The 56,287-nt window shown below is 38.8% G+C and carries 64 protein-coding genes (2 of these 64 running past the window's edge); 50 read left to right on the top strand and 14 right to left on the bottom strand.

Going from position 1 to position 56,287, the window contains the following annotated elements; genetic code table 11:
• From HCN54_RS01415 to HCN54_RS01425, 3 genes are all read right to left on the bottom strand, one after another.
• Positions 1-565, bottom strand: the start of a protein-coding gene (locus HCN54_RS01415; protein ID WP_167596250.1) for a M3 family metallopeptidase. 1,466 nt of this gene lie to the left of the window's left edge; 565 of the gene's 2,031 nt are visible here — the first part of the coding sequence; the start codon lies at positions 563-565; its stop codon lies off the left edge, out of view.
• A gap of 249 nt (positions 566-814) precedes the next feature.
• Positions 815-1,294, bottom strand: coding sequence for a 5-(carboxyamino)imidazole ribonucleotide mutase (gene purE / locus HCN54_RS01420; RefSeq protein WP_167596251.1), 480 nt, complete (start codon positions 1,292-1,294; stop codon positions 815-817).
• 59 nt (positions 1,295-1,353) lie between these two features.
• The gene (locus HCN54_RS01425) at positions 1,354-2,511 is read right to left on the bottom strand and encodes a 5-(carboxyamino)imidazole ribonucleotide synthase (protein ID WP_167596252.1); all 1,158 of its coding nucleotides are present in this window, start codon (positions 2,509-2,511) and stop codon (positions 1,354-1,356) included.
• Between the two features lie 198 nt (positions 2,512-2,709).
• On the opposite strand from HCN54_RS01425, the gene HCN54_RS01430 reads away from it, so the two are divergent.
• The 5 genes from HCN54_RS01430 (at position 2,710) to HCN54_RS01450 (ending at position 8,010) form a co-directional block, all read left to right on the top strand.
• On the top strand, positions 2,710-3,816 hold the full coding sequence (locus HCN54_RS01430) for an adenylate kinase (RefSeq protein ID WP_167596253.1): 1,107 nt from the start codon (positions 2,710-2,712) through the stop codon (positions 3,814-3,816).
• 83 nt (positions 3,817-3,899) lie between these two features.
• Entirely contained in the window at positions 3,900-4,913 is a 1,014-nt protein-coding gene (obgE, locus tag HCN54_RS01435) for a GTPase ObgE (RefSeq protein WP_167596254.1), read from the top strand.
• 68 nt (positions 4,914-4,981) lie between these two features.
• Entirely contained in the window at positions 4,982-5,503 is a 522-nt protein-coding gene (locus HCN54_RS01440) for a DUF4136 domain-containing protein (RefSeq protein ID WP_167596255.1), read from the top strand.
• Between the two features lie 106 nt (positions 5,504-5,609).
• Positions 5,610-6,569 (top strand): tetratricopeptide repeat protein, encoded by a 960-nt coding sequence (locus HCN54_RS01445; RefSeq protein WP_167596256.1) that lies wholly within the window; start codon positions 5,610-5,612, stop codon positions 6,567-6,569.
• Between the two features lie 82 nt (positions 6,570-6,651).
• Positions 6,652-8,010, top strand: a complete 1,359-nt coding sequence (locus HCN54_RS01450; protein ID WP_167596257.1) for a UDP-N-acetylmuramate--L-alanine ligase — start codon at positions 6,652-6,654, stop codon at positions 8,008-8,010.
• Position 8,011: 1 nt separating this feature from the next.
• Here the strand turns inward: HCN54_RS01450 and HCN54_RS01455 are convergent, their stop codons facing one another.
• Together HCN54_RS01455 and HCN54_RS01460 are read right to left on the bottom strand one after the other, a co-directional pair.
• Complete coding sequence (locus tag HCN54_RS01455; RefSeq protein ID WP_167596258.1) at positions 8,012-8,638, bottom strand: FMN-binding negative transcriptional regulator; 627 nt, start codon at positions 8,636-8,638, stop codon at positions 8,012-8,014.
• Positions 8,635-9,078, bottom strand: a complete 444-nt coding sequence (locus tag HCN54_RS01460; RefSeq protein ID WP_167596259.1) for a DUF1569 domain-containing protein — start codon at positions 9,076-9,078, stop codon at positions 8,635-8,637. The genes HCN54_RS01455 and HCN54_RS01460 overlap by 4 nt, the downstream gene beginning before the upstream one ends.
• A 98-nt stretch (positions 9,079-9,176) precedes the next feature.
• Between HCN54_RS01460 and radC the strand changes: the two genes are divergently transcribed.
• From radC to HCN54_RS01490, 6 genes are read left to right on the top strand one after another with little or no spacing between them, the layout of a single operon-like run.
• Positions 9,177-9,875, top strand: a complete 699-nt coding sequence (gene radC / locus HCN54_RS01465; protein ID WP_167596260.1) for a RadC family protein — start codon at positions 9,177-9,179, stop codon at positions 9,873-9,875.
• A 51-nt stretch (positions 9,876-9,926) separates the two neighbouring features.
• A complete protein-coding gene (locus HCN54_RS01470; RefSeq protein WP_167596261.1) occupies positions 9,927-11,231 on the top strand; it encodes a polysaccharide deacetylase family protein in 1,305 nt (434 codons plus the stop codon).
• Positions 11,224-11,916 (top strand): YjjG family noncanonical pyrimidine nucleotidase, encoded by a 693-nt coding sequence (locus tag HCN54_RS01475; RefSeq protein WP_167596262.1) that lies wholly within the window; start codon positions 11,224-11,226, stop codon positions 11,914-11,916. Before HCN54_RS01470 ends, HCN54_RS01475 begins: the two co-directional genes overlap by 8 nt.
• Positions 11,917-11,961: 45 nt before the next feature.
• A complete protein-coding gene (locus tag HCN54_RS01480; RefSeq protein WP_167596263.1) occupies positions 11,962-12,501 on the top strand; it encodes a hypothetical protein in 540 nt (179 codons plus the stop codon).
• 19 nt (positions 12,502-12,520) lie between these two features.
• On the top strand, positions 12,521-13,888 hold the full coding sequence (locus HCN54_RS01485; protein ID WP_167596264.1) for a DUF5723 family protein: 1,368 nt from the start codon (positions 12,521-12,523) through the stop codon (positions 13,886-13,888).
• The gene (locus tag HCN54_RS01490) at positions 13,888-14,787 is read left to right on the top strand and encodes a hypothetical protein (protein ID WP_167596265.1); all 900 of its coding nucleotides are present in this window, start codon (positions 13,888-13,890) and stop codon (positions 14,785-14,787) included. Before HCN54_RS01485 ends, HCN54_RS01490 begins: the two co-directional genes overlap by 1 nt.
• Positions 14,788-14,902: 115 nt before the next feature.
• Here HCN54_RS01490 and HCN54_RS01495 read toward each other — a convergent pair whose 3' ends face one another.
• On the bottom strand, positions 14,903-16,180 hold the full coding sequence (locus HCN54_RS01495) for a replication-associated recombination protein A (RefSeq protein ID WP_167596266.1): 1,278 nt from the start codon (positions 16,178-16,180) through the stop codon (positions 14,903-14,905).
• Positions 16,181-16,270: 90 nt separating this feature from the next.
• Between HCN54_RS01495 and HCN54_RS01500 the strand changes: the two genes are divergently transcribed.
• Positions 16,271-16,978 carry a rhomboid family intramembrane serine protease gene (locus tag HCN54_RS01500; RefSeq protein WP_167596267.1) on the top strand — a complete coding sequence of 236 codons (708 nt, stop codon included), beginning with the start codon at positions 16,271-16,273 and terminating at the stop codon, positions 16,976-16,978.
• Here the strand turns inward: HCN54_RS01500 and rlmB are convergent.
• From rlmB to HCN54_RS01535, 7 genes are all read right to left on the bottom strand, one after another.
• Positions 16,971-17,708 (bottom strand): 23S rRNA (guanosine(2251)-2'-O)-methyltransferase RlmB, encoded by a 738-nt coding sequence (gene rlmB / locus HCN54_RS01505; RefSeq protein WP_167596268.1) that lies wholly within the window; start codon positions 17,706-17,708, stop codon positions 16,971-16,973. The genes HCN54_RS01500 and rlmB overlap by 8 nt on opposite strands.
• An 88-nt stretch (positions 17,709-17,796) precedes the next feature.
• The gene (locus tag HCN54_RS01510; protein WP_167596269.1) at positions 17,797-19,386 is read right to left on the bottom strand and encodes a SusD/RagB family nutrient-binding outer membrane lipoprotein; all 1,590 of its coding nucleotides are present in this window, start codon (positions 19,384-19,386) and stop codon (positions 17,797-17,799) included.
• Positions 19,387-19,393: 7 nt separating this feature from the next.
• Positions 19,394-22,594 (bottom strand): SusC/RagA family TonB-linked outer membrane protein, encoded by a 3,201-nt coding sequence (locus HCN54_RS01515; RefSeq protein WP_167596270.1) that lies wholly within the window; start codon positions 22,592-22,594, stop codon positions 19,394-19,396.
• A 412-nt stretch (positions 22,595-23,006) separates the two neighbouring features.
• The gene (locus tag HCN54_RS01520) at positions 23,007-23,948 is read right to left on the bottom strand and encodes a hypothetical protein (protein WP_167596271.1); all 942 of its coding nucleotides are present in this window, start codon (positions 23,946-23,948) and stop codon (positions 23,007-23,009) included.
• Positions 23,949-23,960: 12 nt separating this feature from the next.
• Positions 23,961-25,724, bottom strand: coding sequence for a SusD/RagB family nutrient-binding outer membrane lipoprotein (locus HCN54_RS01525; protein ID WP_167596272.1), 1,764 nt, complete (start codon positions 25,722-25,724; stop codon positions 23,961-23,963).
• A gap of 51 nt (positions 25,725-25,775) precedes the next feature.
• Positions 25,776-29,069 (bottom strand): SusC/RagA family TonB-linked outer membrane protein, encoded by a 3,294-nt coding sequence (locus HCN54_RS01530; RefSeq protein ID WP_167596273.1) that lies wholly within the window; start codon positions 29,067-29,069, stop codon positions 25,776-25,778.
• 250 nt (positions 29,070-29,319) lie between these two features.
• Complete coding sequence (locus HCN54_RS01535) at positions 29,320-30,825, bottom strand: BamA/TamA family outer membrane protein (protein ID WP_167596274.1); 1,506 nt, start codon at positions 30,823-30,825, stop codon at positions 29,320-29,322.
• Between the two features lie 289 nt (positions 30,826-31,114).
• Here HCN54_RS01535 and rpsL point away from each other — a divergent pair, with 289 nt between their 5' ends.
• From rpsL to ctlX, 38 genes are all read left to right on the top strand, one after another.
• Positions 31,115-31,489, top strand: coding sequence for a 30S ribosomal protein S12 (gene rpsL / locus HCN54_RS01540; RefSeq protein WP_009779177.1), 375 nt, complete (start codon positions 31,115-31,117; stop codon positions 31,487-31,489).
• A 23-nt stretch (positions 31,490-31,512) separates the two neighbouring features.
• On the top strand, positions 31,513-31,989 hold the full coding sequence (rpsG, locus tag HCN54_RS01545; RefSeq protein ID WP_072984101.1) for a 30S ribosomal protein S7: 477 nt from the start codon (positions 31,513-31,515) through the stop codon (positions 31,987-31,989).
• A gap of 5 nt (positions 31,990-31,994) precedes the next feature.
• Positions 31,995-34,127, top strand: a complete 2,133-nt coding sequence (gene fusA / locus HCN54_RS01550) for an elongation factor G (protein WP_072984099.1) — start codon at positions 31,995-31,997, stop codon at positions 34,125-34,127.
• 11 nt (positions 34,128-34,138) lie between these two features.
• Positions 34,139-34,444 carry a 30S ribosomal protein S10 gene (gene rpsJ / locus HCN54_RS01555; protein WP_009779180.1) on the top strand — a complete coding sequence of 102 codons (306 nt, stop codon included), beginning with the start codon at positions 34,139-34,141 and terminating at the stop codon, positions 34,442-34,444.
• Between the two features lie 156 nt (positions 34,445-34,600).
• A complete protein-coding gene (gene rplC, locus HCN54_RS01560) occupies positions 34,601-35,212 on the top strand; it encodes a 50S ribosomal protein L3 (protein ID WP_072984097.1) in 612 nt (203 codons plus the stop codon).
• Positions 35,212-35,841 (top strand): 50S ribosomal protein L4, encoded by a 630-nt coding sequence (rplD, locus tag HCN54_RS01565; protein ID WP_167596275.1) that lies wholly within the window; start codon positions 35,212-35,214, stop codon positions 35,839-35,841. The genes rplC and rplD overlap by 1 nt, the downstream gene beginning before the upstream one ends.
• A gap of 4 nt (positions 35,842-35,845) precedes the next feature.
• Positions 35,846-36,136, top strand: a complete 291-nt coding sequence (gene rplW / locus HCN54_RS01570; protein ID WP_072984093.1) for a 50S ribosomal protein L23 — start codon at positions 35,846-35,848, stop codon at positions 36,134-36,136.
• Positions 36,137-36,145: 9 nt separating this feature from the next.
• Positions 36,146-36,970, top strand: a complete 825-nt coding sequence (rplB, locus tag HCN54_RS01575) for a 50S ribosomal protein L2 (protein WP_072984091.1) — start codon at positions 36,146-36,148, stop codon at positions 36,968-36,970.
• A gap of 6 nt (positions 36,971-36,976) precedes the next feature.
• Entirely contained in the window at positions 36,977-37,255 is a 279-nt protein-coding gene (gene rpsS, locus HCN54_RS01580) for a 30S ribosomal protein S19 (protein WP_009779185.1), read from the top strand.
• An 8-nt stretch (positions 37,256-37,263) separates the two neighbouring features.
• Positions 37,264-37,674 (top strand): 50S ribosomal protein L22, encoded by a 411-nt coding sequence (gene rplV / locus HCN54_RS01585; protein WP_009779186.1) that lies wholly within the window; start codon positions 37,264-37,266, stop codon positions 37,672-37,674.
• A 3-nt stretch (positions 37,675-37,677) separates the two neighbouring features.
• On the top strand, positions 37,678-38,394 hold the full coding sequence (rpsC, locus tag HCN54_RS01590; RefSeq protein ID WP_072984089.1) for a 30S ribosomal protein S3: 717 nt from the start codon (positions 37,678-37,680) through the stop codon (positions 38,392-38,394).
• 19 nt (positions 38,395-38,413) lie between these two features.
• Complete coding sequence (gene rplP / locus HCN54_RS01595) at positions 38,414-38,836, top strand: 50S ribosomal protein L16 (protein ID WP_072984087.1); 423 nt, start codon at positions 38,414-38,416, stop codon at positions 38,834-38,836.
• Between the two features lie 11 nt (positions 38,837-38,847).
• Positions 38,848-39,039, top strand: a complete 192-nt coding sequence (gene rpmC / locus HCN54_RS01600) for a 50S ribosomal protein L29 (protein WP_009779189.1) — start codon at positions 38,848-38,850, stop codon at positions 39,037-39,039.
• A gap of 11 nt (positions 39,040-39,050) precedes the next feature.
• Positions 39,051-39,308 (top strand): 30S ribosomal protein S17, encoded by a 258-nt coding sequence (rpsQ, locus tag HCN54_RS01605; protein ID WP_040533212.1) that lies wholly within the window; start codon positions 39,051-39,053, stop codon positions 39,306-39,308.
• Positions 39,309-39,310: 2 nt separating this feature from the next.
• Positions 39,311-39,679: a 50S ribosomal protein L14 gene (rplN, locus tag HCN54_RS01610; protein WP_009779191.1), complete on the top strand. Its 369-nt coding sequence runs from the start codon at positions 39,311-39,313 to the stop codon at positions 39,677-39,679.
• A 12-nt stretch (positions 39,680-39,691) separates the two neighbouring features.
• A complete protein-coding gene (rplX, locus tag HCN54_RS01615; RefSeq protein ID WP_072984085.1) occupies positions 39,692-40,003 on the top strand; it encodes a 50S ribosomal protein L24 in 312 nt (103 codons plus the stop codon).
• 2 nt (positions 40,004-40,005) lie between these two features.
• Complete coding sequence (rplE, locus tag HCN54_RS01620; protein WP_072984083.1) at positions 40,006-40,557, top strand: 50S ribosomal protein L5; 552 nt, start codon at positions 40,006-40,008, stop codon at positions 40,555-40,557.
• 2 nt (positions 40,558-40,559) lie between these two features.
• Positions 40,560-40,829 carry a 30S ribosomal protein S14 gene (rpsN, locus tag HCN54_RS01625; RefSeq protein WP_009779194.1) on the top strand — a complete coding sequence of 90 codons (270 nt, stop codon included), beginning with the start codon at positions 40,560-40,562 and terminating at the stop codon, positions 40,827-40,829.
• A gap of 72 nt (positions 40,830-40,901) precedes the next feature.
• Positions 40,902-41,300 carry a 30S ribosomal protein S8 gene (gene rpsH / locus HCN54_RS01630; RefSeq protein WP_072984081.1) on the top strand — a complete coding sequence of 133 codons (399 nt, stop codon included), beginning with the start codon at positions 40,902-40,904 and terminating at the stop codon, positions 41,298-41,300.
• Positions 41,301-41,321: 21 nt separating this feature from the next.
• Positions 41,322-41,864 (top strand): 50S ribosomal protein L6, encoded by a 543-nt coding sequence (gene rplF, locus HCN54_RS01635; protein WP_072984079.1) that lies wholly within the window; start codon positions 41,322-41,324, stop codon positions 41,862-41,864.
• A gap of 11 nt (positions 41,865-41,875) precedes the next feature.
• Entirely contained in the window at positions 41,876-42,229 is a 354-nt protein-coding gene (gene rplR, locus HCN54_RS01640; protein WP_072984077.1) for a 50S ribosomal protein L18, read from the top strand.
• A gap of 6 nt (positions 42,230-42,235) precedes the next feature.
• Entirely contained in the window at positions 42,236-42,760 is a 525-nt protein-coding gene (gene rpsE, locus HCN54_RS01645) for a 30S ribosomal protein S5 (protein WP_072984075.1), read from the top strand.
• A gap of 11 nt (positions 42,761-42,771) precedes the next feature.
• The gene (gene rpmD / locus HCN54_RS01650) at positions 42,772-42,951 is read left to right on the top strand and encodes a 50S ribosomal protein L30 (protein WP_009779199.1); all 180 of its coding nucleotides are present in this window, start codon (positions 42,772-42,774) and stop codon (positions 42,949-42,951) included.
• Positions 42,952-42,963: 12 nt separating this feature from the next.
• Positions 42,964-43,416 carry a 50S ribosomal protein L15 gene (gene rplO / locus HCN54_RS01655; protein ID WP_009779200.1) on the top strand — a complete coding sequence of 151 codons (453 nt, stop codon included), beginning with the start codon at positions 42,964-42,966 and terminating at the stop codon, positions 43,414-43,416.
• 11 nt (positions 43,417-43,427) lie between these two features.
• On the top strand, positions 43,428-44,765 hold the full coding sequence (gene secY / locus HCN54_RS01660; RefSeq protein WP_072984073.1) for a preprotein translocase subunit SecY: 1,338 nt from the start codon (positions 43,428-43,430) through the stop codon (positions 44,763-44,765).
• Positions 44,765-44,980: a translation initiation factor IF-1 gene (infA, locus tag HCN54_RS01665; protein WP_009779202.1), complete on the top strand. Its 216-nt coding sequence runs from the start codon at positions 44,765-44,767 to the stop codon at positions 44,978-44,980. The genes secY and infA overlap by 1 nt, the downstream gene beginning before the upstream one ends.
• 4 nt (positions 44,981-44,984) lie before the next feature.
• Positions 44,985-45,101, top strand: coding sequence for a type B 50S ribosomal protein L36 (ykgO, locus tag HCN54_RS01670; protein ID WP_009779203.1), 117 nt, complete (start codon positions 44,985-44,987; stop codon positions 45,099-45,101).
• A 5-nt stretch (positions 45,102-45,106) separates the two neighbouring features.
• Entirely contained in the window at positions 45,107-45,481 is a 375-nt protein-coding gene (rpsM, locus tag HCN54_RS01675) for a 30S ribosomal protein S13 (RefSeq protein WP_009779204.1), read from the top strand.
• 9 nt (positions 45,482-45,490) lie between these two features.
• Positions 45,491-45,913 carry a 30S ribosomal protein S11 gene (gene rpsK, locus HCN54_RS01680; protein WP_009779205.1) on the top strand — a complete coding sequence of 141 codons (423 nt, stop codon included), beginning with the start codon at positions 45,491-45,493 and terminating at the stop codon, positions 45,911-45,913.
• A gap of 85 nt (positions 45,914-45,998) precedes the next feature.
• Positions 45,999-46,604: a 30S ribosomal protein S4 gene (gene rpsD, locus HCN54_RS01685; RefSeq protein ID WP_072984071.1), complete on the top strand. Its 606-nt coding sequence runs from the start codon at positions 45,999-46,001 to the stop codon at positions 46,602-46,604.
• A gap of 27 nt (positions 46,605-46,631) precedes the next feature.
• On the top strand, positions 46,632-47,624 hold the full coding sequence (locus tag HCN54_RS01690) for a DNA-directed RNA polymerase subunit alpha (RefSeq protein WP_072984068.1): 993 nt from the start codon (positions 46,632-46,634) through the stop codon (positions 47,622-47,624).
• A gap of 62 nt (positions 47,625-47,686) precedes the next feature.
• The gene (rplQ, locus tag HCN54_RS01695) at positions 47,687-48,166 is read left to right on the top strand and encodes a 50S ribosomal protein L17 (protein ID WP_072984063.1); all 480 of its coding nucleotides are present in this window, start codon (positions 47,687-47,689) and stop codon (positions 48,164-48,166) included.
• Between the two features lie 89 nt (positions 48,167-48,255).
• Entirely contained in the window at positions 48,256-48,954 is a 699-nt protein-coding gene (locus HCN54_RS01700; protein ID WP_167596276.1) for a hypothetical protein, read from the top strand.
• 61 nt (positions 48,955-49,015) lie between these two features.
• On the top strand, positions 49,016-50,128 hold the full coding sequence (gene carA / locus HCN54_RS01705; protein WP_072984059.1) for a glutamine-hydrolyzing carbamoyl-phosphate synthase small subunit: 1,113 nt from the start codon (positions 49,016-49,018) through the stop codon (positions 50,126-50,128).
• A 205-nt stretch (positions 50,129-50,333) separates the two neighbouring features.
• On the top strand, positions 50,334-51,623 hold the full coding sequence (gene eno, locus HCN54_RS01710; RefSeq protein WP_167596277.1) for a phosphopyruvate hydratase: 1,290 nt from the start codon (positions 50,334-50,336) through the stop codon (positions 51,621-51,623).
• A 507-nt stretch (positions 51,624-52,130) separates the two neighbouring features.
• Complete coding sequence (locus HCN54_RS01715) at positions 52,131-53,417, top strand: citrate synthase (protein ID WP_072984055.1); 1,287 nt, start codon at positions 52,131-52,133, stop codon at positions 53,415-53,417.
• A gap of 73 nt (positions 53,418-53,490) precedes the next feature.
• Positions 53,491-54,405, top strand: a complete 915-nt coding sequence (locus HCN54_RS01720; protein WP_167596278.1) for a dimethylarginine dimethylaminohydrolase family protein — start codon at positions 53,491-53,493, stop codon at positions 54,403-54,405.
• Between the two features lie 84 nt (positions 54,406-54,489).
• Positions 54,490-55,422 carry a citrulline utilization hydrolase CtlX gene (ctlX, locus tag HCN54_RS01725; protein WP_167596279.1) on the top strand — a complete coding sequence of 311 codons (933 nt, stop codon included), beginning with the start codon at positions 54,490-54,492 and terminating at the stop codon, positions 55,420-55,422.
• On the opposite strand, the gene HCN54_RS01730 is transcribed toward ctlX, so the two are convergent.
• Positions 55,412-56,287, bottom strand: partial view of a BCCT family transporter gene (locus tag HCN54_RS01730; protein WP_410503581.1) — the 3' portion only. 618 nt of this gene lie beyond the right edge of the window; 876 of the gene's 1,494 nt are visible here — the last part of the coding sequence; its start codon lies beyond the right edge, outside the window; its stop codon occupies positions 55,412-55,414. The genes ctlX and HCN54_RS01730 overlap by 11 nt on opposite strands.

A 56,287-nucleotide genomic window follows, 5' to 3' on the forward strand; every position in this document is an offset into this window, starting at 1 on the left:
CTGCTTCATCGGTAAGATGCAGCTCAAACTTGTTTGTTTCCGCAAGAATATTTTCACCAAAGGTCAATGAAAGCTTAGACAATTCGGTATCAATCTCACGTAAGCGCGCTTTTTTATCTTCAGCTAAATTAGCACCGTTACGAGAAAAGCCTTTATAGCGTTTGTCTAATAACACTTCCTCTTCTCTTGCAAGCTCAAGAGACTCTCGGGAATCGTAAACGTTTTTTACACGTTTAAACAAGGCTTCGTTAAGGGTGATATCATTAGAAAATTCTGATAATAGCGGAGAAACCTCTTGTGCTGTTTTTTGAATCGTCTCGTTAGTTTCGGCGCTGTTGAGGTTAAAAAAAATGCTTGTAACTCGGTCTAATTGATATCCGGCATAGTCCAATGCGGCAATCGTATTTTCAAAAGTTGCCGGCTCTGGATTGTTTGTGATGAAGTCAATTTCTTGTCGGGCTTGAGCGATAGCGGCCTCAATAGCAGGTTTATAATCTTCATTTTGTATCGCGTCAAAAGGTGCGATATCAAAACTTTGAAGTAGTATATTTTTCGAATTTTTCAATTTTTTATAGTCTTTTTTAGGTTATAAGTATTTTAGCTAGTATTATGATACCTTTAGCGAAAATTATAGTTACTTTAAGGTAAATTTGCTAAGCCATAAAATATTGATTTAGATATGTAGGAAAGGTTTGATTAATAATATTTAGAATGGTTAATAAATACTTTAATTTACCTGATACATTTCTTGAGAGCCGTTTTTAACGGCTCTTTTTAGTGGCATATACTTCCTGTTGGTTTGCAGTAAAAAAGTTTACTTTTTGATCGAAGCAGCGCCTTTTATTACCTTCTCTTTTAACCCAGTTTTAAAGTCAACGATGCGATTGCGAACGTCTTCGTCTGAAGCACCAAGAATTTGAGCGGCGAGAATGCCCGCATTTTGCGCACCGTCAAGGGCTACAGTTGCCACAGGAACACCGCCCGGCATCTGTAAAATAGAGAGCACAGAATCCCAACCGTCGATTGAATTGCGTGATTTTACAGGTACACCAATCACCGGAAGCGGAGATAAAGATGCGATCATTCCCGGTAAATGTGCGGCACCACCGGCACCGGCAATGATTACCTGAATTCCACGCTCGTGAGCATTTTTTCCGTAATCAAACAATTTGTCTGGAGTGCGGTGTGCTGAAACAATATCAACTTCAGTTTTGATTCCCAATTGTTCAAGAACATCTATCGCTGCCTGCATCACCGGCATATCGCTGGTGCTTCCCATGATTATTCCTACCATAATTATCTTTTTATTACGCTTGAGCGTTTTAATTGATTTGTTTTATTGAAGTTCAGAATTTATTTGGTGATTACCCTAATAGCGTTTTTAACCTGTTCGGCGATGTTACGTGCTTCGCTCAAGTCACTATTAACAATGGTTACGTGCCCCATTTTTCTAAACGGTCTGGTCTCCCGTTTTCCGTAGATATGAGGTGTTACGCCTTTGAGCGCCATAATATCTTCGATCTTCTCATAATACACGTCGCCGGTATGGCCTTCTGCACCTACAAGATTGACCATTACCGCTCCAATTTTACTTTCGGTTTCTCCTAACGGAAGGTTTAAAATTGCACGCAGGTGTTGCTCAAACTGGTTGGTATAACTGCCTTCAATACTGTAATGACCGCTGTTATGCGGGCGCGGTGCTACTTCGTTAACCAGGATTTCATCATCTTCGGTTTGAAACATTTCAACTGCTAAAAGTCCTACGTGCTCAAAGGCTTCTGAAACTTGAGTAGCAACTTCGCGGGCTTTTGTCGCGACTTTATCATCAATGCGCCCCGGGCAGATCACGTATTCAACTTGATTGGCCTCCGGATGAAATTCCATTTCTACGACAGGATAGGTTTTTACTTCGCCTTTAGGCGAGCGCACAACAATCACTGCCAATTCGTTTTTAAAGGGAATCATTCTTTCAGCGATGCACGGCGTGTCTACCAGTTTTTCAAGATCTTCTTGTGAGCGAACGACCTGCACCCCTTTACCGTCATAACCGCCTTGGGTGCTTTTCCAAACAAAAGGAAAACTGCTTTGATTGGCCGTCAGGGCAAGCTTGAGATCTGCAAGATTAGGGTATTTCTTATACGGTGCAGTAGGGATGTTTTTTTCAGTGTAAAAATCTTTTTGCACCCCTTTATCCTGAATTTTCCTCAGTGTTTTAGGGCTGGGATACACAGTTATTCCTTCAGCTTCTAGTTGTTCAAGAGCATCTATATTTACTGCTTCGATCTCAAAAGTTACGATGTCGGCTCTTTTTCCAAACTGATACACCGTATCATAATCCATCAGATCACCTTGTTGAAAAAAATTAGCGGCTAACCGCGAAGGCGCTTCAGGATTAGGGTCTAAAACCAGGGTTTGAATATCAAATTTGCGGGTTTCATAAAGCAACATTTTGCCCAATTGACCGCCACCTAAAATGGCGAGTTTAAAATCTGAAGAAAAATATGAGGTCATTAATTCTAGGTCTTTTTTACTACAAAAAATTAGTCATACAAAAGTAACTTTTTACACACAGAAAGCCGAAGCAACGCCCGAAATACTTCAGGCTAAAAATATGATTACACGTGCTATTCTAATTGAATAAGGCTCAAAGCGATATTCGTGAACAATATGTATCTTTGCCGCCTGACACTAACGACCATCAAGCGAATCATGATTACATTAAACGGACTTCAATTTGAGGAGTATATTTCTGAGGAAAAATTACTTCAGGCGATAGATACGGTAGCGGCGCAAATTAATCGTGATTTTAAAGGCAAAGAGCCGGTTTTTCTTGTGGTGCTCAACGGCGCTTATAAGTTTGCAACCGAATTGTTGAGCAGATTTGATGGAGATTGTGAGATCGAATTTATTAAAATGAGTTCGTATGATGGTACCTCGAGTACCGGTCAGGTGCAGACGCATATTCCATTAGAGGCTGATCTTGAAGAACGAGAGGTGGTGATCATTGAAGATATTGTAGACAGTGGGAACACTATCGAAAAAATCACCCAAATGATGGTTAACGCGGGTGTGAATAAATATCGCATCGCCAGCTTATTTTATAAACCAGCAGCGTATACTAAAGAATATAAAATACATTACGTAGGTCTGGAAATCCCTAATGATTTTATCGTGGGATACGGTCTGGACTACAACGGATTGGGGCGTAACCTCAATGCTATATATAAACTAAAAACCACAAAAATGACAAATCTGGTATTGTTTGGCCCTCCGGGAGCTGGTAAGGGTACACAAGCCTCTTTTTTAAAAGAAAAATACAATCTGGTTCATATTTCAACGGGAGATGTATTTAGATATAATATTAAAAACGCAACCGAATTGGGTACTTTGGCAAAGTCGTATATAGACAAAGGTCAGTTAGTACCAGATTCTGTTACAATTGATATGTTGAGCGCTACAGTAGATAAAACTCCAGATGCAAACGGATTTATTTTTGATGGTTTTCCTCGTACTACAGCACAGGCTGAAGCATTAGATAAACTTCTTGCTGAAAAAGGTACAGAGGTGGCTGCGATGATCGCTCTTGAAGTTGATGATGAGATCTTGGTAAAACGTCTTTTAGAACGTGGAAAAACTTCCGGCAGAAAGGACGATGCAGATGAGGCTGTAATTCGCAACCGTATCAAAGTATATTATGATGAGACGGCAATTTTAAAAGGCTATTATCAAAAACAGGATAAGTATTTTGGCGTTGATGGAGTGGGTGAGATCAAAGAAATCACCACACGCCTAAGCAGCGTTATTGATGCGTTGTAAGCTGTGTAAACTAATGTGTTGAGAGTAAACCGCTTTTGTCAAGAGCGGTTTATTTTTGTATTTTAAAAGAAACAGAATAGAAGATGACCGAAGGGAATTTTGTTGATTATGTAAAAATGCACGTGAGCTCTGGGAAGGGCGGTGCGGGGTCGGCGCATTTGCGACGCGAAAAGTTTGTTGCAAAAGGTGGGCCTGATGGAGGTGATGGTGGTCGCGGAGGTCATATTATCGCACGTGCTAACCCTAATCTATGGACGCTACTGCACTTAAAATTCAAGCGTCATATTAAGGCCGGTCACGGTGAAAATGGCGGTAAGCAAACCAGTACGGGGGCTGATGGTGAAGATGTTTATATTGAAGTGCCACTAGGGACAGTCATACGTGACACCGAAACGCAAGAGATTTTAAAAGAGATCACAGAAGAAGATCAAGAATTCATCATCGCCGAAGGCGGAATGGGCGGTCTGGGAAACTCACATTTTAAAACATCAACCAATCAAACTCCGCGCTATGCACAACCCGGAATTGACGGGCAGGAGGTTGATGTGACTTTGGAGTTAAAGGTGCTTGCAGATGTGGGGTTGGTAGGCTTTCCTAATGCGGGGAAATCAACTCTACTTTCAGTGATCACCGCGGCAAAGCCTAAAATTGCCAATTATGAGTTTACGACTTTAAAACCTAATCTAGGAATCGTTCAGTATCGCGATTTTCAAACTTTTGTGATCGCTGATATTCCGGGGATTATTGAAGGGGCAGCAGAAGGAAAAGGTTTAGGATATCGCTTTCTTAGACACATCGAGCGCAATTCGACTTTATTGTTTATGATTCCGGCAGATGCTCCGGATATTACAGAACAGTATCAGATCTTATTACACGAATTAGAGAAATACAATCCGCAACTTTTAGATAAAGATCGGCTAATTGCCATCACAAAGAGCGATATGCTTGATGCTGAACTCAAAGCTGAACTCAAAGCTGAACTAGATAAAAACCTGCCTATTGAATATATGTTTATATCGTCAGTAGCGCAGCAAGGTCTTACACAACTTAAAGATCGTTTGTGGGCTATGCTCAACCGTCCTGCGGTAGAAGAGTAGTTGCGGTTTTAGGATTTTATTGACTAAGAAGATGCTTCGTATTGTCTATTTTTAAAAGAAAAGACAAGATGAAGCATTTTTTTATTTTCGTACTGGCGGTGGTAGCAATTTCCTGTGGAAGCACTCGTGTTGATTATGACTATGACGAGCAAATAGATTTTTCTCAATATCAAACCTATAACTTTATGCCGGAAATGGATAGCGGCCTGAGTCAGCTTGATTTAAAACGACTTATGGATGCTACCGATGCGGTAATGCAGGCCAAAGGATTTACAAAATCTCAAACTCCGGATGTGTTGATCAATATTATTGCAGAGGAGTATGAAGACGTTCAGCGTAACTCGGTTGGGGTTGGTATTGGCGGCGGAAGCTATGGCGGTGGGGTAAGCGTTGGAGCAGGTATTCCGCTAGGCGGTAATAAAAATCATCAAACCATAACCTTGGATCTTGTTGATGCGCAAAAAGATATTTTGGTGTGGCAAGCGGTAAGTGATAGCAATATTAAAGTGAGCACCAATCCGCAGGAGCGCGTGACCCATTACACAAAAATTGCTCAAAAGATTTTTGAAAAATTCCCTTCGGAAGAATAATCCACGTTTTAACAAGCTGTTATGTTTTAAAGTCTTTGTCGGCATCATTAAAAATCATTTTAATAGTGGCGTGCTTTTTGTTTAGATTTGGCAAAAACAACCACTTATGCATTTGAAGTTTTTAATTGCACTCTTGTTTTCTGCTTCGGTTTTTGGTCAGCAGGCTGATTATGAAAAGGCAGAAGCGTATTTCAAGGCAGAAAAGTTTGAGCACGCTAAGCCACTCTTTTCAGCCTACTTAAAAGCGCATCCTAAACACGCTAAAACGCGGGAATATTTAGGCGATATAGCGGCTTATGCAGAAGATTGGGATACCGCAATTGCTTATTATGAGCCTTTGGTAGAAGAGCAACCGTCAAGTGCTAATTACCACTTTAAATTTGGTGGTGCTTTGGGGATGAAAGCGCTAAACATTAGTAAACTTCGTGCGCTCACGTACATTGATGATATCAAAGAACATTTTACAAAAGCGGCAGAATTAGACCCAAAACATATAGAAACTAGGTGGGCATTGGTAGAACTGTATTTGCAGTTGCCCGGCATCGTGGGCGGAAGCACCAAAAAAGCCGAAGCCTATGCGATGGAACTTCAAGCTATTTCTCCGGTTGATGGGTATTTGGCAAGAGGGTATGTGGCCGAATATCAGGATGAGATGCAAGAAGCCGAAGCTTTATATAAAAAGGCAATTGAAGTAGGCGGTTCACCTACCACCTATGAGAAACTAACCAATTTATACGAGAAAAAAAATCAACCTCAGAAGGCGATTGATAATGCAGCTTCAAGCTTAAAATTACATAAGCGTAACCAGATCAATTATCAAATAGGTAAGATTGCAGCTGAGTTCGATATGGAACCTGAACTGGGATTGGCAAGCTTAAAACAATACATAAAAAACCATTCGGTTAAAGATGGAGTTCCGGTAAGTTGGGCGCATTTTAGGATGGCTCAGATCTACAAAAACCTGGGAGATAAAACCCGTGCAACGCATTACATTAACCTCGCCTTGGCTGATAAACCTGATTTTGAGCAGGCTTTAGAAGAGAAACGACGTATTGAAGAATTATAGGGTAGAAACCTGTTTTAATTCCGTTTCTGAAACTGCGATTTCTTAACTTGCAGATTCTATTTTAAAGAGTCTATACAGGATTATGCGAGTACATTTTATAGCGATTGGAGGAAGTGCAATGCACAATTTGGCTTTAGCCTTACATCATAAAGGATATGAAGTTAGCGGAAGCGATGATGCAATTTTTGAACCTTCAAAATCCCGATTGGCAAAATATGACCTGCTTCCTGATGAGATGGGATGGTTTCCAGAAAAAATTGATGATCAACTTGATGCTGTAATCTTGGGAATGCACGCAAAACCAGACAATCCGGAATTGCTTAAAGCGCAGGAGTTGGGTGTAAAGATCTACAGTTATCCTGAGTTTCTTTACGAGCAATCTAAAGAAAAAACCCGCGTGGTTATTGGCGGTTCTCACGGAAAAACAACCATTACTTCTATGATCTTGCACGTGTTGCATTACCACGATCGTGAGGTAGATTTTATGGTGGGCGCGCAGTTGCCGGGCTTTGAGACTATGGTACACCTTACTGAAGAAAATGATTTTATTTTATTAGAAGGTGATGAGTACTTGTCTTCGCCTATAGATCGTCGTCCGAAATTCCATTTATATAAGCCAAACATCGCTTTGATTAGCGGTATTGCTTGGGATCACGTAAACGTTTTTCCTACGTATGAGAATTATGTTGAGCAATTTGAAATCTTCGCTGATTCTATTTCGCGAGGCGGAATATTAGTTTATAATGAAGAAGATGCTGAGGTAAAACGCATTGCCGAGGCAGCAACAGCACCTACCAGAAAGCACGCTTACGCAACACCGGAGTACACCATTGAATCAGGGGAAACCCTATTAGAAACTCCAGAAGGACCTATGCCTATTTCGGTTTTTGGGAAACATAACCTGAGCAATCTTGCAGGAGCAAAATGGATTTGTCAACATATGGGTGTTGATGAGGATGATTTTTATGAAGCGATTGCCAGTTTTGAAGGTGCAGCCAAACGTTTGGAAAAGATCGGGGAGACTGCTGATGCGATCGCCTATAAAGATTTTGCTCATTCGCCCAGTAAAGTTGCTGCAACGACCAAAGCTGTAAAAAATCAATATCCTGATAAAAAGCTGATCGCTTGTCTAGAATTGCATACCTACAGTAGTCTAAATGCCGAGTTTATCAAAGGCTATAAAGGCGCTTTAGATGCAGCTGAAGAAGCAGTAGTCTTTTACACGCCCGAAGCAGTAGCGCTCAAAAAGTTAGAAGCGATTAGCGAGAGCCAAATTGCATCTGCGTTTGATCGTGATGACCTAAGCATTTTTACAGACGCCGAAGATTTTAAAACCTACTTAGATACTAAATCTTTTGACAATGCGGTGTTGTTGCTTATGAGTAGTGGCAATTACGGAGGGTTGGATTTTGACAGTGTTCAAGATCTGCTGGCAAAGTAAATTAGGTCTTGGTGATGTGCCGGCTATAGATTGCTGATAAATAGTCTTCCATCAGATCTGCGTAGTTGTTGGTTAGCGCTTGTTTTGCTTGTTCTTGATCTATACGGTTTTTGTCTTGAGAAAGTTTAAACTTTCCTTCCCAAGCGGTTATTTGCAATTCAAATCCGGTAACATAGTTTACAAAGGTTTCAACTCTTGGGTCTGTTTGTTCAAGCCTGTAACGCTGTTCTTTACCTTCTAAAAAAGAGGTAAGCGCAACCATCTCACTTTTCAATTCTTCATTAGTGAGTGTTTTTACAACTTTTGTCTCTAAATGTATTTTGATGTAATTCCACGTGGGCAATTGCGAAGTGGTATAAATACTTGGTGAAATATAGGTGTCAGGGCCGTTGAAAAGTACACTTACCTGTGAACCTTCAGTCAAATGTGGAACTTGCGGATTGTTGTTATCTATATGACCTATAAGTTTTCCGTAGCTCGTATCGGCAACATATCTCAATGGTAAATGAGTGATCACAGGACGCTCGTTTTCCACCGTGATCAAAGTAGCTAACGGGAAGGTTTTAAGTGTCTGTATAATATTCTTAAAGTGGGATTCCTGGTGATGTGCCGGAGGATATGTGCTCATACGCCAAATTGGTTAAGATGATGATCCAGATGTTTGTACTGCATTTTTCCCCATTGCTCAGTAGTGAGTTTGCCAAAAACCGGATGCGGCTCTAAGTGAGCATTTGGAATTAGTTGGTGAAATGCTTCGATCAATTCTTTAAGTGCGGCTTTTTCAGTTGAGAAATCTTTAGGCTCACTAACTTTAAAACGCTTGGGAGTAGGCATATTTTTTCTGAAGGAACTGTCGTCATACATCGCCTTTTTAAAAAATGCTCTAATCAAAAAATTAGATTTCAGCCCAAAATCTTTATTGTAAAGTGCAATTTCTAAAGGTTTTTGACAATGCGCCAGCATCTGGCTTACAGTCATCTTTCCCCACTGTGGCTTTTGACTAGGCGTTAAGGCATCTATTCGATCAAGAGTTTTAACGTAACTTTCTGTAGTAAAGAGACTTTCCATTTTATTTTTTGGTTAAAAACTGAAATCTAAAAATACATTTTTTAATTTTAGACAAGGATCGCTGCCCCACGAGTTCCGTAGAATTTAGACGAATTATTATGCAGCAGAATTCAGAAAGTTTTTCAATCAAACAGTGGTCTTTAGACGATCGTCCTCGGGAAAAATTATTACAAAAAGGAAAAGATGCACTTAGCGACGCAGAGCTTGTGGCAATATTAATCGGTTCCGGAAGTCGAAATGAAAGCGCAGTAGCGTTGAGCAAGCGCATTCTTGCTTCGGTAGATCATAATTTGAATGCTTTGGGCAAACTGAGCGTTTCACAGCTTATGAAATTTAAAGGTATTGGGGCGGCTAAGGCGGTGAGTATTGCCGCCGCCACCGAATTGGGCCGCAGGAGACAAACCGATAAAGCCGAAGAGCCTACTAAGATCACGGGCAGTCACGCGGTTTTTAGATTGCTGCAACCTATTTTAGGTGAACTGCCGCACGAAGAATTCTGGATTCTATACCTTAATAACTCTAATAAGGTTTTACACAAACATCAATTGAGCAAAGGCGGAATGACAGGCACATTGGTCGATGTCAGATTGGTGTTAAAACTGGCTTTAGAACGCGGAGCAGTTTCTTTGATTCTCGCACACAATCACCCATCAGGCGGTTTGCGTCCTAGTGAGGCTGACAAGGCGATTACTTCCAAATTAAAAACAGCGGCGGCCAGCCTCGATATTAAAGTGCTAGACCATCTTATCATTACCGAAAATTCCTATTTTAGCTTTGCTGACGAAGGTTTGCTGTAATTCCTTCCGCTTTAATTAAAAATTACGGAAATTGCCGCTATAAAACTACTTATGCTTCTTATTTACACGCATAAAATCACCCCAAGATTGCGATATACCTTTAAGCATATCTGCACAAATATTCTTGGGATTCCTGTAAAATTCACCACCGCGGTAGACGAGTTTATCGTGCACGATAGTTTGAAGCTTTCGTACACCAGTAAACCGCTAGGCAAAGAGTTGCATATAAAAAGTCAGGAGGTTTTATTTGAACAAGGCATCACAGATATTGAGATCAATATGCAGCCTTGGCGCGAGACGAAGTGTTTTTTTGTGACCGGAACTAAAAGCGCGCTACCCTTTGATATATTTGCTGCGGCCTTTGTGCTTCTTAGTCGATATGAAGAATTTTTACCTCACGTAAAGGATGAACAAGGCCGGTTTCCGGCTACCGAAAGTCTTGCCTATCAAGAGGAGATTTTAACCCAACCGGTTATCGATATCTGGGCGGGATATTTTAAAGAAGTACTTTTAGAGAAATATCCTGATTATCCTTTTGAGCAGCGTAAATTCAGTTTTCAGGCATTGGTAGATGTTGAGCAGGCTTATGAGATGTACGGCATTGGCATTATGCGGTGGGTGACTAGTTTTTTAATTGATCTGGTGCATTTGCAGTTTAGCAGAATCTGGCTGCGCTTGCGGGTGAATCTTGGCTTGCGTAAAGATCCTTATGATACCTTCAGTTGGTTGATCAACGTACAAAAGAACGCCAAGTTTAAGTTTGTTTTCTTCTTTATGGTCGGTAATTATTCGACCTACACCCGCAACATCAGATACAATAAGAAAACCTTTAGAGAGCTTATTAAAATGGTGGGCGATTATAGCGAAGTAGGTTTGTTGTTATCTAAAGAGGCGTTATCAGTAAAACGCCAAATGAAGTTAGAAAAGAAAAGAATTGAGGGAATTACTAATAAACAATTAAGTGCCGTACGGTGCAGTAAGTATATGCAGAGTCTTCCCGAGCATTACCGCGAAATGATTCAGTTAGAAATGAAAAACGATTATTCTATGGGGTATCCTGAATATTTGGGTTTCAGAGCAGGAACCTGCACTCCATTTAATTTTTATGATCTCGATTATGAGACGATAACTCCGTTGCTCATTCATCCTATTTGTGCGCAAGCTTCGGCATTTGAAAGCAGTGCTTCTGATGAAAAAGAACTCAATCAGGAGCTTGATACTTTTTTTGCAATGAAAAAACAGGTAGAACAGGTAAAGGGAAGTTTTGTGTTTAGTTTTAGGAATAAATCTGTTACAGGTAAAGGTCAGGATCAAGGCCAGTGGAAACAATTTTTTAGAGAACTAGTAAATGACTAAAATCAAAAACATAGAGCACATTTTTTTTGATCTGGATCACACCCTTTGGGATTTTGACCGAAATTCCAGATTGGCTTTTTCAGATATTTTTCAAAAGAATAAAATTGATGTTGCGATTGATGACTTTCTGGAAGCTTATGAGCCTATAAATTTTCAATATTGGAAGTATTATCGCGAATCTCGAATTACCAAAGAGCAGTTGCGCTACGGAAGATTAAAAAATAGCTTTAAAGCAATTGGGGTTTCCATTGACGATCATTTGATCGATAGACTTTCGGTGGATTATATTGATTATTTGCCAAAGCATAACTATTTATTTGACGGGGCTGTAGAGCAGTTAGAAGATCTGCATAAGCGCTTTAAACTCCATATTATCACAAACGGATTTCAAGAAGTGCAACAGCTCAAATTACGAAACTCGAAGATTGATCACTATTTTAAAACGGTGACCAGTAGCGAGTCTGTAGGTGTCAAAAAGCCAGACTCGAAGATTTTTCTTCACGCTATGGATCAAGCTGCTGCGGTGCCAGGAAACAGTTTGATGATTGGTGATAATTATGAAGCAGATATTGAAGGTGCGCTTAATGTAGGTATGCGTAGCATCTGTTTTAACTATCATAAAACAGATTTGCCACCGGCCATTCATAAAATTGATTTTTTAAGCGAGATAAGTCGTTATTTATAAACTATTTGAAGAAAAAGAGCGTTATTTTGCTTTATACCCCTTCTAATGAAACTACGCTTTACTCATTTTCTATTCTTACTTACCGGCTTGTTTTTAGGTTGTTCAGAGCAGGTTGACTTTGATCAAGCCAATGAAGTTTCATTAACTAGTACTCAAGATATAGATCTGGTTTATTTTACGCTCAGCCAAGATACTTTCGTAGACGGTACCGGGCAATTGCAACAAACCGGCGTTGTTGAAGCGGTAAAACTAGATTTTTTAGACGATCCGTTTTTTCAGAATCATTTGATAAAGATTGTTTTTGCTTTTAAAATGACCAATACGTTTCCACAAGATCTTACTGCGGTGATTAAGTTTAACGACAGCACCGGCGTAACTCGAGAATCTATTGCTCTTGAAGCGGCCGGAAGCCCGGACGGGACTGAAGTTATTTCTGAATATGAAGTGGTCAAAGAAGAGGCTGCGATTGATAATATTACCAATGCAGATAATGTGCTAGTTGAATATTATTTAAATACCGATGGCTCCCCGATTGTAGGTAGTTTAACCTTTGAATCAAAAGCAGCATATACCGTTGAATTGTAAAGTTGGACTACTTTTTTTAATGCTGATTAGCGCTTTTAAAACCGTTGCGCAAATTCCGCAGTTGTATGATGCAGACTATCTTCCGCAGAGTGTAATGCTCAATCCTGGTAATGAGGTTGACTTTGATAAGCATTTAGGAATACCATTATTGAGCGGAATAGGAGTAGGAGTAGGCCTCAGAAATGTTTCGGTACATGATATCTTTCAGGTGAATGAGAATACTGAAATTAATGCTCGTATTCGCGCAAAGGCAGACCAACTGACCAATAAAGATTATGGAGTGCTTCATCAAAATCTCGAAATTTTAAGTGCCGGCTTTCGGAATAAAAAAGGGAATTACATCTCTTTTGGTTGGTACGAAGCGCTAGACGCAGTTGCTTATTTTCCAAAGGATATGGCTACCCTAGCCTATGAAGGGAATCAACAAAATTTAGGCTATTCTTTTAAAGCTTCAGATATTAAAGTAAGAGCCGAAATGGTTTCTGTTTTTCATATTGGGATGAATAAAAAGATCAATGAGCGTCTTACGCTAGGCGGCCGCTTTAAGATTTACAGCGGAATGCTCAGCGCTGAAAGTACAACCAACACGGGGACTTTTACTACCTATCTTACGCCTGACGGAAATAACTTTTACGAGCATCGGCTTGCGAATATTGACGGTGGACTAAAAATTGCAGGAACCGGAAGCTTTGAAGAATTTTCGCAGTCGCAAATTCTGCAAAATTCGGTCTTTAGCGGAAATTATGGAGCAGGTATAGATCTAGGTTTTTCTTATAAATTGAATGAGCGCTGGGATATGAGCGGGAGTCTGCTAGACCTGGGTTTTATTCATTATAGTAGCAATACGTATGAGTATTATGGTGAAGGCGATTTTACGTTTGATGGTATTGAATTTATTTTCCCTTCGGTGGTTGATAATAATATGGCGATACGACCCTACTGGACCGATCTCGAGGATGAATTCAGGGAAAATATAACTTTTGACGAGCGCGCCGATATTCAATATACCGTATTGCGCCCGGTAACTTTGCTGGGAGGACTAAGCTATGCTTTTGGTGAGCGTTTAGATTGTAATTGTTTAAAGCCTGAAGAAGATCGTTTTCGGTTTAAAACAGGTTTGCAGGCTATGGCGATCAAACGACCTCGCGGAGTGCAAGCAGGGTTGACGGCATTTTTAGATGCACCACTTACTTCGTTCTTAAATACAAAACTTACATACGGAATTGATGCTTTTACCTACACAAATGTGGGCTTTCTAATTTCTGCTAAAATCCGTAGTTTTAATGTGTATTTAGCGGCAGATAACTTACTTTCATATTCAAATATTGCCGACTCAAATACAGCCAGTTTTCAAATTGGTTTTCAATTAATTTCAAATAAAAACTAATGAATACAAGACACTATATTTTACTTGCGTTTATCGCTTTGATTTCGTTAACATCGGTTTCCGCGCAAGAACTAAAAGATTATAAATACATAGTTATACCGCAGAAATTTGAATTTCAAGATGAGGCCGGGCAATATGAGCTAAATGCGTTAACTCGTTTTTTATTCATTAAATACGGCTTTGATGCTTATCTAGAAAATGAGCAGCTTCCGGATGATCTTAATGCTTCAGGATGCAATACGCTGTATGCACGTGCAGATATTAGTGGCTTTTTGAGCACTAAAGCTTTGATCTCTTTAGTGAATTGTAGAGGGAAAGAAGTTTTTGTACTTCCAGAAGGGAAAAGTAAGATCAAGGATTTTAAAGGAGGACATCAGGATGCTTTTAGGGATGCATTTGAAGAACTTGAAGAAGAATACGGGTATACGTATTCTGATGCCATCGTAGAGCGAGCAGAGCTGATAGAAGAGGTAGAAGAAGAAGAGGCAGCGCCGCAAACTCTGGTTGATGCAGTAGCAAACAATAAACCGCCAAAAAAGGAGGTTGTGGTTTCAGCAATACCAAAAAATAGCGATGTGGTTATCAAGGAAGAAGTGAGCACCGCAATTGATGCGGAAACAAATAACGCGTCTACTAATGAAGCAGAAATTGAACAAGGTATTAAAACGGTGTTGACTAGTGCAGATGGTGCTTTTAGTATGCGCGCGACTGCAAATGGTTTTGATGTTTATGAAGGAAGTAGCAAAATAGGAACTGCTACCAAAACCTCTGCGGGGTCTTATTTAGTGAATACCTCACAATTCACTGGAGTAGGATACTACAATGGCACAGAATTCACCGTAGAACGTGAAATAAAGGGTGTAAGCGGACTGGTAAAAATGATTTTTACGCAGGAGTAAATACATAGAATTACAGAAGGCCTCGTTTTAAATGTTGTTTTTCGCTGAGAGAAATAATCTTTGAAACGAGGTTTTTTATGGCCTGCGGTAAGTGAAATACGATCTCGAAGTAGTCTTAATAATCGTACTTATCTCCCCAGCGGTTTTTAAGAAATTTTCTAATGCCATCTTCCCGCGCGTTAGCACCGGGATCATATAGTTTTTGATTCGTGATCTCCTCCGGAAGAAATTCTTGTGCAATAAAGTTGCCCGCGCCGTCGTGAGAATATTTATACTCATCACCGTAACCTAATTCCTTCATTAGCTTGGTAGGCGCATTGCGCAAGGCAAGGGGTACAGGTAGATCACCTGTTTGTTTAACAAGCTGCTGCGCCTTATTGATCGCCATATAAGATGCATTACTTTTAGGCGAAGTAGCGAGGTAGGTTACGCATTGACTCAGAATAATACGAGATTCAGGATAGCCTATAGTGGTTACAGCAGTAAACGCATTCGTCGCCATTATCAAGGCAGTTGGATTGGCATTGCCTATATCTTCTGAGGCTAAAATGATCAAACGTCTTGCAATAAACTTGAGATCTTCGCCACCTTCTAACATTCGAGCGAGATAATAAACTGCTGCGTTGGGATCGCTGCCTCTTATAGACTTTATAAAAGCAGAAATGATATCGTAGTGCTGCTCGCCGGTTTTATCATACATCACCGTATTTTGCTGTACTTTTTGCTGCACCATCGCATTAGTGATCACGACTTTTTCTGAAGTTTCGGTGGTCACTAAAAGTTCAAAAATATTCAAGAGTTTGCGCGCGTCACCACCACTTATACGCAATAGCGCTTCGGTCTCTTGCAGTTCGATATCTTTTTTGGATAAGACAGTATCTTGCAGCATAGCCCGCTTTAAAAGCGCTCTGAGGTCGTCTGCAGAAAACGGATTCAAAACATATACCTGACAGCGGGATAGTAGTGCGGGAATCACCTCAAAACTTGGGTTTTCGGTGGTTGCGCCTATTAATGTTACCCAGCCTTTTTCAACCGCAGCCAGTAAGGAGTCTTGTTGCGATTTGCTAAACCGATGAATCTCATCAATAAACAATAACGGATTTTTCTGAGTAAACAATCCGCCGGCATTCTTGGCTTTATCAATGACTTCGCGCACATCTTTTACACCGCTGTTGATTGCGCTTAAAACATAAAACGGCCGCTTAGATTCTTCTGCAATGATAGAAGCCAAAGTCGTTTTACCCACGCCAGGCGGACCCCATAAAATCAATGATGGGATTACCCCAGATTTTATTGATGAGGTTAGCGAACCCTTGTCACCAACCAGATGTTCCTGGCTCAAATAATCGGCTAAGGTTTTAGGACGTAAACGTTCGGCTAATGGTGTATTCATAGCTTCAAAAATATTTAATTGTAGCAGATAAACTGCCAGTATTTCCTACTTTATGATTTTGGCTAAACTATTGCTAGATTACCGAATACTATGAGCGCTAAAAAACAAAAGTCGGCTTTTCAATTCACTACAGGAGTGGTTTTGTATCCTTTGATAGGAGTGCTCACGCTTTGGCTGGTTTTTTGGTTTGAGTTGAAATTTGGTTATAATTTCACTCCCTATGGCGTTTTGCCGCGTGACCTGAAAGGATTGTTGGGTATCATTTTTTCACCCTTTATACATTCTAATTTGAGTCATTTGTGGCACAATAGCGTTCCTGTTTTGGTTTTGATGGCAGGACTGATCTATTTCTACAAACCAGTAGCCGTGCGTGTGCTTTTTTGGGTAGTAATAGGCTCAGGGCTGGGAACCTGGCTTATTGGTCGCGAGGCGTACCATATTGGAGCCAGTGGCGTGGTTTATGGTCTGGCTTCTTTTTTATTCTTTAAAGGAATTTGGTCTAAACATTATAGGTTGACTGCCTTTTCCCTCATAGTGGTTTTTCTCTACGGAAGTCTGATCTGGGGAACTATGCCCATAAGAGACGGAATGAGTTGGGAGGGGCATCTTTCAGGATTTTTAACCGGACTGGTTTTAGCCTTTGTGATTAAATCGAAAATAGCAAAGCCCATAAAGTATGTGTGGGAAACTGAAGCTTATAATCCGGAGGACGATCCTTTTTTACAGCAATTTGATAAAGATGGAAACTTTATTGATCCGCCTCTGGAAGAGGAGGATGACGAAGACCGACTTACTTAAGACGTTGTCTCACGACTTCATAGAGAAATGCGCCACAAGCTACCGAAACATTTAGCGAACTAATAGTACCTGCCATAGGTAGTTTTGCTTTGTGATCTACCACTTTTAAGACGCCGGGAGTAACTCCTTTTCCTTCACTTCCCATAACAAGAGCAGTAGGTGAAGAATAATCTAAATCGTAAATAGAGTCGTTAGTCTTTTCGGTTGCAGCCACAACTTGTACTCCAGAGCCTTGCAAGTAGAATAATGCATCCTTGATATGGTCAACTTTACAAATGGGGATGTTGAAGATCGCTCCCGCTGATGTTTTTACCGTATCGTCAGTCACCGGTGCTCCTCCCGATTTAGGAATGATAATCGCATCAACTCCTGTGCATACTGCAGTTCTGATAATCGCACCAAAGTTTCTTACATCAGTGAGCTGATCTAGAAGTAAAAATAAGGCGGGCTTATCACCGGCGAGAACCGCTTCAGCGGTAGCTTCAAATTCGGCGAATTGAATAGGGGAGATGGTAGCAATTGCACCTTGATGATTTTGGTCTGAAAGTTTGTAGAGCTTTTCCTGCGGAACATATGAAACAGAAATACCATGCTCACGAATCAACTTTTCTAATTCCTTAGAAAGCGGATTGCTTAATCCTTTTTGAAGATAAATCTTACCAATTTCTTTACCTGCTTGAATCGCTTCGATGATTGCGCGGGTTCCGTAGATGTTTGTGCTTTTTGACATAGGGCAAAGATAAGTTGGTTATTTAAGATGCAGAAATAAAAAAGCCACCTAAAAGGTGGCTTTTCAAAATCAAATAATAACTTAAAAATTAGTTTACGTCCCAGAATAATTTACTCAAGATCGTATCCCCGTTACCTAAATCAGCTGCAGCTGCTGCGCGGTTTTCACCATTAAGCGTTTGCAGGATTTGCGGGTATCTTAAACGGAAAGGTAAATCCGTTACGCCATTTACACCAGATTCAAAGGTGTAAGACTCAATTCTGTTTCCTTCTGCTTGAGCGTCCACTTGATTTTGTGGTAAGTCAACTGTATCTCCAGGTACTAAAAGTACATTAGGATAACCAGTTCTTCTATACATTGCGTAAGCAGTATTAGGTTGCATATATAAAGCTACATACTTTTGGTTAAGTACGTTTTCTTCAGAAGCGGCAGGCAAAGTGCTTACAAAAGCAGTGATGTCTGCATCAGCAACACCCCATTTTTCCATAGAAGCACGTACACCTTCTTCGTAGTTTGCTTGATCAAATCCGTTCTCTTCAGAAAGGATAAAAGCAACTTCAGAATATTCCATAAGTACCTCACCGTAATCTGGTCTTAGAACTTTACTACTCATAAACGAGTAAGAAGTAGAAGGAAGAGCATTCATATTTCTAAAAGCGTATGGAGCTCCTACATAGTCAGCAGGGTCATCACTTGTAGTATAGTTGTCATCTTTTACATCTTCAATACCTACTGAAATAGGTGCTGCCATCTCAAATAATCTTGGGTCAAGACCAAAGTTACCAGTCTCACCTTTTAATAAGTTGATAAATGGAGCAGTTACTGCAAAGTCAGTTCTACCAATGAAGGCTCTCCACCAAGGTGAAGCGTTTAGATCTACTGTTTCGTAGCTCTGAACAGCGTTATCAGCATTAGAAGTCATTACACCAGACTGAATAGCGGCATTAATAGCGCTGGTAGCAGTTGTGGGGTCTACATCACGAAGATTGTTTGCAACTCTTAGAATTAAAGAGTTTGCAAATTTTTTCCATTTTGCAGCATCACCACCAAAAATGTTATCACCAGATGTAAACACAGCAGCATTAACATTGATCATATCTGCAGACTCTCTTAATTCATTTAAAATATCTGCATAAATCTCTTCTTGAGGAGCAAATACAGGATTTAAATCTTCGTCTACAGCAAGTGCTTGAAAATTCTCATTGTCTGAACCATAAGAATAGTACGGTACATCACCAAAGAAATTAGTCAACTCATAAAACATATAAGATAACATAATACGAGAAGCTGCAATCTGGTTGTCATTATCCCCTGAAGCAGCGGCGTCTGCCATTGTTGCTTCATCAGTGTTCAGGTCAATGATTGATTTAAAGTCTGTTGCAACTAGGTAAGTATTTTGGTAAATACTTTCTGCTGAAGACTCACGATATAAATAACGATCTTCATCAGCATAGGCTGTTTGTCCCCAATATTCTACCCAGTTCTGAGTTAAACGTCCTGAGTTAAAAGCGTTTCGGCTAAAGTCGATATAGCTTTTAGTTGCAGATGCAAAAATGTTTGCAGTAGGTACAAGCTCAGGGTCGTTAGGGTTTAGGTTAACTTCTTCTAAGCCATCATCACAAGAACTAAATCCTGCCGAGATGACGAGCATTAATAAGATTATAAATTTATTTTTCATCTTTTTCTTAAAATTTTAATTGAACGTTAAGTCCGTAAGAACGTGTTGATGGTAAAGAACCACCTTCAGAACCTTGAATGTTACCACTACCTGTAGTTGCGATTTCTGGATCGAAGTTGTCATTGTCTAGACCCCATACAAGTAGGTTTCTACCAAATGCAGTAAGTCTTACTTCACTAAATGCATTACCAATCCAGTTTTTAGGTAGGTTGTAACCAAGAGTTACTTCACGTAATTTCCAGTAAGAAGCATCAAATACGTTTTGTGCATCATTACCAAAATAGAAATCAGTACCATATTGCTGTGCAGAAATTACTTGCGTATTTTCAGCAGTATTTGATACTGTGTAAGAACCGTCATCATTATAAGTTACATCACCAGTTACACCAGGAAGAATTAAACCTTCTTCACGAATGTTATTAGCAGCAGTTTGCTCTAAGATACCAGAGTAATTACCCCAAATGTTAGTCAATGAGCGGTATACACCACCTTTTTGTCTGTCAACTAATACGCCTAAGCTAATACCTTTATAGGTAAAAGTGTTACGGATACCCATGTTGTAATCAGGTAAGATAGAACCAAGGTTTTCCACGTTTTGAGTTTCGGCATAGCTACCATTTGAGTTTACAACGCGGTTACCAGCATCATCATAAACGTAGTTGGTACCACGAATTTGACCGTAACGCTCACCTACAACTGCATTTAAAGAAACACCGTTAAAAGGGAAACTTGCTAGCTGAAGTGTTTCAAGACCTTGAGCTAAGCTAAGTAGCGTGTTTTCGTTCTTAGCAAAATTCCAAGTAACATCCCAAGAAAAATCCTCAGTCATTATTGGTGTAGCATTTACAAGAATCTCGATACCTTTATTTTCTAATTCACCAGCATTAAGAACTGTAGAAGTAAATCCTGTTGAAGGGTCAACTTGTACCGGAGTAATCAAATCTTTAGTTAGCTCATTGTAATAAGTTACATCAAAACCTAAACGTCTGTTGAAGAAAGATGCTTCAACACCAAATTCATAGGTGCGCTTCTCTTCTGGTAAAAGATTAGGGTTTTTATTACTGCTAACAAGAGTAAATGGTACTGAACCTAAGAAAGGATTACTTCCTGTAAATACATTACTTAATTGATAAGGGCTTGTATCACTACCTACTTCAGCATAACCAGCTCTTACTTTTAAGAAAGAAAGCCAGTCTGCATTAATAAATTGAGATGCAATAAAACTACCACTTACAGATGGGTAGAAGTATGAGTTATTCTCTGCAGGTAGAGTAGAAGACCAGTCATTACGACCAGTTACTGTTAAGTAAGCAAAGTTGTCATAACCTAAAGAAACAGAACCAAATAAACTGTTTATCTGACGCTGAGAATCACTTTCACTAACAGTTGGGTTATCAACAGAGTTACTTAAGTTGTAGAATCCTGGAACTACAAGACCACCATTAGTATTAGCACCTAAGAAGTGATATTCGTTAACCCTTCTATTACCACCTACAAAGGCGTTGATGCTTAATTTGTCTTCAAAAACAGATTTGTCGAAGTGTAATCTTCCCTCATAGTTGATCTCTTGAAAATCACGATCACTTTCTGAGTAAGAAGCTTGTGCTTGAGAGCCAACAGCTGTTCTTTGATTAATTCTAAAGTCATAAGTATCACCATATACTTTAGCTACCGCATAGAAATCATCAGTAAAGTTGTAAGTAGCACCTACAGTACCATACCAACGTGTTCTTTTATCCTCTGCTGTATTTTCATTAAGCACCCAATATGGGTTATCTGTATACTGTGGAAGAGGATCATTGTAAGCTCTTCTGTTCCAAGTTCTCTGGCGACCATCTGCAGTTTTATATGCCTTAAGACGATCATAGTCTAATGAAGTTTGACCAAATTGATATAACTGAAGAATTACACTTTCTCCTGTATAACCTGAAGCTGGTCTGTTAAAACCATCAGTTACTGTAAAGTTTACCGAAGCATCTACTTTTAATTTATCACCAATTTTAGTTGAACCATTAAAGTTAATACTGGTTTTATTCAGTTTAGTGTTTGGTAAAATACCTTCAGTCTGCGTATTGTTGATAGACATACGCATGTTAGAATCTTCTCCTGCTTGAGAGAATGCTACACCATTATTATAAGAATACCCTGTTTTAAATAAAGTGCTACCGTCATTAGCAGGAGCTACCCAAGGTCTAGTTTGTAAATAGCCAGGAGTTCCTGGTTCAAAAGCATCCCAATGTAAAACTGGTTGTCCTTCATATCTTGGTCCCCAAGATTCATCAGTTGCATAATCAACTAAATTGTATGTAGTACCATTAATAGTAGCTTGGTTAAAGCCGCCTTGGTCACCAATAGTGTAGTTACCACCTCCACCACCGTAGAGTTTTTGAGTTTGAGGTAGAATGTTTACTTCTTCAAAAGTGATACCTGTGTTTACAGTTACTTCACCTTTGCCTTTTTTACCTGATTTGGTAGTGATTTGAATAACCCCGTTAGATGCACGTGAGCCGTAAAGGGCTGCTGCTGCACCACCTTTAAGAACGTTCATACTAGCAATATCGTCAGGGTTGATGTCAAAACCAGTATCACCAAAATCACGACCACCTCCACCATTTTGGGTAGATGTACTGTTGTAGTTACTGTTATCTAATGGGATACCGTCAACTACTATTAAAGGTCTGTTTTCTTGTGTGATAGAACCAATACCACGGATTAAAATTCTTGAAGAACCTCCTAAGTTACCACTTGCATTAGAAATTTGAACACCGGCAACTTTACCAGAAAGCGCATTAAGTGCATTACTATTTCTTGTTTGTGTAAGTTCTTCACTGCTTACCTCCTGAGTTGCGTATCCTAAAGATTTCTTTTCTCTAGAAATACCTAAAGCAGTTACAACTACTTCATCAAGAGCTTCACCTGCGGTTAGACTCACATTAATTGTGCTTGAGGCTCCTACTACTTGTTCAGAATCTCCAAAACCTACGTATGAAAAGACTAAGGTCTGACCCTGAGATGCAGAGATTGCATAATTACCATCAAAATCAGTTTGTGTACCTGTAGTAGTGCCTTGAATTACGATGTTAACACCGGGAAGTGGCACTCCGCTTCCATCAGTAACCGTACCGGTTACTTCTTTGGTTTGTGCAAACGAGAATTGCACCACTAACGCTAAGAATAGCGTTAGCAATCCAGTAAATTTAATTTTCATGTTATTGTTTATTTGAATTAGCCGAGGGCGAATTTGTAGAATTAATATTCAATAAACAATTTATTTGTCATAAAATTTTAATAGATGGTTGTTGTATATTCATTAAAACAGGTGTTTTAATGAGAAATGTTTATCATAAAGAAAGGTCTGTTTGTGTTAATTGATAAAAATGCAAAAGTTATGTTAATTTAAAGCATAAGGTGTTGTGGTTGTAATCTTTAAGAGTGTTTACATTGTGTTAATTTAAAATAAATTAAATCGTTATAGTGATGAACTTTGATAACAGTTTGAATTAGATCTTAATAGTAATTTGATTTTTATTTTAAATCTTTAAAAATAAAGAAGCCTGCAATTTTACTTGCAGGCTTCCTTTTCGATTATTGGCTAATAATCTCTACGTGGTTTCTTATAATTATTGTGCACACACTGTGATAGGTAATAAGCCAGATGCTTGCTCACCAAAATCACCAGAATCATACACTAAATCTCCGTTAGGTGCATATACCTCGAAGCGAATCTCACCATAGTTATCACCTGGGAAGTTCCATTCTGCACTTACCGTGCCTTCTGGTATAGTAACAGTTGCCACGCCCTCGTAACCATCATTAGGTGTACAACCACCTTGACTTTCATCTAAGAATGCTCCGGAGTTGCACCCTCCATAAGGTGAGCATAAACCAACTTCTAAAGTTGTACTGTCTAAAACAATAGTGATTCCTGAGCCACCATTACCGCAATCAGTTTGCCATCCATCTCCATAAGAATCAAACATTCTAACGGTATAGTTACCAGGTTCTGGAGAGCAGGTTAATAATGCATTGTATTGAAATGGTGCTTTAAAGAATACACCTGTTAAAACACCTGAACTACTTTCTGGGCCTAAAGATCTACCATCTGTAAGGTTTAAAACAAGTTCAAATATGAACACGTCACCAGCGGTGTACTCACTGTCAGTAATTCCCATTGCGCTAATAGCTTCTCCAAAAGTAGCGGTCAACGTCGCTCTTGGTAAACCTACAGGTCCTTCGGTGAAGTCAGATGCAGGAACCGTTTTTACTAGGCTTCTGTTTGGATCTGAAGTTCCATTTTCACTTGTTAGATCTCTAAGTGAAACGTAGATGTCAACACTCTCCATAAGTCCACCGTCTAATTCATCTTGCTCTTCTACGGTCACAGCAAAAGTTGATGTAGGGTCGCTAGAGTTAAGAGACGCATTAATAACTTCAATAGTTCTTAATACAGCGCCTTTTTCGTAATCTAAAACAGTGTAGATTGCATTATCTGGGTCATCATCACAAGAAACTGTGTTGAAGACGAGCCCTAGAATAAGTATGTATTTTAAAATATTTTTCATCTTCATATAATTTTAGTTTGCAGGGTTAGTAACTCCGGCATCCCAGAATACCTGCGTTAAATTGTCTTGTCGCTGACTAACATTTGGGTTAGCATTAACCTCACTTGATGGGTAAAGAAGTGTTCTAGGGAATGGTCCCGGATTTGGATCAATATTTCTTGCCAAAGTTCTGGGATACCCTGTTCTTCTTATGAAATTAAATGCATCTGCACCACCACCATACATTGCGATGAAAAATTGTTCACCAAGGATGTCTAGCTTAGATTTTTCTACAGGCCAGTCAAATGCATCTAATGCAGTGTTCTCATCGGCATCAGAGAACTCATCGGTAATATCAGCTATAAACTCTGAAATATCTTCTGCAGTAGGAGCCAGACTTGTGTCTGCTGTAGGATCTGTAAACGTGGTAACGTAGTTCACAGATTCTGTTACACCTGCTTCAAAAGCATCTTCTGCTGGATCATCCTGCCCAAGCATTAGATATGCTTCAGCCCTCCAGAATTCTACATATGACGAAAGAATAATAGGCTCTATACCTGCTCCTCCGGCACCGCGACCAAGACCTACAGCTGCATCATAAAATGTGATGTTGCTTTGATCTGGATTTAAAATTACCCAATCTAAATTGTCATCAAATCGACCTCCAGCTGGATAAACTCCTGTTGCTGTTCTGGTAAATGAATCTGGCGGAATACCTTCATTGTTACCATGTATTCTTCCCCAATATCCTAAGCGCATAGAACACCAGTAATCTTCTTGTTCTGTAAATTCTAAGTGCGATGGTACGTCTTGCGCAGAGCAAGCTAACGATGCTGCATCTACTGCGCCGTCATACAAATAGTAGTTTTCATCAGCTTCCCAGAATAATAGGGTGAAGCTACCTGGAGTAACCGCATTTTGACGGTAGAAGTAATATCTTCTTCGTGGGTCATCATTACCTGAGAAGTCTCCGAAGGTTCCAGCCATAAGATTCATTAACCAGTTAGATCTGTAAAGACCTGCTCCACTATCAGTGTAATCACTTGCGTAATCAGGATGACGTGTATCTGGTTGCTGTAAATTAGTGCCATAAGCGAAGGTGAAATTATCTTCAGCGCTTTCGATTACGTTGGTAGCGTTGATTACACCATTGTAGTCACCGGTAGTTAACGCCGCTCTCATTTTAAGTGTATTGATAAACTTGATCCATTTACCTCCATCACCTTCGTAAAAAAGGTCTGTAGATGTCCCAACACTAGCTCCTTGTAATAGAGAAGAAGCCTCATTTAGTAAGCTTAGAGCAGCATCATATACAGCTGCATCATCGTCTAGATTAGGGTTGGGGAAATCTAGAGGCATATTTGCTTCGCTCCAAACAATATCACCAACATAATCTACAAGTAGCATCATAAGGTGTGCTTGCATTGCTTTTGATGCGCCTAGAATATAATCATAAGAACCATCAGTGTTTGATTCTTCAATTACTGCAATATCCGGGTTCATTGAACTGAATAAATTTCCCCAAGGTCCATTGAGGGTTCCGCTTCCGTAGTTGTTAAAATAGATACGACCACTCATATAGTCAATTCTACCAAGCTGTGCGCCAATATTATTAAATGACGACACGCCATTACGGTAACTCAATTGCACACTGTTAAACAGAAGTGATGGGTTGGCCTGATCAGGGCTCAGAGAGTTAGGGTTTTCTAGCATTTCGAGCTCTACCGTCTCGCAACTCTGAAAGACTGTAAGGGCTGAAAGAAACGCTATAAATAAGACATTATATATTTTTTTCATATTAAAAATTTTTAGTAGATGCTTTTTAAGTTAAGTGCTTCTACGATTAGCTTAGAATGTAGCTTTTACGCTCAAACCATATCTTCTAGAACTAGGTCCGTTTAGATAGTCAAATCCACGCCCATTACCTACACCAATACCAGCTACGTTAGGATCAAAATTAGCGCGATCTGGAGTGTTGTATGCGTCATACCATAAGTTATATCCGGCAGCAGTAATCGATAAAGTGCCAAAAGGAGTTTTTTCTAACCACTTTTTAGGCATTGTATAACCTAGGGATAGTTCCTTAAGACGAATTACAGAAGCGTCATAGATTCTCAACTCGCTAGGACCAAAAAGAACATTGTCAAAATAGAATGAAGAGTTGTCTAGCTGCTGTCTGTTAGGTGATCCGTCAGCTAAAACACCAGGAAGAATAAAAGGTTCTCTACGATCCGGGTTTATTAAACCACGACCTAGCAACGTACCTATTGTCTGAGAGTAAATATCTCCACCGCTTACGTGACTTACTTGAAAACCAAGCGTAAGATTCTTATAAGAAATAGTGTTGATAAAGTTCATTACATAATCAGGGTTAGGATTACCGATGATAGGTGCTATAGAACGAGCTCCTGGAGTATCGGCATTTACCTCATTTCCTGCATCATCAATATAAACCTCAGTCTCTGATACGTAAAAACCATCATTACCTACTACAAATGAACCATTATCATCTCTAAGAATTCTGCTTCCTACGATAACCCCTAGTTGTTCGCCTTGAATTGCAGCATTACCTAAATTAGAGAATCCTGCATAAACTATCTGGTCACTACCAAGTTCAGTAACTATTTGCTTATTGGTAGTGAAGTTCACTCTGGAGTTCCAGCTGAATCCACTAGGCTCTGCACTTTTAAATATGTCAACCCCTAGGTCAACTTCCCATCCGGTTCCTTCAACCTTTCCGATGTTACCCGTTGTGCCGGTATATCCTGAAGATGTTGATAATGGGATTCCCACAATCTGGTCTTTAGTTGTACGATCGTAATATGATAAGCTAACATCTAAACGGTTTTTTAGCAATCTTGCATCAAAACCTACTTCCCATTCGCTGATCAACTCAGGTCTTAGATTTGGATTAGCAAGAGCGTCGCTAACACCATTGGTAACAATTCCTGAAGCTCCACCAACAGCTCCACCAGAAACTTGAGTAGATTGATTGATAGTATTCACGGTTGGGTATCCTGTAGGGAACCCTGCAGAAGAACCAAGACCGGCTCTTAATTTAAGGTAATTTAGTCCTAGGCTGTTTCCTCCGCCAAAACCTTCAAATGCAGAAGTTGGAATGAAAGAGGCGCTAACACTAGGGTAAAACTGACTGTTGTTTTCTGCGATCAAGTTTGAGATCCAGTCATTTCTTCCGGATAGCGATAAGTATAAGAAGTTGTCATACTCAAATGAAAGATCACCAAATAAACCGATAGTGTTTCTTTTTTGAGAAAACTGAATAGGTAGCTGGTTTTCAAAGTTGAAGTGCCTCTGAACGTCATAAACGATTTGAGCAGAGCTCGAAACCCCTTGTCTGTCGTAGTATTCTCCTAATGTACTTCCACCTAAAAGAAAGCTAACATTTAATTTTTGATCAGCTGTTAAGTCGTAATTACCAGATACCGCAGCATAGTGATTAAAAGTAGTGCTGTTGTTATCCCAAGTGTCATAGTAACCAAAACGGTCAGCATCACTATTAACTCCCCCTTTATTTGCGTAAGAGTGGTTACGCTCGTTATAGATATCAATACCACCTCTATAGAGTACACTTACATTATCGTTGAACTCGTAAGAAAGTTGTGCATTACCAAAAACACGATTGGTAAGCTGACCATTCTGTGCATTTTTAACAGTCCATCGTGGGTTTACAATGTCGTTTCCATTACGGTAATAGATACTACCACCTGTTTCGGGGATTTCAAAAGGTAAGCCCATTAAGTCAACACTTATCGGGGTAAAGAATACCTGACCAAATACAGATAAACCATAATTCGCGTTACCATCACTCGCTGCAACCGGAGGTGTTTTAAAATCAGTGCGAGAATAGTTTAAAATACCGGTTACTGTAAATTTGTTGCTCAATTTAGCGCGTCCACCAACAGAAAGTGTGTTTCTGGTAAGGCTGTTGCCTGGGGTGAAACCTTGATCATCTGTATGCCCGAAGTTTACGTTGAAAGACATGTTGCCATCATTTGAAGCGCCTCTGATGTTTAAGGAGGTATTGCTTACACTACCAGTTCTAAAAAAGTTCTCTACACTAGCGTAGGGTCTGTAAGCATAGTCAACCCCTTGGAAGGATTGATACAATTCGTTCTCTCCGCCTAAAAAGTTACTTAAGAAGGCGTTTGTGGCATATGGATGCGGAACATTTCCGTTAGCATCGATAATTCCAGCGGGATCATTTAAATATCCGTCAACTCCTGTTGCATTGAAGTTTGGTCCGTAGTTACTGAAAAACCAACCAAAAGACTGGTTAAAACCACCACCATAATTCTGTTGGTAATCAGGAAGGGATGCGATCTCGTTGAAAAAGAAAGACTGATTTAAAGTGATTTCTGTTTTCTTTTTTGAAGACTGCCCGCTGTTTGCTTTCGTTGTAATTAAGATAACACCGTTACGCCCGTCAGTTCCATAAAGTGTTGCGGCAGCAAGACCTTTAAGAACAGTAACGCTTGCGATGTTGTTGGGATCAATATCTAAGAAACGGCTCGAACCAGTATTACCATTCACAAAACTCCCTGAAGAATTAGTGTCACTGGCAAAGGGAACACCGTCAACCACAAAAAGCGCTTGGTTACTTCCGTTAATAGAGGTGTATCCTCTAATAACTACGTTTGTTGCAGATCCTGATGTACCATTTTGTGCTGTAATCTCTACCCCAGATGCTTTACCTGAGAGTACACGAGCAACATCAGATTCGGGACGCTGTTCAAGAGCTTCAGAAGATACTTCGCTTACAGCATAACCGAGTGCTTTTTTCTCCCTTTTAATTCCTTGGGCGGTTACTACTACTTCTTCTAAAGCTTCTCCAGCGGCAAGCTGAACATCAATTGTTGATGAAGTTCCTACGGTTACGTCTTGAGGAGAAAAACCAACATAGCTAAATGTAAGCACATCTCCCGTAGATGCTTCAATAGAATACAATCCATCAAAATCTGTTTGTGTTCCGGTTGTCGTTCCAGAGATGAGGACGTTAACTCCTGGCAGCGGAACTCCGCTATCATCGGTTACCGTTCCAGAAATTGTTCTGGTTTGCGCAAAAGAAACTTGCACAACTAATGCTAGAAATAGCATTAGAAATCCTTGTAATCGTTTTTTCATGTTTAATATTTATTTGAATTAGCCGATGTTAAAAATGATTAAAAAAAAGCATCAACACAACATTTTAAATCATAAAATTTAATTTTTTGTTAAATTAAATAGCATTATATGTTAATTATGATAATTCTATAAAATTTGGATTATTAAATAAGAATACTTCATTATCGAGTGTTTTTAACTAATTAAAACTGTTAAATAGGTTAAATCGTCAGAAAGACTATATCTTACGAAAAATGTAATTGTGGTTGTTTTAGAATTGTGTTAACAGGGTTAAATGTAGGATTGTGTTGCTGAATTTTGGCGTGTTGCCTAGGGTGGTTCCGTTAGCGAAGTTCAGTTTCAAAGTGCCGCTTTGTGTGACTATTGAAGCGCCAAGGCCGATAGAGTAGAGGTAGTTTTCTGAATTGTTGATATGATTCTTGCTATAGGCTAGATCAAAAATGCTATTAATGGTCAATTCATTTGTGAGGACTTGTCTAAACTCTGTTAGTAGGGTGGAGTAGGTGCTGGAGAAAATGCTGTTTTCTTTAAAGCCGCGGAGTGTTTTTATGCCGCCAAACCGAAACAGCTCGTTTTCATAATAATCTTCAGAGTTGAGAATACTGGTATTGCTTTCTAGGTGGAGTTGCTGTTTAGAGGAGATTGTAAAGGTTTTTAATGCTTCAATTGTTGTGAAAAATTGACGATTAGTATTTTGGTCTATTCTTTGTGCGCCTCCTATGTCAATTTTGAACTGAGTGATTTGAGGGAGAAGTATATAGTTCTTTTTGTTTGTATAAGTCAACCCTAGGCTTAGGCTGTTTTTGGTAAACGGATTGCTGTCTGGTGCCGAAGTGGTGGCATTGGAGCTGGTGTGATTGTATGTGGTGTTGATGCTAAGGTTTTGTGCGGCTTGAAATTCGGCTGAAAGGGATTGTGAGGTGTTAGAGAATAAGCTGTCTTGTCTAAAAAGATTAAAGTTGGCGCTTAGGCTAATTGGGGATTTAAAAAGGTAGGGGAGTCTGGCAGAAAGCTCTAGGGTTTGTTGGTTGTTGCCGTTGCTCTTGTAATAGAAGCTAAGGGATTCTCCGTAATTGAAGTTGTTTGTTAATTGAAGATCTATGACTCCGTCTATTCTCAATTTATTAGTTTCTTCATCTGAGGCAAAGCCTATAAAACCTTCAAATTGATTGATGTTATTCTTCTCTATATATAGATATAGGTTGGTGCTATCTTTAGTGAAAAGGATTTCGGGAGGTTTTGTTTGGGTGATAAAAAGGAGGTTGTTAAGATTGTCTGTTTTTTTTTGAATTTCAGATCTGTTGAATGTTTTTGTGGTGTCTAATCTGGTGTAGTGTTTTAGATATGACTTTGGAAACTTGGGGTATCCTTTTATTAAGATGTTAGAAACTTTACGTTGTCTTTTTCTCTCAAGATGAAGTTCTGCTGTGAGTTCATTGTCGTTTAAGCGTATGTTTATTAAACTGGTGGTGGATAATGGGTATCCTGCGTCGCTTTCCTTTTTGGTAATGTTTTTAAGGAATTCGGGGAGTTCAGTTGTGGCAAGTGATTTTTTTTTAGTGAAATCTAATTGAAGGTTTTTGTCATTTATATATAATGTGATCGAATCTGATCTGTTTCCAGGTGTTACTTTAATAAGTTGGTTGTTGTTTGTTAATGAAACTATGTGTTGAAAGTAGCCTTCTTTATAGAGGAAGTCTTTTAATCTGTTGAGTGACTCTTGCGCTTCTGAGAAGGAGCTAAATTCTGCTTTCAAGCCAAAAGTCTTCAGTAAATCTTTTTCTGTTTTTTCCGAACCAACAATTTGTAAGTGTATTTTTTGGCCGAATAAAGAGCTTCCTATCAATAGGGTGACGTAAAAGATAATGAGATTCAGCTTCAAGATTGCGATATATTAGTGGGGTTTGGTGTGCGGTTTTTCAATATCTGAAAAATACCTTTGAAAATTAATGATTTAAGTGTTGAAATACTTAATTTATTTTGTAGCTTTGCACACCCTTAGAAAAGGGCTATTATAATAACTATAATTTAGGTAAAAGGAAATTATGCCAACAATTTCACAATTAGTACGAAAAGGAAGAGCCAAAATAACCAAGAAGAGTAAATCGGCTGCTTTGGATTCGTGCCCACAACGCCGCGGGGTTTGTACCCGTGTGTACACTACTACGCCTAAGAAACCTAACTCAGCGATGCGTAAAGTAGCGCGTGTTAGATTAACTAACGGTAAAGAGGTGAATGCATACATTGGTGGTGAAGGACACAATTTACAAGAGCACTCGATAGTATTGGTTAGAGGTGGAAGGGTAAAAGATTTGCCAGGTGTTAGATATCACATTGTACGTGGAGCTTTGGATACAGCAGGTGTTCAGGGAAGACTACAGCGTCGTTCTAAGTATGGAGCAAAACGCCCTAAGAAGTAATTAAAAACTTTTAAAGAGAAGAAATGAGAAAAAGACAGGCCAAAAAAAGACCACTTTTACCAGATCCTCGTTTTAACGATCAGCTGGTTACGCGTTTCGTTAACATGATGATGTGGGACGGTAAGAAGTCGGTAGCCTTCAAAATCTTTTACGATGCAATGGATATCGTAGAGGAGAAGAAAAACAACGAAGAAAAAACTGCTTTAGAAGTTTGGAAAGATGCATTGTCTAATGTTATGCCGCACGTTGAAGTGCGTAGCCGTAGAGTAGGTGGTGCAACCTTTCAGATCCCTATGCAGATCAGACCAGATCGCAAGATTTCTACTGCGATGAAATGGTTGATTAGTTTCGCTAGAAAGCGTAATGAAAAATCAATGGCTTCTAAGTTAGCTGCGGAAATTTTAGCTGCTGCTAAAGAAGAAGGTGCTGCTGTTAAAAAACGTACAGATACTCATAAGATGGCAGAAGCAAATAAAGCATTCTCTCACTTTAGATTCTAATAAAAATGGCACAAAGAGATTTAAAATTTACAAGAAATATAGGTATTGCGGCTCACATTGATGCGGGTAAAACTACAACTACTGAGCGTATACTTTATTATACTGGTGTGAGCCATAAAATAGGTGAGGTGCACGATGGTGCGGCTACTATGGACTGGATGGAGCAAGAGCAAGAGCGTGGTATTACTATTACTTCTGCTGCTACTACTTGTACTTGGAAGTTTCCTATGGAAAATGCTCAGCCACTTCCTGATACAAAGGATTATAACTTCAATATAATTGATACTCCGGGACACGTTGATTTTACTGTAGAGGTAAACCGTTCATTGCGTGTTCTTGATGGTCTTGTGTTCTTGTTTAGTGCGGTTGATGGCGTTGAGCCTCAGTCTGAAACTAACTGGAGACTTGCTGATAACTACAAAGTGCCACGTATGGGCTTTGTAAACAAAATGGACCGTCAAGGTTCAAACTTCTTGGAGGTTTGTAAGCAGGTTAAAGAGATGCTAGGTTCTAATGCAGTGCCTATCGTTCTTCCTATTGGGGAAGAAGCAGACTTTAGAGGAATTATTGATCTTGTGAAAAACCGTGCGGTAGTATGGCACGATGAGACTCAAGGTTCAACTTTTGATGTTGTTGAGATTCCTGAGGAGTTGAAAGAAGAAGCAAAAATGTATCGTGGTATGTTGATCGAAGAGGTTGCTGCTTACGATGAGAACTTGCTTGAGAAATTTATGGAAGATGAAGATTCTATTACTGAAGATGAGGTGCACGCTGCGCTTCGTGCTGCTGTAATGGATATGTCTATCATTCCTATGATCTGTGGTTCTGCTTTTAAAAATAAAGGTGTTCAGTTCTTATTAGATGCTGTATGTCGTTACTTGCCTTCTCCTGTAGATAAGGAAGGTATTAAAGGTATTAATCCAGATACTGAGAAAGAAGAATTGCGTAAGCCTGATGTAACTGCACCTTTCGCAGCATTAGCGTTTAAAATTGCTACAGACCCATTTGTTGGTCGTTTAGCATTCTTCCGTACCTATTCAGGTCGTCTAGATGCAGGTTCTTATGTATTGAACAACCGTTCAGGTAACAAAGAGCGTATCTCTCGTATCTATCAAATGCACTCTAATAAGCAAAATGCTATCGATTTTATCGAGGCTGGTGATATTGGTGCGGCTGTAGGATTTAAAGATATTAAGACTGGTGATACATTATCAGATGAGAAACACCCGATCGTACTTGAGAGTATGGAGTTCCCTGATCCGGTAATTGGTATCGCTGTTGAGCCTAAAACTAAGGCTGATGTTGATAAATTAGGTATGGCTTTGGCTAAGTTGGCAGAAGAAGATCCAACATTCCAAGTACGTACAGATGAAGCTTCTGGTCAGACGATTATTTCTGGTATGGGTGAGCTTCACTTAGATATTATTGTTGATCGTCTTAAGCGTGAGTTTAAGGTAGAGGTTAGCCAGGGTCAGCCACAGGTTGAGTACAAAGAGGCTATTACTCGCGTTGCAGATCACAGAGAGGTTTACAAGAAGCAGTCAGGTGGTCGTGGTAAATTCGCAGATATCGTATTTACTTTAGAGCCTGCTGAAGAAGGGAAAGTTGGTTTGGAGTTCGTTAACGAAGTAAAAGGTGGTAACGTTCCTAAAGAATATATTCCTGCTGTTGAAAAAGGATTTAAGACTGCAATGATCAATGGTCCATTAGCCGGGTTTGAAGTTGATGCTATGAAAGTTACACTTAAGGATGGTTCTTTCCACCCTGTGGATTCTGATGCATTATCTTTTGAACTTGCTGCAAAACTAGGATTTAAAGCAGCTGCTAAAGCCGCTGGAGCTGTAGTTCTTGAGCCAATGATGAAAGTGGAGGTAATTACTCCAGAGGAAAATATGGGTGATATTGTGGGTGACCTTAACCGTCGTCGTGGTCAGATGAGTAGTATGGGAGACCGTGCTGGAGCAAAAGTTGTAAAAGCTATTGTGCCGCTTTCTGAGATGTTTGGTTATGTAACTACTTTACGTACACTTTCTTCTGGTCGTGCAACTTCTACAATGGAATTTTCACACTATGCAGAAACTCCTTCTAACGTATCTGAAGAAGTTATTGCTGCAGCAAAAGGAACTGCTAACGCTTAATTTACTAAGACATGAGTCAGAAAATCAGAATAAAACTTAAATCTTACGATCATAACTTAGTAGATAAGTCTGCTGAGAAAATCGTAAAAACGGTAAAAAGTACCGGTGCTGTAGTAACTGGGCCAATCCCACTTCCTACTCACAAAAAAATCTTTACTGTATTACGTTCTCCACACGTAAACAAGAAATCTCGTGAGCAGTTTGAGCTTAGCTCTTATAAGCGTTTACTTGATATCTACAGTTCATCTTCAAAAACCATCGATGCGTTAATGAAGCTTGAATTGCCAAGTGGGGTTGAAGTAGAGATCAAGGTATAGTTACCATTCCGTATAGCGGAATAACATGTCCTGAGCTGCGAGCGAGGGAAAAACGGATAAAAATACATTCAGGGTCGGAGGTATTTTGACCCTGTTTTATTTCGATGAAGATCGAAGTTTAAATAAGTAAAATAGTAATAATCAATAATAATTAATATGTCTGGGTTAATTGGAAAAAAAGTAGGTATGACCAGCATCTTTGATGAGAATGGGAAGAATATTCCTTGTACCGTTATCGAAGCAGGTCCCTGCGTTGTTACCCAAGTCAGAACCGAAGAGGTTGACGGGTATAGTGCTCTTCAATTAGGTTTCGATGACGCAAAGACTGCAAATAAAGCTGCTCAAGGCCACGCCAAGAAAGCAGGTACAGTTGCAAAGCGTAAAGTTGTCGAGTTCCAAGATTTTGAAGGAGAGTACAAATTAGGTGATGCAGTAACTGTTGAAGTCTTTAAAGAAGGTCAGTTCGTTGATGTAGCTGGTACTTCTAAAGGTAAAGGTTTTCAAGGTGTTGTTAAGCGTCACGGATTTGGTGGTGTAGGGCAGTCTACCCATGGACAGCATAACCGATTAAGAGCTCCAGGTTCTATTGGTGCGGCGTCTTATCCAGCTCGTGTATTTAAAGGTATGCGTATGGCTGGTCAAATGGGGAATGAGCGAGTAAAAGTTCAAAATTTAAGAGTATTGAAAGTAGTTGCTGAAAAGAATCTACTTGTGGTTAAAGGTTGTGTACCTGGTCACAAAAACTCTTATGTAATTATTGAAAGATAATGAAAGTAGCAGTAGTTGATATTAAAGGAAAAGAAACAGGTAGAGAGGCAAACCTTTCTGATTCTGTTTTTGCTATAGAGCCTAACGATCACGCTATCTATTTAGATGTAAAGCAGCACCTTGCTAATAAAAGACAGGGTACGCACAAATCTAAAGAGCGTGCTGAGATTGCAGGTAGTACACGTAAGATTAAAAAACAAAAAGGTACGGGTACCGCTCGTGCTGGTAGTATCAAGTCTGGTGTATTCAAAGGTGGGGGTAGAATGTTTGGTCCTAGACCACGTAATTATTCATTTAAACTGAATAAAGGTCTTAAGCGATTAGCAAGACGTTCTGCGCTAACTCTTAAAGCAAATGACAAGGCGATTACGGTAATTGAGGATTTCAATTTTGAAACTCCAAAAACCAAAAATTTCGTTGACGTTGTAAAGGCTTTAGGCTTAGATAATAAAAAGTCTTTGTTTGTGTTGGGGGCTTCAAATAATAATGTATATTTGTCGTCACGCAATTTAAAGACCTCTGAGGTTATAACGAGTTCAGAATTAAGCACTTACAAAATTATGAATGCGAATAATGTAGTGTTTTTAGAAGGATCTCTAGAAGAAATTGAGCAAACTTTAAGTAAGTAACAACATGAGTATTTTAATAAAACCCGTGATTACCGAAAAAGCTACAATGGATAGTGAGCTAAATAGCCGTTATACATTTGAAGTAAATCCCGGTTCGAATAAGATCGAAATTAAAAATGCTGTAGAGGCAACTTATGGTGTTTCGGTAATTAAAGTTAGAACAATGAACGTTCGCCCAGATCGTAATACCAAGTTTACAAAATCTGGTATGATCACTGGTAAAACAAAAGGCTTTAAAAAAGCAATTGTACAGGTGGCGGAAGGTGATGTGATTGATTTTTATAGTAACATTTAAGACTAAAAAATGTCAGTAAGAAAATTAAAACCGATCACTCCAGGACAGCGATTTAGAGTAGTAAATGGGTTTGACGCCATCACTACTGATAAGCCGGAAAAAAGCCTTTTGGCTCCGATTAAAAAGTCTGGAGGGAGAAACAGTCAAGGTAAAATGACCATGCGCTACAAGGGTGGTGGTCATAAAAAGCGTTATCGCGTTATTGATTTTAAAAGAAATAAAGAGGGTGTTCCTGCTACAGTTGCGAGCATCGAGTACGATCCTAATCGTACTGCTTTTATTGCGCTTTTAAATTATCAAGACGGAGAGAAGCGTTACATTATTGCGCCCAATGGTTTACAGGTAGATCAGAATGTAGTTTCTGGTTCTGGTGTTGCTCCTGAAATAGGAAATGCGATGCCTTTGTCTGATATTCCATTAGGTACTATTATTTCTTGTATTGAGTTACGTCCAGGGCAAGGGGCTATTATGGCTCGTAGTGCTGGTGCTTTTGCGCAGCTTATGGCTCGTGATGGTAAATTTGCAACGGTAAAATTACCATCAGGTGAAACTAGATTGATTCTAGTGAATTGTATGGCTACAATAGGTGCGGTTTCTAACAGTGATCATCAGCTTATCGTTTCTGGTAAGGCTGGTAGAAAACGCTGGTTAGGTAGGCGTCCACGTACAAGACCAGTAGTAATGAACCCTGTTGATCACCCAATGGGTGGTGGTGAAGGTCGTGCTTCTGGAGGTCATCCACGTAATAGAAACGGTGTGCCTGCTAAAGGTTACAGAACCCGTACTAAGACGAAAGCGAGTAATAAATATATTGTAGAACGTAGAAAGAAATAATAAGATATGGCACGTTCATTAAAAAAAGGACCTTACGTTCACTATAAGTTAGAGCAAAAAGTTGCTGCTAATGTAGAGTCTAACAAAAAGACGGTAATCAAAACTTGGTCTAGAGCCTCAATGATTACTCCGGATTTTGTTGGTCAAACAATAGCTGTTCATAACGGTCGCCAGTTTGTTCCTGTTTATGTAACTGAGAACATGGTGGGTCATAAATTAGGAGAATTTTCACCTACACGATCTTTTAGAGGTCACGTTGGGTCAAAAAATAAAGGTAAAAAATAATTGAAGCTATGGGAGTTCGTAAAAAGGAAAGAGCAGAGCAGATAAAAGAGGCTAAAAAAAGTTTAGCCTTTGCAAAACTGAACAACTGCCCTACTTCACCTCGTAAGATGCGCTTAGTTGCAGATCTTGTACGTGGTCAGAAAGTAGAGAAAGCGCTTCAAATATTAAAATTTAGTAATAAAGAAGCTTCTCGTCGTGTAGAAAAGTTGGTTCTTTCTGCCATTTCAAACTGGCAAGAGAAAAACGAAGATGCTAGTATTGAAGATGCAGACTTATTTATTAAAGAGATTCGTGTTGATGGAGGAAGTATGTTAAAAAGACTTCGTCCTGCACCACAAGGTCGCGCACACAGAATAAGAAAACGCAGCAATCACGTTACAGTTGTGCTTGGTGCTAAAGATAACACACAAAGCAAGTAATAAATGGGACAGAAGACAAATCCAATCGGGAATCGCCTAGGTATTATCAGAGGATGGGAATCTAACTGGTATGGTGGTAACGACTACGGTGATAAACTTGCCGAAGACGATAAGATTAGAAAGTATATTCACGCTCGTTTATCAAAAGCTAGTGTGTCTAGAGTAATTATTGAGCGTACGCTTAAGCTTGTAACCGTTACTATCACTACTGCTAGACCTGGTATCATTATCGGGAAAGGTGGTCAAGAGGTAGACAAGTTGAAAGAAGAACTTAAACAAATTACTAACAAGGAAGTTCAGATCAATATTTTTGAGATTAAACGTCCTGAGCTTGACGCATTTTTGGTTGCTTCCTCAGTAGCCCGTCAAATTGAAAACCGTATCTCTTACCGTCGTGCTACTAAAATGGCTATCGCGGCTGCAATGCGTATGAATGCAGAGGGTATCAAGATACAGATTTCAGGTCGTTTGAATGGTGCTGAAATGGCACGTTCAGAAGCTTACAAAGAAGGTCGTATTCCTTTATCAACATTCAGAGCTGATATTGATTACGCTTTGGTAGAAGCTCATACTACTTACGGTAGATTGGGTATCAAAGTTTGGATCATGAAAGGTGAGGTTTATGGGAAGAGAGAATTGTCTCCTCTAGTAGGTCTTGCTAAGAAGCAAGGAAAGGGCGGTCGTGGATCTGGTGCTCCAAAATCACGTCGTAGAAAGTAATTTTTTAAAGTAAAACAAGATGTTACAGCCTAAAAAGACAAAATTCCGTAAGCAACAGAAGGGTCGCATGAAGGGTAATGCCGGAAGAGGGCATCAACTTTCAAATGGTACTTTTGGTATCAAATCATTAGACTCAAACTTTCTTACGTCTAGACAAATTGAAGCTGCACGTATTGCTGCCACACGTTTTATGAAGCGTGAAGGTTCTTTGTGGATCAGAATTTTTCCAGATAAACCTATCACAAAAAAGCCTCTTGAAGTACGTATGGGTAAAGGTAAAGGTGCTGTTGAATACTGGGCAGCTGTCGTTAAACCTGGCAGAATGCTTTTTGAAATCGGAGGGGTTGCAGAGCCTGTGGCGCGTGAGGCGTTACGTTTGGCAGCGCAAAAGCTTCCAGTGAGAACAAAATATGTAGTGGCTAGGGATTATCAAGCTGACTAAATTCTAGAAAAATGAAACAATCAGAAGTAAAAGAACTATCTGTAGCAGAATTACAGGAAGAGTTAGTAAAAGCAAAGAGAGCTTATTCTGACTTAAAAATGGCTCACGCTATTTCTCCTTTGGAAAATCCCATTCAGCTTAGAGGTCTAAGAAGATCTGTAGCGCGTATTGCTACTGAGCTTACAAAACGAGAATTACAATAATGCTGCTTAAGATGGAAAAAAGAAATTTAAGAAAAGAACGTATAGGTGTCGTTACAAGTAATAAAATGCAGAAATCTATTGTGGTTTCTGAGGTTAAGAAAGTTAAACACCCTATGTATGGAAAATTCGTTTTGAAAACGAAAAAATACGTAGCGCACGACGAGCAAAATGACTGCAATATTGGAGATACTGTAAAGATCATGGAAACACGACCTTTAAGCAAATCTAAAAGTTGGAGACTTGTAGAAATCATTGAAAGAGCTAAGTAATTATGTTACAACAAGAATCAAGATTAAGAGTAGCTGACAACACTGGTGCAAAAGAAGTTTTGACCATTCGTGTGTTAGGAGGTACAAAAAGAAGATATGCTTCAGTAGGTGATAAGATTGTTGTTTCTGTAAAAGATGCAACACCTAACGGACAAGTTAAAAAAGGAGCCGTTTCTACTGCAGTAGTAGTGCGTACACGTAAAGAAGTGCGTCGTCCAGATGGATCTTATATCCGTTTTGATGATAACGCTTGTGTACTTTTAAATGCTCAAGGAGAGATGCGCGGTACTCGTGTATTTGGCCCTGTAGCGAGAGAGCTTCGTGAAAAACAATTCATGAAGATTGTATCATTAGCGCCAGAGGTGCTTTAATACAGTATTAAGATGACAAAGCTTAAGATAAAAGTTGGAGATAATGTACGTGTAACTGCCGGAGACCATAAAGGTCAAGAAGGAAAGGTGCAACGTGTTATTAAAGATAAGAATAAAGCAATCGTTGAGGGGATTAACCTAGTGTCTAAGCACGAGAAGCCAAGTGCTTCTAATCCTCAAGGTGGTATTGCTAAGAAAGAGGCGCCTATTCACATCTCAAATTTATCATTAATTGATGGTAATGGTGATGCTACTAAAGTAGGATACCGAATTGAAGGTGACAAGAAAGTGCGTTTTTCTAAAAAATCAAATGAAGTAATTTAGTTATGGCTTACATTTCAAGACTAAAGACAGAATATAAAGAGCGTGTGATAGCTGCTCTTACTGAAGAATTTGGGTATCAAAATGTTATGCAAGTACCTAAATTAAGAAAGATTGTAATCTCTAGAGGGGTTGGTGCTGCTGTAGCTGATAAGAAATTAATTGATTATTCTGTAGAAGAATTATCTACTATTTCTGGTCAACGTGCTGTAGCTACAATGTCTAAAAAAGACGTTGCAGCCTTTAAACTTAGAAAGGGTATGCCTATTGGTGCTAAAGTTACCCTTCGTGGAGAGCGTATGTATGAATTTTTAGATCGTTTGATCACTTCAGCATTACCACGAGTTAGAGATTTTAACGGTATCAACGCAACTGGTTTTGACGGTCGCGGGAACTATAACCTTGGTATTGAGGAGCAAATTATTTTTCCTGAAATTGATATTGATAAAGTACGCAAAATTGAAGGAATGAATATTACCTTTGAAACTTCTGCGGAAACAGATAAAGAAGCAAAATCATTATTAACTCAATTGGGGCTACCCTTTAAAAAGAAGTAATTATGGCAAAAGAATCAATGAAAGCTCGTGAGAGAAAACGCGAGAAACTTGCAGCCAAATATGCTGAAAAAAGAAAAGCCTTAAAAGAGGCTGGTGATTATGAGGCATTACAAAAGCTGCCTAAAAATGCATCTCCTGTACGTCAACATAACCGTTGTAAATTAACAGGACGTCCTAAAGGATATATGAGAACTTTTGGTATTTCACGTGTTACATTCCGTGAGATGGCTAATCAGGGTCTTATACCAGGTGTGAAAAAGGCAAGCTGGTAAATTAAGAATAAACTGGTTTTAGGTTCGTTAACAATGGTTGTTGATGAAAACCAAGACCGCAATTTAATATAAATGTATACAGATACTATTGCAGACTTTCTAACAAGGATTAGAAACGCAGCAGCAGCAAACCACAGAGTTGTGGAAATACCTGCTTCAAACTTAAAGAAAGAAATAACCAAGATCTTATTTGATCAAGGTTATATCTTAAGTTACAAATTTGAAGATAAAACGGCTCAAGGATCTATCAAGATCGCCTTGAAATATGACAAGGAGACTAAAGAGTCAGTTATTAAAGATATTCAGAGAATCAGTAAACCAGGTTTACGTAAGTACGCATCTTCTAAAGATGTGCCACGTATTTTAAATGGTTTAGGTATCTCTATCGTTTCTACTTCAAAAGGAGTAATGACAGGAAAGCAGGCTCAGAGTGAGAATGTTGGAGGTGAAGTACTTTGCTACGTATATTAATCAGTTAAAAGAAACAGAGCAATGTCAAGAATAGGAAAAAGTCCAGTTACAATACCTTCAGGAGTTACAGTTGAAGTAGCAGAAGGTGTTATTACGGTAAAAGGAAAGTTAGGAGAGCTAAAGCAAGAGTATTCTAACATAGATATTAAAGTAGAAGAGGGTGTTGTAGTTTTAGAGCGTTCATCTGAAAAGGCTGAATTTAAAGCTAAACACGGTCTATATCGTGCGCTTATCGCTAATATGATTGCTGGTGTATCAGAAGGGTATACTAAATCATTAGAATTAGTAGGTGTAGGTTACAGAGCAGCAAATCAAGGTCAGAAATTAGATATGGCGCTTGGTTTTTCACATAACATCGTTATGGATATCGCTCCTGAAGTTAAGGTAGAGACTATTACCGAAAAAGGTAAGAACCCTATCGTTAAATTAACTTCTCACGATAAACAATTAGTAGGTCAAGTAGCTGCTAAAATTAGAAGTTTCCGTAAGCCTGAACCTTACAAAGGAAAAGGTATCAAGTTTGTAGGAGAGCAAATTAGAAGAAAAGCAGGTAAATCTGCATAATATATAGAGATATGGCATTTTCAAAGTATACTAGAAGAAATAAAATACGTCGTAGAATTCGTAAGGCACTTGTGGGTACTACAGAGCGTCCAAGACTATCTGTATATAGAAGTAATAAAGAGATTTACGCGCAGATAATAGATGATACTACCGGTAAAACATTAAGTGCAGCTTCTTCAAGAGATAAGGATTTCTCTGCAGAAGGAAGCAAAGCTGAAGTTGCTAAGAAGGTAGGTATGGCAATCGCGGAGAAAGCTAAAGAAGCTGGTATTGAAGCAGTAGCTTTTGATAGAGGTGGTTATTTATACCACGGTAGAGTAAAACAATTAGCAGAAGGAGCCCGAGAAGGCGGATTAAAATTCTAAGAAGTTATGTATCAAAATTATAAAAACGTCGAGTTAGTAAAACCAAGCGGTTTAGATCTTAAAGATCGTTTGGTTGGTGTTCAACGTGTTACTAAGGTAACAAAGGGTGGTAGAGCTTTTGGTTTTTCTGCTATTGTTGTTGTTGGAGATGAGAATGGTGTAGTAGGTCAAGGTCTTGGTAAGTCTAAGGATGTTGCTAGTGCAATTGCAAAAGCAGTAGAAGACGCAAAGAAAAACCTTGTACGTATACCATTAAATAAAAGTACTATTCCTCACGAACAAAAAGGTAAATATGGTGGAGCACGCGTTCTGCTTATGCCGGCTGCTCCTGGTACCGGGGTAATTGCAGGTGGTGCAATTCGTTCTGTACTTGAATCTGTAGGGGTTCACGATGTACTTTCAAAAAATCAAGGATCTTCTAACCCTCATAACGTAGTAAAAGCTACCTTTGACGCACTTTTACAATTAAGAAGTGCTGAGACTGTTGCAAAGCAGCGAGGAATTTCTCTTGAAAAAGTTTTTAAAGGATAATTTTTAAGACAATGGCAAAGATTAAAGTAACTAAGGTAAAGAGCGCGATCAATCGTACTCAGAACCAGAAGAGAACATTAGAGGCGTTAGGTCTTAAGAAAATGGGCCAAGTTGTGGAGCACGAGAACACTCCTAACATCTTGGGGATGATTAACAAAGTAAGTCATTTAGTTTCTGTAGAAGAAGCTTAAATATAAATTGAGATGGGTTTAAACAATCTAAAACCGGCAGCTGGCTCGGTAAAAAAGAACGACAGCAGGCGAGGTCGTGGTGAAGCTACAGGAAATGGTGGAACTGCAGGCCGTGGGCACAAAGGTGCGAAGTCAAGATCAGGATATTCTAAAAAAGTAGGTTTTGAAGGAGGGCAAATGCCACTTCAAAGACGTGTGCCTAAATTTGGATTTACAAATATTAACCGTAAAGAATTTACTGGTGTAAATCTTGACACGCTACAAGAATATGTTGATGCTGGAAGAATCAAGGATGAAGTTACCATTGATGTTTTAGTAGAAAACAGACTGGCTGGGAAAAATGATCTTGTTAAGATTTTAGGACGCGGTGAGTTAAAAGCTAAATTGAAGATTACAGTTCATAAATTTACAGCCTCAGCACAGAAAGCTATTGAAGCAGCAGGCGGAGAAGCAGTAACTTTATAACATAAATCAGCATGAAGGCTATAGAAACGATTAAAAATATCTGGAAGATTGAAGAGTTAAAGAATCGCATTCTTTTAACCCTAGGTTTACTTTTAGTATACCGTTTTGGGGCTCAGATTGTTCTTCCGGGTATTGACGCATCTCAATTAGCAAATCTTGCCGCTCAAACAGACGGTGGGCTTCTTGGGTTGTTAAACGCATTTACAGGTGGGGCATTTTCGAATGCCTCTGTATTTGCTCTTGGTATCATGCCCTACATCTCTGCATCTATTGTGGTGCAGTTAATGGGTATTGCGGTGCCTTATTTACAAAAACTGCAAAAGGAAGGAGAGAGTGGACGTCGTAAAATCAATCAAATTACTCGTTGGTTGACTATTGCGATCACACTTATTCAGGGGCCTGGTTACATTACCAATCTATTTAATTTGCTTCCGCCGGAAGCCTTCGTTATGGGTAGTAATGTGACGTTTATCATTTCTTCAGTAATCATTTTAACTACCGGTTGTATTTTTGCGATGTGGTTAGGAGAAAAAATTACTGATAAAGGTATTGGTAATGGGATCTCGCTTTTAATTATGGTTGGGATTATAGCTAGACTACCTCAATCATTTTTACAGGAGTGGGTTTCTAGAGTTTCTGAATCAAATGGTGGACTTATCATGATTCTTATTGAATTAGTGATCTGGTTTGTTATCATTTTACTATCTGTACTATTGGTAATGGCTGTACGTCAGATTCCAGTGCAGTATGCAAGAAGAACTGCTAGCGGTAGTTATGAGCGTAATGTATTTGGAAGTAGACAGTATATACCGTTAAAGCTTAATGCTTCAGGGGTTATGCCTATCATTTTCGCTCAGGCTATTATGTTTATTCCTGGTGCAGTTATTGGTCTTTCTGAGTCGCCAACAGCACAGTCTATTGCTTCTCAGTTTACCAATATATTTGGATTTTGGTACAACCTTGTATTCGGTTTATTGATTATCATCTTTACGTATTTCTATACTGCGATTACAGTACCTACCAATAAAATGGCTGATGATCTTAAGAGAAGCGGTGGTTTTATAGCAGGTATTCGTCCAGGTACAGAAACTTCAGAGTATTTAGATCGAATCATGTCGCAGATTACGCTTCCGGGTTCTATATTTTTAGCGCTTATAGCAATATTTCCTGCTATCGCAGTAAGTGTACTTGGAATGCAACAAGGATGGGCTTTGTTCTACGGAGGAACATCATTGCTTATTCTAGTGGGTGTAGCTATCGATACGATGCAACAGGTAAATTCATACTTGTTAAACAGACATTACGATGGCTTGATGAAAACAGGTAAGAATAGAAAAGCAGTAGCATAATGGCAAAACAGCAAGCAATAGAGCAAGACGGTTCAATTATTGAGGCATTGTCTAACGCAATGTTTCGCGTTGAGCTAGAAAACGGTCATATCGTAACAGCGCATATCTCAGGTAAGATGCGCATGCATTACATAAAATTACTACCTGGGGACAAAGTAAAACTTGAAATGAGCCCTTACGATTTAACAAAGGCTCGTATAACTTATAGATACTAGTAAGATGAAAGTAAGAGCATCAGTAAAGAAAAGAAGTGCAGACTGCAAGATTGTACGTCGCAAAGGAAGATTATACGTAATTAACAAAAAGAACCCTAAGTTCAAACAAAGACAAGGTTAAGGATTATGGCTAGAATTGCAGGGGTAGATATCCCAAAACAAAAGAGAGGTGTAATCGCTTTGACTTACATCTTTGGAATTGGAAAAAGCAGAGCTCAGAAAATATTAGCTCAAGCAGATGTTGATGAGAATTTAAAAGTAAACGAATGGGATGATGATCAAATTGGTCGTATTCGTGAGGCTGTAGGTTCTTATAAGATAGAAGGTGAACTTAGAAGTGAGGTTTCTATGAGTATTAAGCGTCTTATGGACATTGGTTGCTATAGAGGTATCAGACACCGTTCTGGTTTACCACTTAGAGGTCAGCGTACAAAGAACAACTCTAGAACTAGAAAAGGTAAGCGTAAAACGGTTGCTAACAAGAAAAAAGCAACTAAATAATAAGTAATAATGGCAAAGCAAAACACTAAAGGTGGAGGTAAAAGCGGTAAGGCTGCAAAGACCACTAAAAAGCGTAAAGTAATTGTTGAGTCTGTAGGAGAAGCGCATATTGCTGCGTCTTTCAACAATATCTTAATTTCTTTGACTAATAAGAAAGGTGATGTTGTTTCTTGGTCTTCTGCCGGTAAAATGGGCTTTAGAGGTTCTAAGAAAAATACTCCTTACGCTGCTCAGTTAGCTGCAGAGGATGCAAGTAAAGTTGCTCACGAAGCAGGATTACGTAAAGTAAAGGTGTATGTGAAAGGACCAGGTAATGGTCGTGAATCTGCAATCAGATCTATCCACAACAGTGGTATCGAAGTAACTGAAATCATTGATGTTACTCCACTACCACACAACGGATGTCGTCCTCCTAAAAGAAGAAGAGTTTAATTAATTTTTTATATCAATCGGGGAACAACGATTTTGCGAAGGACTAGACCTTAATTCCTTAATCACCCCACTAATTATTTTTGAAATGGCAAGATATACCGGTCCTAAGACTAAAATCGCTCGTAAGTTTGGAGAAGCGATTTTTGGAGATGACAAATCTTTTGAGAAAAGAAACTACCCTCCAGGTCAGCATGGTAACAACAGACGTCGTGGTAAGAAGTCTGAATATGCGATCCAGCTTCAAGAGAAGCAAAAAGCAAAATATACTTATGGGATTTTAGAAAATCAATTCCGTAATATGTTTGAAAAAGCAACAAGTGCAACGGGTATTACCGGGGTTGTTTTATTACAACTTTGTGAGTCTCGTTTAGATAATGTTGTTTTTAGAATGGGTATCGCTCCTTCAAGAAGAGCAGCTCGTCAATTAGTTTCACACAGACATATCACTGTAAACGGTGATTTAGTAAACATTCCTTCTTACCAATTAAAAGCAGGAGATGTAGTTGCTGTACGTGAAAAATCAAAATCATTAAGTGCAATTCAAGATTCTTTAGCAAATGCTAGCCACGTTTATGAGTGGATCTCTTGGAATAATGATTCTAAACAAGGTACTTTCGTTTCTGTTCCTGAACGTATTCAGATCCCAGAAAATATCAACGAACAGTTCATTGTCGAATTGTACTCTAAATAATAAATAACAACTCTTAGAAAACATAATATGGCATTACTAAATTTCCAGAAGCCCGATAAGGTCATAATGATTGACTCTACTGACTTTGAAGGTAAGTTTGAATTCAGACCTTTAGAGCCAGGTTACGGTTTAACTGTGGGTAACGCGCTACGTAGAGTATTGCTTTCTTCTTTAGAAGGTTTTGCAATTACTTCAGTACGTGTTGAAGGAGTAGATCATGAGTTTTCAACTATAGCAGGAGTTGTAGAAGACTTTACAGAAATCATTCTTAATCTTAAACAAGTACGATTTAAGAGACAAATTGATGAGATTGATAATGAGACTGTAACTATTTCGGTTTCTGATAAAGAGCAGTTAACTGCTGGTGATTTCCAGAAATTTATTTCTGGTTTTCAAATTCTTAATCCAGATTTGGTTATCGCCAATATGGAGAAGAAAGTTAATATCAATATGGAAATCACAGTAGAAAAAGGTCGTGGTTATGTTCCTGCCGAAGAGAATAAGAAACAAAATGCACCTGTAGGAACTATTTTTACAGATTCAATCTATACTCCTATTAAAAATGTGAAGTATAGCATTGAGAACTATCGTGTAGAGCAGAAAACTGACTATGAAAAGTTAGTTTTTGAGATCATCACTGATGGTTCAATTCATCCTAAAGATGCTTTAACTGAAGCAGCAAAAACTTTGATTCATCACTTTATGTTGTTTTCTGATGAGCGTATCACCCTTGAGGCTGATGAAATTGCTCAGACTGAAACTTATGATGAAGAGTCGCTTCACATGCGTCAGTTGCTTAAGACTAAATTGGTGGATATGGATCTTTCTGTACGTGCCTTAAACTGTCTTAAAGCTGCAGAAGTTGAAACGTTAGGAGACTTGGTTTCTTATAACAAGAATGATCTGATGAAATTCCGTAATTTTGGTAAAAAATCACTTACAGAGCTTGAAGAGCTGGTAAATGTGAAAGGCCTTAATTTTGGAATGGATCTTTCCAAATACAAATTAGATAAAGATTAGTAACGCTCCATATTTTGCTCCTCAAAATGGGTAGAGCAAGATGGTAGCTTAAATTAAATGTCATGAGACACGGAAAAAAGAATAATCATTTAGGACGCCAGACTGCGCATAGAAAATCTATGTTAGCTAATATGGCTTGTTCGTTAATTGAGCACAAACGCATTAATACTACTGTTGCTAAAGCAAAAGCTTTAAAGCAGTTTGTAGAGCCTTTAGTGACAAAATCTAAAGAAGACACTACGCACAATCGTCGTATTGTTATGAGTAAATTGCGTCAAAAGGATGCAGTTGCAGAACTTTTTAGAGATGTAGCTGTAAAGGTTGGTGATCGTCCAGGTGGTTATACACGAATCATTAAATTAGGTAATCGTCTAGGTGATAACGCTGATATGGCGATGATCGAATTAGTTGATTACAACGAATTATATAATCTTGGTAAAACCAAGAAGAAATCTACTCGTAGAGCAGGTAAGAAATCAGCTGCTCCAGCTAAGACAGAAGCTCCTGTTAAAGAAACAAAAGCTAATGACGAGGAAGAGTAAAAACATATTAATGTTTTAAATTTTTAAAAAAGGATAAGCCTTATGGCTTATCCTTTTTTTGTATTTATAAATCTTTAAACTTTATTATCATGTTTAGACAGTTCATCAATCTCACCGTTTTTTTATTCACTGTAATGTCGTTTGCTCAAGATCAAGAGCGTTTAGTGAATAATCCAGACCAATTATTATCTGTATCTAACGGAGTTCGTAATTCTTACGGTTCTATACAAAGTATACCTCCTGTTGCTCGGGTTGAGGGTTCACCTTATTTATTTGATGACTGGATTCACAGTGCTCGCGTTTATGCTACAAATGGACAGCTCTATATGCTTGACAACATCAATCTAAACTTGAATACACAAGCTTTTGTTACTAAAATAGGTCAAGATTCACTCTTTACTTTTCAGTTTAATCAAATTGATTATTTTGAAGTTTTAGGTAGAAAATACGAGAGCAAGTTTACTAAAACAGGTAGACAGATTTATGAGATCCTTGCTGACAATGGTAGTGAGAGACTGCTTAAAGCATATTCGGTTAAGCTTGTACCTAGTTCCCCAGATCCTATGAAAAACAGACCTACAGATAAGTATATCAGAAGGGAGAATTTCTACTACGAGCGTGACGATAAAATAACATTAATGCCACTGCGCAAATCAAAAGTTTTAAAATCTTTTGATCTGGAAAAAGCTAAGGAGAAGGAACTCGTTGAATATGTAAAGCGAAATGACTTGTCTTATGGAGATGAGAAAGATGTTATAAAGATGATGGACTATGCAAATAGTCTGTAAATAAATACAAGACTTCTTTTACGTTTTAAACCTATAAATTAATTTTGAAAAAAAATTATCAATGAAATATCAAACCAATAGAAAAGCACTTTTATTACTAGCAGATGGTACTATCTTCTACGGAAAATCTGTAGGTAATAAAGAAGGGACTGCTTTTGGAGAAGTTTGTTTCAACACCGGGATGACCGGCTATCAAGAAATTTTTACAGATCCGTCTTATTTCGGTCAGATTATGGTTACTACCAATGCACACATTGGTAATTACGGAGGAAATAACGAGGAAACCGAATCTGAAACAGTAAAGATTTCAGGACTCGTTTGCCGAAACTTTAGTTACAATTACTCGCGTATTCGTGTAGATGAATCACTTCAATCTTTCCTTGATAGAAATAATTTGTTTGTGATTTCTGATGTAGACACGCGTGCTTTAGTTTCTTACATTAGAGATAACGGCGCGATGAACGCGATCATTTCTACAGACGTAGATAATGTAGACGAACTCAAAAAGCAACTTGCTGAAGTGCCAAATATGCACGGACTAGAGCTAGCTTCTAAAGTAAGTACTAAGGAGCCTTATTATTTTGGCGATGAAAATGCCAAATACAAGGTTGCGGCGATTGATTTAGGGATCAAGAAAAATATTTTGCGCAATATGGCTAAGCGCGATATGTATATCAAGGTTTTCCCATATAATGCTTCTTACGAAGAGATGAAAGCTTGGAATCCTGATGGGTTTTTCCTTTCAAATGGTCCTGGAGATCCAGAACCTTTAAAAGAGGTAATTGCAACTGCTCAAAAGATCATTAATGATGATATGCCACTATTTGGTATTTGTTTAGGGCACCAAATAATTGCTTTGGCTAATGGAATCAGCACTTTTAAAATGCACCATGGGCATCGCGGCATCAATCACCCGGTTCTAAATCACGGAAGCGGTAAAGGAGAAATAACTTCTCAAAACCACGGATTTGCCGTGAATTATGATGAAGCCATTAATAATCCTGAGATTGAGGTTACGCATAAGCACCTCAACGATCAGACTGTTATGGGGCTTAAAATGAAAAATAAAAACTGTTTTTCAGTGCAGTATCACCCAGAGGCTGGCCCGGGGCCTAACGACGCCACCTACCTCTTTGATGAGTTTGTAGATAGAATGTCTCAAGTTTCAGTATAAATACAATCCCGGCTAGTCCGGGATTTTTTATGTTTTGCAGGGTGTAAAATGACTTGGCTTGCAGTTTTTCTATCAAAATCCTTAAGAAGGTCTCAAGTTTTAAATAATCTTTAAAATCGTGTAAAACCGCCGTAGCTAGCGGCTAAATAGGGCAGTATTCCGTATATTGCGCAAACTATATTAACTAATCAATATTTAGATAACAATGAGTATAATAATCAATATCCACGCACGTCAAATTCTAGATTCTCGTGGAAATCCCACAGTAGAAGTAGATGTTTTAACTGAAAACGGTGTTCTTGGTAGAGCGGCCGTTCCTTCTGGAGCTTCTACAGGTGAGCACGAGGCAGTTGAACTACGCGATGGGGGTTCAGATTATATGGGTAAGGGTGTTTTAAAAGCTGTTGAGAATGTTAATGCAGTAATAGCTCAAGAACTTTTAGGAGTATCTGTTTTTGAACAAAATCTAATTGATCAAACGATGATCGATTTAGACGGAACTCCAAATAAATCAAAGCTTGGTGCCAATGCAATTTTGGGTGTTTCTTTGGCTGTAGCTAAAGCAGCAGCTAATGAACTTAATATGCCACTTTATCGTTATGTAGGTGGAGTAGGTGCAAACACGTTACCGGTACCTATGATGAATATCATCAACGGAGGTTCTCATAGTGATGCACCTATTGCTTTTCAAGAGTTTATGGTTATGCCTGTAAAGGCTAAAGATTTCACCCACGCGATGAAAATGGGTACCGAAATATTCCATAATCTAAAGAAAGTACTTCACGACCGTGGTCTTAGTACTGCTGTAGGAGATGAAGGTGGTTTTGCACCTACACTTGATGGTACTGAGGATGCAATTGAAAGTATTCAGAAAGCTGTAGAAAACGCAGGATATAAGTTTGGAGACGAAGTAATGATCGCTTTAGATTGTGCTTCTGCTGAATTTTATGTAGATGGAAAATACGATTACACCAAATTTGAAGGTGATAAAGGTGTAGTAAGAACAAGTGAAGAGCAAGCACAATATCTTGCAGAACTTGCTTCAAAGTATCCTATTATCTCTATCGAAGATGGTATGGATGAGAACGATTGGGAAGGTTGGAAGTCATTAACCGAAAAAATCGGAGATAAAGTACAACTAGTGGGTGATGATTTATTCGTTACCAATGTAGAGCGTCTTTCTCGTGGAATTGAAAACGGAATTGCAAATTCGATCCTAATCAAGGTCAATCAGATAGGAACACTTACTGAAACTATTGCCGCTGTAAATATGGCCCATAATGCAGGTTATACTTCAGTAATGTCTCACAGATCAGGAGAGACAGAAGATAATACAATTGCAGATCTTGCTGTGGCACTTAACACCGGCCAAATAAAGACCGGTTCTGCTTCAAGAAGTGATCGTATGGCAAAATACAATCAACTTTTACGTATCGAAGAAGAATTAGGTACGGTAGCTTATTTTCCTCAGGAAAAAGCCTTTAAAGTAAAATAAGCATTTTTAATTTAAAAAAGGGGTACTCGTTTGAGTGCCCTTTTTTTATGCGTATAAATCTCAAAAAGCGAAAAAATGAAGTAGTGGTTTATTACTTGTAAACAACAACTTAAGTGGTTAGTTTTAACGATTAAGTGTGTAATTTTTTTTCGATTTGAAATGTTAGTAAGAAAAAAACTATTAATTTAACCTCGCAAATAAATTGAACAACCAACCTTCAAAATTAGACTAATGTCACCTAACATTATCTAGTTTACTAGGTCAGAAAATTTGAAGTTGGGTGAAAGAGCGATTCTGAAATAAGTATGTTTCGCTCTTTTTAACCAAACTAAAGAAATCTAAGTTTTGAAGTTGGGTGAGGGGTAGTATACTTTTATAGTATTTACCCCTTTTTTATTTTCATTTTTTTAACCTTCCAAAAGTGCCAAATTCTTTAGAAATCTCTTTGTATTTCGTAATTTAGCAGCTCTTGAAAATTTTGATAATCAGCTAAAACATATTAAAGAAATGGCAGATAATGCTAAACTGACAATAGGTGATAAGTCCTATGAGTTTCCTATAGTAACTGGTACTGAAAATGAAAGTGCAATCGATATCGCCAGCTTGCGCGCAGTAACAGGTGGTTATACAACTATTGATCCCGGGTTTAAAAACACCGGAAGTTGTGAAAGTGCGATTACTTTTCTTAACGGTGAAGAAGGAATTTTAAGATACCGAGGTTACGCCATTGAAGATTTAGCTGAGAAAGCATCATTTTTAGAAGTAGTATATCTTTTGATTTTTGGAGAGTTGCCTACTGAAGAGCAGCTGACTAAATTTCATAATGATATCAAAGAAGAGAATCACGTTGATGAAGATGTAAAGAAAATTTTAAATGGTTTTCCAAAGTCTGCTCATCCTATGGGTGTTTTAGCATCACTTACTTCAGCATTAACAGCATTTAATCCAGATGCCGTAAATGTAGATTCTGAAGAAGATATGTATAACGCTATTGTAAAACTTTTAGGGAAGTTTCCGGTGTTAGTGGCGTGGACGATGCGTACCAAAATGAGCAAGCCGCTGGATTATGGAGACGACAGTCTTTCATATGTTGAGAACTTGCATAAAATGATGTTCTCAAAACCTAATAGTGAGTATAAGGTAGATGCTACAATAATTGAAGCATTAGACAAGCTTTTAATCCTTCACGCAGATCACGAGCAAAACTGTTCAACTTCAACAGTACGTGTTGTAGGATCTTCTCATGCAGGATTGTTTGCTTCTATTTCTGCGGGTATTTCTGCACTTTGGGGACCACTTCACGGTGGAGCCAATCAAGCGGTTATCGAGATGTTAGAAGGTATCAAAGCAGATGGTGGTGATACTAAGAAATATATGGCTAAGGCAAAGGATAAAGAAGATCCGTTCCGTTTAATGGGCTTTGGTCACCGAGTTTATAAAAACTTTGATCCAAGAGCTAAGATCATTAAGAAAGCTGCAGACGATGTACTTGAGCAATTGGGTATTGAAGATGAAGTTTTAGCTATCGCAAAAGGCTTAGAGAAAGAGGCTTTAGAAGACGATTATTTTGTAAAAAGAAAATTATATCCTAACGTAGATTTCTATTCAGGAATTATCTACCGTGCTTTAGGAATTCCTGTTGAAATGTTTACCGTAATGTTTGCAATGGGCCGTGTGCCGGGATGGATTGCGCAATGGAGAGAAATGCGTTTACGCAAAGAACCTATAGGAAGACCACGTCAGGTTTATATAGGTGAAAAACTTCGTCCATTCAAACCTATGAACGAGCGTTAGAAAACAACAAATCAGTTCAGAGCGGGTTTTTGATAGCTATCAGAAACCCGCTTTTGTTTTTATATTTGTGACTATGATAAAACTTAATGTAACAGATGAGACTTCGCGCCTTAGGGCGGTCATTTTGGGTACGGCGTTAAGCAATGGCGGAGTGCCAAAGCTTGAGGATGCTTACGATCCTAAGTCGCTGCTTCATATCAAAGAAAACACCTATCCTAAAGAGGAGGATATGGTAGAAGAAATGAATGCGGTAGAAGAAGTTTTTAATAAATACGGAATACAGGTTTTTAGACCGAAACTCATAAATGATTACAACCAGATTTTTGCTAGAGATATTGGTTTTGTAATTGAGGACACGTTTATCAAGGCAAATATTCTTCCAGATCGTGAGCAAGAGATTGAGGCGATAGAACACGTGCTGACTCAGATAGATGAGGATAAAATCATACGCTTTCCAGAAGAGGCGCATATAGAAGGTGGCGATGTTATGCCGCACGGAGATTATATTTTCGTTGGAGTGTATCGCGGTCCTGATTATGCAGATTATATTATTGCACGCACAAACATGCTGGCTGTAGAAGCGCTTCAGAATCAGTTTCCTGATAAAAAAGTGGTTTCTTTCAATCTAAGAAAATCCAATACTAATCCTTATGAAAACGCATTACACCTGGATTGCTGTTTTCAGCCTGTAGGAGAGAAGTATGCAATTTTACACAAAAACGGATTTTTGGAGGAAGAAGAATACCAGTGGTTAGTTGACTTTTTTGGTGCAGAAAATGTCTTTGAAATTTCCTCAGAAGAAATGTTTCATATGAATTCAAATATTTTTTCAATCGCTCCCGATGTGGTTGTTTCTGAAAAGAATTTTACCCGTTTGAATACCTGGCTGCGAAGTAAAGGGATCACGGTTGAAGAAGTACCGTATGCCGAAATTTCAAAACAAGAAGGCCTGTTAAGATGCAGCACCTTGCCCCTTGTGCGCGAGTAAGCTTTCGCAAATGCAATTCTTATTAGTTTAACTATTGAATTTTAGACTAAGCTTATTACATTTGGCCGCAAAAAAATTACCCCTATGAGTCAAGTTACTGATACCGTTTTGATGGTGCGTCCTGCATCGTTTAGAAAGAATGAAGAAACTGCTGTAAATAATTATTTTCAAGAAGATCTGGCGTTGGAAAACGAAGCGATCAATGCACAGGCGCAGCAAGAATTTGATGCATTTGTAACAAAATTGAAAGCTGCCGGAATCCATGTGCTGGTACTTCAAGATGAAAAGGAATTGAATACACCAGACTCCATTTTTCCAAATAACTGGGTGAGTACTCACAAAAATGGCGATGTGGCGTTATACCCAATGTATGCCGAAAACAGGCGTAGAGAACGTCGTGAAGAATTTTTTACGTTATTGGAAGATGCTGGTTTTGCAATTAAAAATGTTATCGATTACACCGAAGCAGAAGAAGAGGGGCTTTTTCTTGAAGGAACCGGTAGCATTATTTTAGATCGGGTGAATGAGAAGGCCTACTGTGCGCTTTCGGCACGTGCTGATGAGGATTTGTTTATAGAATTTTGTGAGGATTTTGAATATTTACCGGTGCTATTTACGGCAAATCAAACGGTGGGTAATGAACGTCTTCCTATTTATCACACCAATGTGATGATGTGTATTGCCGAAGAATTTGCTGTGGTTTGCTTACAATCTATAGATGATAAAAAAGAGCGCAAACAAGTGATCAATCAGCTTAAAGAATCTGGTAAAGAGATTATTGCGATCACTGAAGCGCAAATGCATCAATTTGCAGGCAATATGCTGCAAGTAAAAAATGCAGCGGGTAAACGCTTTTTAGTCATGAGTGCGAGTGCGCATCAAGCCCTTGATGCCACGCAAATTGCAAGTATTACAAAGTATTGTGAGATTCTAAGCAGTGATTTAACCACTATTGAGACGTGTGGTGGCGGAAGCGCACGGTGTATGTTAGCCGAAATTTTCTTGCCTAAGCTTTAAGCAGACTTTTTATCCAGCGGAATAGCATCCAAACCATAAAGAAGCTGAGCGGCAAAGAGGTTACGATGAGCAGTTTTTGCATCGTGTTTAAAACATCAACGTTTTCTTTATTGAAGCTCAGAATCGTAAAAGCGATTGTAGAAAGTGTCAAAAGTAGTCCCCATAAAATTCGGCTGCGTTTTGATGGGTTTTCAGACCGGCTGTTGTGCAAACTAAGAACAAGAATAGCCGAATCTAGTGAGGTGACCAGAAAACTTAGTAGTAAAAGAATGACTAGTGCATTAACGATTAATTGAGCCGGATAATTACTGAGGAAGATAAATAGAGAACTGAATACATTATCAAACTCGCGATTATAGCTTCCCCATTCTTCGATAAGCTCAAAAGCCGATTGGCCAAAAACGGTAAACCAGAAAAAACTTCCCAATGAAGGGATCAAAAGCACACCGATTATAATTTCCCTTAAAGTTCTTCCACGCGAAATATTGGCGATAAAAATACCCGTAAAGGGTGCCCACGCGATCCAAAACGCCCAATAATAATACGTCCAATCAGTGAGAAAGGCCTCTCCCGGATCAAAATTTCCGTAAGCTAAACTCAGCGGAATGAAATCAATACAATAATGGTATAAAGCGCTCACAAACTGATTTAGAATCGATACGATATTTCCTTGTAGAAAAACGAAAAACAGAAGGGTAACACACAAAAATATGTTGGCACGGGATATCAGTTTAATTCCTTTCTGTAATCCGCTCAAAGCGGAGATCAGTGCAAAAACTCCAATTGCACTTATGATTACAAGTGAAATATTTTCATTTAAAAGAGCGCCGTTTAAATAATCGAGTCCGCCTTTAATTTGTCGTGC

Origin of the sequence: Leeuwenhoekiella sp. ZYFB001 (genome assembly GCF_011784865.1) — a bacterium.
Lineage (GTDB): Bacteria > Bacteroidota > Bacteroidia > Flavobacteriales > Flavobacteriaceae > Leeuwenhoekiella > Leeuwenhoekiella palythoae.

What these genes read in the sequence shown, in the direction of transcription:
- purE (WP_167596251.1), bottom strand. Translation starts at nt 1,294, where the DNA reads ATGGTAGGAATAATCATGGGAAGCACCAGCGATATGCCGGTGATGCAG.
- HCN54_RS01425 (WP_167596252.1), bottom strand. Translation starts at nt 2,511, where the DNA reads ATGACCTCATATTTTTCTTCAGATTTTAAACTCGCCATTTTAGGTGGC.
- HCN54_RS01430 (WP_167596253.1), top strand. Translation starts at nt 2,710, where the DNA reads ATGATTACATTAAACGGACTTCAATTTGAGGAGTATATTTCTGAGGAA.
- obgE (WP_167596254.1), top strand. Translation starts at nt 3,900, where the DNA reads ATGACCGAAGGGAATTTTGTTGATTATGTAAAAATGCACGTGAGCTCT.
- HCN54_RS01440 (WP_167596255.1), top strand. Translation starts at nt 4,982, where the DNA reads ATGAAGCATTTTTTTATTTTCGTACTGGCGGTGGTAGCAATTTCCTGT.
- HCN54_RS01445 (WP_167596256.1), top strand. Translation starts at nt 5,610, where the DNA reads ATGCATTTGAAGTTTTTAATTGCACTCTTGTTTTCTGCTTCGGTTTTT.
- HCN54_RS01450 (WP_167596257.1), top strand. Translation starts at nt 6,652, where the DNA reads ATGCGAGTACATTTTATAGCGATTGGAGGAAGTGCAATGCACAATTTG.
- HCN54_RS01455 (WP_167596258.1), bottom strand. Translation starts at nt 8,638, where the DNA reads ATGAGCACATATCCTCCGGCACATCACCAGGAATCCCACTTTAAGAAT.
- HCN54_RS01460 (WP_167596259.1), bottom strand. Translation starts at nt 9,078, where the DNA reads ATGGAAAGTCTCTTTACTACAGAAAGTTACGTTAAAACTCTTGATCGA.
- radC (WP_167596260.1), top strand. Translation starts at nt 9,177, where the DNA reads ATGCAGCAGAATTCAGAAAGTTTTTCAATCAAACAGTGGTCTTTAGAC.
- HCN54_RS01470 (WP_167596261.1), top strand. Translation starts at nt 9,927, where the DNA reads ATGCTTCTTATTTACACGCATAAAATCACCCCAAGATTGCGATATACC.
- HCN54_RS01475 (WP_167596262.1), top strand. Translation starts at nt 11,224, where the DNA reads ATGACTAAAATCAAAAACATAGAGCACATTTTTTTTGATCTGGATCAC.
- HCN54_RS01480 (WP_167596263.1), top strand. Translation starts at nt 11,962, where the DNA reads ATGAAACTACGCTTTACTCATTTTCTATTCTTACTTACCGGCTTGTTT.
- HCN54_RS01485 (WP_167596264.1), top strand. Translation starts at nt 12,521, where the DNA reads ATGCTGATTAGCGCTTTTAAAACCGTTGCGCAAATTCCGCAGTTGTAT.
- HCN54_RS01490 (WP_167596265.1), top strand. Translation starts at nt 13,888, where the DNA reads ATGAATACAAGACACTATATTTTACTTGCGTTTATCGCTTTGATTTCG.
- HCN54_RS01495 (WP_167596266.1), bottom strand. Translation starts at nt 16,180, where the DNA reads ATGAATACACCATTAGCCGAACGTTTACGTCCTAAAACCTTAGCCGAT.
- HCN54_RS01500 (WP_167596267.1), top strand. Translation starts at nt 16,271, where the DNA reads ATGAGCGCTAAAAAACAAAAGTCGGCTTTTCAATTCACTACAGGAGTG.
- rlmB (WP_167596268.1), bottom strand. Translation starts at nt 17,708, where the DNA reads ATGTCAAAAAGCACAAACATCTACGGAACCCGCGCAATCATCGAAGCG.
- HCN54_RS01510 (WP_167596269.1), bottom strand. Translation starts at nt 19,386, where the DNA reads ATGAAAAATAAATTTATAATCTTATTAATGCTCGTCATCTCGGCAGGA.
- HCN54_RS01515 (WP_167596270.1), bottom strand. Translation starts at nt 22,594, where the DNA reads ATGAAAATTAAATTTACTGGATTGCTAACGCTATTCTTAGCGTTAGTG.
- HCN54_RS01520 (WP_167596271.1), bottom strand. Translation starts at nt 23,948, where the DNA reads ATGAAAAATATTTTAAAATACATACTTATTCTAGGGCTCGTCTTCAAC.
- HCN54_RS01525 (WP_167596272.1), bottom strand. Translation starts at nt 25,724, where the DNA reads ATGAAAAAAATATATAATGTCTTATTTATAGCGTTTCTTTCAGCCCTT.
- HCN54_RS01530 (WP_167596273.1), bottom strand. Translation starts at nt 29,069, where the DNA reads ATGAAAAAACGATTACAAGGATTTCTAATGCTATTTCTAGCATTAGTT.
- rpsL (WP_009779177.1), top strand. Translation starts at nt 31,115, where the DNA reads ATGCCAACAATTTCACAATTAGTACGAAAAGGAAGAGCCAAAATAACC.
- rpsG (WP_072984101.1), top strand. Translation starts at nt 31,513, where the DNA reads ATGAGAAAAAGACAGGCCAAAAAAAGACCACTTTTACCAGATCCTCGT.
- fusA (WP_072984099.1), top strand. Translation starts at nt 31,995, where the DNA reads ATGGCACAAAGAGATTTAAAATTTACAAGAAATATAGGTATTGCGGCT.
- rpsJ (WP_009779180.1), top strand. Translation starts at nt 34,139, where the DNA reads ATGAGTCAGAAAATCAGAATAAAACTTAAATCTTACGATCATAACTTA.
- rplC (WP_072984097.1), top strand. Translation starts at nt 34,601, where the DNA reads ATGTCTGGGTTAATTGGAAAAAAAGTAGGTATGACCAGCATCTTTGAT.
- rplD (WP_167596275.1), top strand. Translation starts at nt 35,212, where the DNA reads ATGAAAGTAGCAGTAGTTGATATTAAAGGAAAAGAAACAGGTAGAGAG.
- rplW (WP_072984093.1), top strand. Translation starts at nt 35,846, where the DNA reads ATGAGTATTTTAATAAAACCCGTGATTACCGAAAAAGCTACAATGGAT.
- rplB (WP_072984091.1), top strand. Translation starts at nt 36,146, where the DNA reads ATGTCAGTAAGAAAATTAAAACCGATCACTCCAGGACAGCGATTTAGA.
- rpsS (WP_009779185.1), top strand. Translation starts at nt 36,977, where the DNA reads ATGGCACGTTCATTAAAAAAAGGACCTTACGTTCACTATAAGTTAGAG.
- rplV (WP_009779186.1), top strand. Translation starts at nt 37,264, where the DNA reads ATGGGAGTTCGTAAAAAGGAAAGAGCAGAGCAGATAAAAGAGGCTAAA.
- rpsC (WP_072984089.1), top strand. Translation starts at nt 37,678, where the DNA reads ATGGGACAGAAGACAAATCCAATCGGGAATCGCCTAGGTATTATCAGA.
- rplP (WP_072984087.1), top strand. Translation starts at nt 38,414, where the DNA reads ATGTTACAGCCTAAAAAGACAAAATTCCGTAAGCAACAGAAGGGTCGC.
- rpmC (WP_009779189.1), top strand. Translation starts at nt 38,848, where the DNA reads ATGAAACAATCAGAAGTAAAAGAACTATCTGTAGCAGAATTACAGGAA.
- rpsQ (WP_040533212.1), top strand. Translation starts at nt 39,051, where the DNA reads ATGGAAAAAAGAAATTTAAGAAAAGAACGTATAGGTGTCGTTACAAGT.
- rplN (WP_009779191.1), top strand. Translation starts at nt 39,311, where the DNA reads ATGTTACAACAAGAATCAAGATTAAGAGTAGCTGACAACACTGGTGCA.
- rplX (WP_072984085.1), top strand. Translation starts at nt 39,692, where the DNA reads ATGACAAAGCTTAAGATAAAAGTTGGAGATAATGTACGTGTAACTGCC.
- rplE (WP_072984083.1), top strand. Translation starts at nt 40,006, where the DNA reads ATGGCTTACATTTCAAGACTAAAGACAGAATATAAAGAGCGTGTGATA.
- rpsN (WP_009779194.1), top strand. Translation starts at nt 40,560, where the DNA reads ATGGCAAAAGAATCAATGAAAGCTCGTGAGAGAAAACGCGAGAAACTT.
- rpsH (WP_072984081.1), top strand. Translation starts at nt 40,902, where the DNA reads ATGTATACAGATACTATTGCAGACTTTCTAACAAGGATTAGAAACGCA.
- rplF (WP_072984079.1), top strand. Translation starts at nt 41,322, where the DNA reads ATGTCAAGAATAGGAAAAAGTCCAGTTACAATACCTTCAGGAGTTACA.
- rplR (WP_072984077.1), top strand. Translation starts at nt 41,876, where the DNA reads ATGGCATTTTCAAAGTATACTAGAAGAAATAAAATACGTCGTAGAATT.
- rpsE (WP_072984075.1), top strand. Translation starts at nt 42,236, where the DNA reads ATGTATCAAAATTATAAAAACGTCGAGTTAGTAAAACCAAGCGGTTTA.
- rpmD (WP_009779199.1), top strand. Translation starts at nt 42,772, where the DNA reads ATGGCAAAGATTAAAGTAACTAAGGTAAAGAGCGCGATCAATCGTACT.
- rplO (WP_009779200.1), top strand. Translation starts at nt 42,964, where the DNA reads ATGGGTTTAAACAATCTAAAACCGGCAGCTGGCTCGGTAAAAAAGAAC.
- secY (WP_072984073.1), top strand. Translation starts at nt 43,428, where the DNA reads ATGAAGGCTATAGAAACGATTAAAAATATCTGGAAGATTGAAGAGTTA.
- infA (WP_009779202.1), top strand. Translation starts at nt 44,765, where the DNA reads ATGGCAAAACAGCAAGCAATAGAGCAAGACGGTTCAATTATTGAGGCA.
- ykgO (WP_009779203.1), top strand. Translation starts at nt 44,985, where the DNA reads ATGAAAGTAAGAGCATCAGTAAAGAAAAGAAGTGCAGACTGCAAGATT.
- rpsM (WP_009779204.1), top strand. Translation starts at nt 45,107, where the DNA reads ATGGCTAGAATTGCAGGGGTAGATATCCCAAAACAAAAGAGAGGTGTA.
- rpsK (WP_009779205.1), top strand. Translation starts at nt 45,491, where the DNA reads ATGGCAAAGCAAAACACTAAAGGTGGAGGTAAAAGCGGTAAGGCTGCA.
- rpsD (WP_072984071.1), top strand. Translation starts at nt 45,999, where the DNA reads ATGGCAAGATATACCGGTCCTAAGACTAAAATCGCTCGTAAGTTTGGA.
- HCN54_RS01690 (WP_072984068.1), top strand. Translation starts at nt 46,632, where the DNA reads ATGGCATTACTAAATTTCCAGAAGCCCGATAAGGTCATAATGATTGAC.
- rplQ (WP_072984063.1), top strand. Translation starts at nt 47,687, where the DNA reads ATGAGACACGGAAAAAAGAATAATCATTTAGGACGCCAGACTGCGCAT.
- HCN54_RS01700 (WP_167596276.1), top strand. Translation starts at nt 48,256, where the DNA reads ATGTTTAGACAGTTCATCAATCTCACCGTTTTTTTATTCACTGTAATG.
- carA (WP_072984059.1), top strand. Translation starts at nt 49,016, where the DNA reads ATGAAATATCAAACCAATAGAAAAGCACTTTTATTACTAGCAGATGGT.
- eno (WP_167596277.1), top strand. Translation starts at nt 50,334, where the DNA reads ATGAGTATAATAATCAATATCCACGCACGTCAAATTCTAGATTCTCGT.
- HCN54_RS01715 (WP_072984055.1), top strand. Translation starts at nt 52,131, where the DNA reads ATGGCAGATAATGCTAAACTGACAATAGGTGATAAGTCCTATGAGTTT.
- HCN54_RS01720 (WP_167596278.1), top strand. Translation starts at nt 53,491, where the DNA reads ATGATAAAACTTAATGTAACAGATGAGACTTCGCGCCTTAGGGCGGTC.
- ctlX (WP_167596279.1), top strand. Translation starts at nt 54,490, where the DNA reads ATGAGTCAAGTTACTGATACCGTTTTGATGGTGCGTCCTGCATCGTTT.